This window comes from Streptomyces sp. NPDC046303 (assembly GCF_055588085.1).
The window spans coordinates 112,729-167,433 of sequence record NZ_JBVJFA010000009.1; the positions used below are offsets into that span (position 1 = coordinate 112,729).

The window sequence follows — 54,705 nt, forward strand, 5'->3', positions numbered from 1 at the left end:
GACGCCCGCGCGGTCTACACGGGCCCGGTCGACCTGGCCCACGCGGGCGCCGTCTACGAGGTGTAGTGCCGCCGCGTCCGTCAGGCGCAGGCGGGCCGGCCTGCCGGCCGCCGAGGGCCATCCGGTTCCAGGTGTGCCGGCGGCCGCGGATCGCCACCGAGTACGCGTACATCACCGTGGTGCATCTTCCCCGACCACAGCGCCGCGTCGGAGCCCAGAGCCCGCCGCAGTTCCTCGGTGACCCGCGCCATGGCCGCGTACGAGCCGCCCGTGCCCGGGTTCGCCGTGATGCACAGCAGCGCCGCGCCCATGTCGACGAGGCGCTTGGCGTACTCGGGCTTCGCACGCCGGATCTCCGGTATGTCGCCGGGCTCCAGGTTCACGCCGGCCGGCCGCCCGATCACCCGGGCCAGCCTCGGTGAAGGACGCGAACTCGCCCAGCCCCGGCAGCCGCAGCCGCTCGCCGTCCCAGGCCCGTTCGATGAGGTTGAGTACGACGACGTCCGCGCCGAAGGCGGCCACCAGCTCGGCGTTGTGCACCCCGCGCCCGTCCGGGTGCGGGGACAGCGCGGACAGGCCGAAGCCCCTGCCTTTCGCAGGGAAAGGCTAGGGGCTTCGGACCCGGATGCGCGGCGCGTGCGCCGAGGCCTACTTCGCCTCGGCCTTCTCCATCTCGGCGATCTCCTCGTCGGACTCGCGGCCCGGCGTCGGAAGGTTGAACTTGATGATCGCGAAGCGGAAGACCACGTAGTAGACCGCCGCGAAGACCAGGCCGATCGGGATGATCATCCACGGGTTGGTGGCGAGCTTCCAGTTCAGCAGGTAGTCGATGAGGCCCGCGGAGAAGCCGAATCCGTCGTGGACGCCCAGGCCCCAGGTGACGGCCATGGAGACACCGGTCAGCACCGCGTGGACCGCGTACAGGGCCGGCGCGAGGAAGAGGAAGGTGAACTCGATCGGCTCGGTGACACCCGTGATGAAGGAGGTCAGCGCGAGGGAGATCATCATGCCCATGACGGCCTTGCGGCGGGCGGGCTTGGCGCAGTGCGCGATGGCGAGCGCGGCGGCCGGAAGGCCGAACATCATGATCGGGAAGAAGCCCGACATGAACTGGCCGGCGGTCGGGTCACCCGCGAAGAAGCGCGGGATCTCGCCGGTGACGATCGTGCCGTCGGCCTTGGTGAACGAGCCGACCTGCTGCTGGAAGAAGGTGTTCAGGAACTGGTGCATGCCCACGGGGATCAGGCCGCGGTTGAACACGCCGTAGATGCCGGCGCCGACCGAGCCGAGGCCGATCAGCCAGTCGCCGAAGTCGGCGAGGGCGCCGCCGACCGGGCCCCATGCCAGGCCGAAGAACACGCCGAAGGCGGTGCCGATGAAGGCCATGATGATCGGGACGAGGCGGCGGCCGTTGAAGAAGCCGAGCCAGTCCACCAGCTTGGTGCGGTGGTACTTCTCCCAGATGATCGCGGAGACGAGGCCGACGATGATGCCGCCGAGCACGCCCGGGTCCTGCGGCTTGCCCTTGGGGAGCAGCTCGGTGACCGATCCGTCCATCGGGAACGCGGTCAGGACGTTCTTGTAGACGAGGAAGCCGACGAGCGCGGCGAGCGCGGTCGAGCCGTCCGCCTTCTTCGCGTAGCCGATGGCGACACCGACGCAGAAGAGCAGGGCGAGGTTGGCGAAGACCGCGTCACCCGCGCTGGCGAAGACACTGGCGACCTTGCCCCAGTTCAGGCCGTCCTTGCCGAAGACGTCGTCCTGGCCGAGGCGCAGCAGAATCGCGGCGGCGGGCAGGACGGCGACGGGCAGCTGGAGGCTGCGGCCAACCTTCTGCATGCCCTGCATCAGGCCGGAGCCCCGCTTCTTGGCGGGAGCGGCGGTTGCCGTACTCATCAACTTCCTCCAGTGGGCAAGGCGCCGCCTGGGGACAAGAAAAGGGGGGACGGCGACGTCTCAGAAAGGGGGGTGCGCGCGCCAGACAGGCCCGCGTGGTCTACACCAATCGTGGTGTAGACCAGTTGTAACACGGTGAGGGATAGATAAGGAACCTTCGATTTCCTGTGGTCTACACCACAGGAGGTTCGGACCAGGCCAAAGCCCCCGGATCCGAAGATCCGAGGGCCTGGGAGGCGCGGCCGAAGGGCCCGCGCGGCGCCGGAGGCGGGCGCTACGCCTTGACGTTCTCCTTCTGCATCTCCTCGATCTCCTCGTCCGACTCCCGGCCCGGCGTCGGGATGTCGAACTTCGTGATCGCGAAGCGGAAGACCGCGTAGTAGACGACCGCGAAACACAGCCCGATCGGAATGATCAGCCAGGGCTTGGTCGCCAGGCTCCAGTTGATGACGTAGTCGATCAGGCCCGCCGAGAAGCTGAATCCGTCCTTCACCCCCAGCGCCCACGTCACCGCCATCGACACGCCCGTCAGCAGTGCGTGGATCGCGTACAGCAGGGGTGCGACGAACAGGAAGGAGTACTCGATCGGCTCCGTGATGCCCGTGACGAAGGAGGTCAGGGCCACCGACAGCATCAGGCCGCCGACCTCCTTGCGCCGCTGCGGCTTCGCGCAGTGCGTGATCGCGAGCGCCGCCGCGGGAAGGGCGAACATCATGATCGGGAAGAAGCCGGAGAGGAACTGGCCGGCCTCCGGGTCCCCGTTGAGGAACATAGCGATGTCGCCGTGCACGACCGTGCCGTCCGGCTTGGTGAAGCTGCCGAACTGGAACCACACCGGCACGTTCAGGAACTGGTGCAGGCCGATCACCAGCAGCGCACGGTTCGCGACGCCGAAGATGCCGGCGCCCCAGGCCCCCAGCCCGACCAGCCAGTCGGAGAAGCTCTCCAGCGCGTCACCGATCGGCGGCCAGATCCACAGGCAGAGCACGGCGAACGCGATCCCGACGAAGGCCATGATGATCGGGACCAGCCGGCGGCCGTTGAAGAAGCCCAGCCAGTCGACCAGCTTCACCCGGTGGTAGCGCTGCCAGAACCAGGCGGCCAGCAGGCCCATGACGATGCCGCCGAACACCCCCGGATTCTGGAAGGTGTAATCGGCGAAGGTCTCGCCGGGACCCAGGCAGCCGCCCCCGATGTCCCTCGTCCCCTCCGGGCAGCTCTTGGGGAAGGCCTGCAGCACGCTCCGGTAGACGAGGAAGCCGACCGCCGCGGCCAGGGCGGTCGAGCCGTCCGCCTTCTTGGCCATGCCGATCGCGACGCCGATGCAGAACAGCAGCGGCAGGCCGAGGTCCGCGTTCAGCAGCGCGCCGCCCGCGTTCGCCATCACCTTGGCGACGTTCGTCCAGGCGAGGCCGTCCTTGCCGAAGACGTCGTCCTGGCCGAGGCGGTTCAGGATGCCCGCCGCGGGCAGGACGGCGATCGGCAGCTGCAGGCTGCGGCCCATCTTCTGCAGGCCCTGGAACAAGCCGTTCCACCACTGCTGACGTGGTTCTGCTGCGGCGCTGCTCGCGCTCATCGGCGTCCTCCCTGACCGGCCTCGTTTGGGCAGTTGCAACACGTGCGGCACACTGGTGTAGACCAGTTGTGGGCAGGTTGCCGCTGATCTTCAGCATTCGGCAGACGGCGGTCATGTGCTCGCATAGCTGGGCCAACCGTGCGTTACCGTGACAAAGCGGACTGCGTGGAGCGCTGTTCAGCCACCGGACGCCGAGACTCGTTCTTCGTAGGACTCAGGGAGAAACACATGGCCACCAAGGCTGAGAAGATCGTCGCCGGGCTCGGCGGTATCGACAACATCGAAGAAGTCGAAGGCTGCATCACCCGCCTGCGCACCGAGGTCCACGACGCGAGCCTGGTCGACGAGGCCGCCCTCAAGGCCGCCGGCGCCCACGGCGTCGTCAAGATGGGCACCGCCATCCAGGTCGTCATCGGCACCGACGCCGACCCGATCGCCGGCGAGATCGAAGACATGATGTGAGCTGAGCCCACGCGCTCGGCCCCACGCCGCGACCCCGTCCCGGACCCCTCCGGACGGGGTCCTCGCGTTGCTCCACAGGGGCTAGGCTCGAGCCATGTCTCGCATCGACGGCCGTACGCCCGAACAGCTCCGCCCGGTCACCATCGAACGCGGATGGAGCAAGCACGCCGAGGGCTCCGTCCTCATCTCCTTCGGAGACACCAAGGTCTTCTGCACCGCCTCCTTCAGCGAAGGCGTCCCGCGCTGGCGCAAGGGCAGCGGCGAAGGCTGGGTCACCTCCGAGTACTCGATGCTGCCCCGCTCCACCAACACCCGCGGCGACCGCGAATCCGTCCGCGGCAAGATCGGCGGCCGCACCCACGAGATCTCCCGCCTCATCGGCCGCTCGCTGCGCGCCGTCATCGACTACAAGGCCCTCGGCGAGAACACCATCGTCCTGGACTGCGACGTCCTCCAGGCCGACGGCGGCACCCGCACCGCCGCGATCACCGGCGCCTACGTCGCCCTCGCCGACGCCGTCGCCTGGGGCCAGCAGAAGAAGCTGATCAAGGCCGGCCGCAAGCCCCTCACCGGCACCGTCGCCGCCGTCAGCGTCGGCATCGTCGACGGCGAACCGCTCCTCGACCTCTGCTACGAGGAGGACGTGCGCGCCGAAACCGACATGAACGTCGTCTGCACCGGCGACGGCCGCTTCGTCGAGGTCCAGGGCACCGCCGAGGGCGAGCCCTTCGACCGCAAGGAACTCAACGCCCTCCTGGACCTCGCGGCCGGCGGCTGCGCCGACCTCGAAGCCATCCAGCGGAGCGCGCTGCAACTGTAGGGTCGGCAATCCGCGTCTGTCCGGATACGGGCGCACGGTGTCACAGCCGTGCGCCCTTCCACGCATACCGAGTTCTTGGGGACCCAGATGAAGCCGAAGCACCGCGTCGCCGCCATAGCCCTGGCAGCCGCTCTGACCCTCCCGGCCCTTTCCGCCTGCGACGCGATCTCCACGGCGATGGACTGCGCCAACACGGCCGTGGCCATCACGGACGGAGCCAACGACCTCCAGCAGGCGGTCTCGCAGGCCGGCAACAGCCCGCAGGACGCCCAGAACGCGCTCAACCAGATCGAGGCGAACCTCAAGAAGATCGGCGACCAGACGGGCAACGCCGACCTCGGCAAGGCCATCGACTCCATGAACACCGCCGTGAAGAACGTCCGCACCGCCATCGAGAGCGGCGACGCCACCCCGGACATCCAGCCGGTCGCGGACGCGGCGAGCGAGATCTCCAAGGTCTGCACCCCGGGCTGAGGCGGCCGGCGGCGGCCGCCCCGGCGGGCCGGAAATGACGGGGGGCCGGAAATAATGGGGAACATGACCTCCACGCCGCCCCGCCTCATCCTGGCCACCCGCAACGCGGGCAAGATCGCCGAACTCCACGCCATCCTGTCCGACGCCGGCCTGCCGCACGAGCTGGTCGGCGCGGACGCGTACCCCGAGATCCCGGACGTCAAGGAAACCGGCGTCAGCTTCGCCGAGAACGCCCTCCTCAAGGCCCACGCCCTCGCACAGGCCACCGGCCTGCCGGCCGTCGCCGACGACTCCGGCCTGTGCGTGGACGTCCTGGGCGGCGCCCCCGGCATCTTCTCGGCCCGCTGGGCCGGCCGGCACGGCGACGACCAGGCGAACCTGGAGCTCCTCCTGGCCCAGCTCGGCGACATCGCCGACGAACACCGCGGCGCCCACTTCGCCTGCGCGGCGGCCCTGGCCCTCCCGGACGGCACCGAACGCGTCGTCGAGGGCCGCCTCCTGGGCACCCTGCGCCACACCCCGTCGGGCACGGGCGGCTTCGGCTACGACCCGATCCTCCAGCCGCTGGGCGAATCCCGCACCTGCGCGGAGCTCACCCCGGCGGAAAAGAACGCCATCTCCCACCGCGGCCAGGCCTTCCGCGCCCTGACCCCCTTCGTCCGCGCCCTGCTGGGCTGAGCCGGATACGCCGAGGACCCCGTACGCAGCTGGGTACGGGGTCCTCGGCATGGACGTGCGGTTGGGGGGACTCGAACCCCCACGGGTTTTACCCCACTTGGACCTAAACCAAGCGTGACTGCCTATTCCACCACAACCGCGACATAGAACCCAATTCGGACATTGCGCCTGGCTGGGCCGCCATCAGTCTACGGGGCACTCGGCTGGGGCGGCAGGTTTGGGGCGGCGATTCCGGCACCACGTGTCCGTCAGGGAGTGGCAGTTGGGGCACAGGTAGCGGAGGTTCTCGCGGCGATTGTCGAGCCGGTCGCCCGCGCGAGCCGCGCTGCGACGGTTGCTGGCGGAGGCCGCGGCAAGGGTGAGGTCCTCTGTGGTGAACGGAAGCTCGACGGTGGTTCGTTGCATGGCGTAAACGGAGCGGCCCGCACCAGTGGGGTGCGGGCCGCTCCGGCGGGGCAAGGGCGGGTCAGATGCCCAGGTCCTTGATGATCTTGGCTACGTGGCCCGTGGCCTTGACGTTGTAGAAGGCGTGCTCGACCTTGCCGTCCTCGTCCACGACCACCGTCGAACGGATGACGCCCGTCACCGTCTTGCCGTACAGCTTCTTCTCGCCGTACGCGCCGTAGGCGGTCAGGGTCTCCTTCTCGGGGTCACTGACCAGGGTGACCTTCAGGTCCTCCTTCTCGCGGAACTTCGCGAGCTTCTCCGGCTTGTCCGGGGAGACGCCGATGACGTCGTAGCCGGCCGTCGCCAGGACGTCCAGGTTGTCCGTGAAGTCGCAGGCCTGCTTGGTGCAGCCCGGCGTCATCGCGGTCGGGTAGAAGTAGACGATCACCTTGCGGCCCTTGTGGGCGGCCAGCGAGACCTCGTTGCCGTCCGCGTCGGACAGGGTGAAGGCGGGGGCGGTGTCGCCCGGCTGAAGTCGCTCGCTCATGTCGGCAGTCTCCTCACGAGGGGATCGGTATGGCACGAGACTAAGCTGCTGACAGACTGTTCATGGCGGACTACGCCCCCACAGACGACGACACGACGACGGAGGCAGCGCGGTGCCGGAAGCCAGGACCCCCGCACAGATCGAGGCGGACATCGTCCGCCGCCGGGAGCAGCTCGCCGAGACGCTCGACGAGATCGGCGTGCGCGTGCACCCGAAGACGATCATCGGGGACGCGAAGGCCAGGGTCGCCTCGACGGTCGACCACACCGCCGGGCGGGCCTTCGTCGCGGTGAACCGTCTCGTGACGGACGCGAAGGCCTCCCTGCGCCACGACGACGGCACCCCGCGCGTCGACCGGATCGTGCCCGCCGTGCTGCTGGCGGCCGGTGTGGTCGGGCTGCTGGTCGTCTCCGCACGGCGCAAGCGCTGATGACCCTGGGCAGCGCGGGTCCGGTGAGGGCAGGTAGGTTCGAGGCGTGAGCGAGAACACCACCCACGACAAGCTGCCCATCCGGATGCTGCACGACCGCGTGCTCGTGAAGTCCGACCTGCCGGAGGGCGAGCGCCGCTCCGGCGGCGGCATCCTCATTCCGGCGACGGCCGCGGTGGGCAAGCGGCTGGCCTGGGCGGAAGTGGTCGCGGTCGGACAGAACGTACGGAGCGTGGAGCCCGGCGACAGGGTGCTGTACGACCCCGAGGACCGGGCCGAGGTCGAGGTGCGGGGGGCGACGTACGTGCTCATGCGCGAGCGCGACCTGCACGCGGTGGCTGCCGAGCGGCTGGAGGGGTCGAAGGACTCGACCGGCCTCTACCTCTGATTCCTTTCCGAAGACTGCGGTACAGGGCTGGTGGCCGAGGTCACCAGCCCTTTTCGCTGCCCTTTGCTACGGTGGGGGAACCCCGACGAGACGCGCCGTACCGGGTACGACAAGACGACGCACCCCGTATCGCTCGATGTCTCGGAGGTGCCGTCATGGCATGGGTCCTGCTGCTGCTCGCCGGTCTGCTCGAGGTCGGCTGGTCGATCGGCATGAAGTTCACCGAAGGATTCACCCGGCTGTGGCCCAGTGTGTTCACGGGCGCCGGGATCGTCGCCAGCATGGTGTTGCTGTCCTATGCCGCGAAGACCCTGCCCATCGGTACCGCGTACGGAGTATGGGTGGGCATCGGAGCCGCCGGTGCGGCCGTGCTCGGTATGGCGGTGCTGGGTGAGCCCGTCACCGCCGCCCGGATCTTCTTCATCTGCCTGCTGCTGGTGGCGGTGGTGGGGCTGAAGGCCACCTCCGGCCACTAGGCCCCGTGCCGGGGCCGCGGCTATTCGAGGAACGCCGACGGGGGGCGCGTGCCTCCCGACGCGCCCGCGTCGGCGCCCTGGGCGGTGCCCGCGTCGGTGCCCCGCGTCGTGCCGGCCTGGGTGCCCGCGGAGGTGCCGCCCTGGTCGCCCTGGTCGCCCTGGGTGGTGCCTCCGTTGGTCTGGCCCCCTTGGGTCTGTCCTCCTTGGGTCTGGCCTCCGTTGGTCTGCCCGCCGTTGGTCTGGCCCCCCTGGGTCTGGCCGCCGTTGTTCTGTCCGCCCTGGTTCTGGCCGCCCGTCGGGTTCGGCGGGGTCGGGCGGGTGGGGCGGGCGGGGCCGGTCGGGGTGCGGTCGCCGGGGGTCGGCTCCTCCGGCGGGAACGGTTCGAAGCCGGGCTGCGACGGAGGCGGGGAGGCGCCGGGCTGGAGTTCCAGGTCGAAGTCGACGGGGTCGGTGCCCTCCAGGGCGGTCTTCGTGTACGCCGCCCAGATCCGGGCCGGGTAGCCGCCTCCGCCGATCCGTGGTTCCCCGAGGGCGTTGTACAGCGATTGCAGGGCGCCGGTGTCCGGGTCCTGGCCCATCATCGAGACCACCGTGACCAGGTCCGGGGTGTAGGCGGCGAACCAGGCGGAGCGATCGAGTTCGCCGGTCCCGGTCTTGCCGGCGGCCGGGTGGCCGGCGGCGAGGGCCGCTGTGCCGGTGCCGTTGTCGACGACGCTGACCAGCATGGACGTGGTGGTGTCGGCGGCCTCGCGGCTGATCGCCTGGGTGGCGGTGCGCTCGGGCAGGGCGATCGTGTCGTCCTCCTTGGTGATCTTCTCCAGGAAGGTGTAGGGCGTGCGGCGGCCGTGGTCCGCGAGGGTCGCGTACGCGTGTGTCATGTCCAGGACGCTGGCTTGCAGGGTTCCGAGCGCCATGGCGGGGACGGGATCGAAGTTCGGGGTGTTCTCGGGGATGCCGAGGGCGACGGCCGTCTCCTTGACCTTGAGGGTGCCGACGTCGACGGCCATCTGCGCGTACACGGCGTTGACGGAGAGGTCGGTGGCGGTGTTGACGGTGATGTTCCCGTACGAGACCTGGCCCTCGTTCTCCGGGGCGAAGCGGATCCGGCCGCCGACGACCGGGCGTTTGTTGTCGCCGTTGTAGACGGTGTGGGGGGTGATCCGGCGGCCGTCCTGGGTGCGGGAGTCGTTCTCGACGGCGGCGGCGAAGACGAACGGCTTGAAGGTGGAGGCGACCTGGTAGTCGTGCCGGGTCGCGTTGTTGACGTACTGCCTGGTGTAGTCGATGCCGCCGTACAGGGCGACCACCTTGCCGGTGGCCGGGTCGATGGAGACCCCGCCGGCGCGGACCACCCGGTCCGCGGCGCGCTTCTCCGGGTCGAGTTTGGCGACCATCTGGGTGTCGACGGCTTCGACGAAGGCGTTCTGGCGGCGCCTGTCGATGGTGGTGGTGATGTGGTAGCCGCCCTCGGCGAGGGTCTTGTCGTCGAGGATCTTGTTCTCGACGATGTAGTCCTTGACCGCCTCCACCAGGTATCCGCGCTGGCCGGACAGCCCCGCGGCCGCGCGCACCTTGCCCGGTTCGGGGAACTGGGTCGTGGCGCGTTCGGCGGCCGGCAGCCAGTCCTTCTTGACCATGCCGTCGAGTACGTAGTTCCAGCGGGCGAGGGCGCGGGGGCGGCCCTGGGGGTGCGAGACGACGTCGAAGGCGCTGGGGGAGTTGAGGAGGGTGGCCAGGTAGGCGCCCTCGGCGGTGGTGAGGGCGCCTACGTCCTTGCCGTAATAGGCCTGGGAGGCGGCCTGGATGCCGTAGGCGTTGCGGCCGAAGTAGCTGGTGTTCAGGTACCCCTCGAGGATGTAGTTCTTCGATTTCTCACGACCGAGTTTGATCGCGATGAAGAACTCCTTGACCTTTCGTTTGATCGTCTGTTCCTGGCCCAAGTAGTAGTTCTTGACGTACTGCTGGGTGATGGTCGAGCCGGACTGGGTGCCCTTGCCGGTCGCGGTGTTCCAGGCGGCGCGGAGCATCGCCTGCGGGTCCACCGCCCGTTCGGCGTAGAAGTTCCGGTCCTCGGCGGCCAGTACGGCCCGCTGTACGGTCAGCGGGACCTGTGAGAGCGGGACGTTGACGCGGTTGACCTCGCCGTCGCGGGCGAGCGGGGAGCCGTCGGAGTAGAGGTAGACGTTCGACTGGGCCGTCGCGGCGGCGTTGGCCGGCGGGATGTCCACGAGCAGGTACCCGGCGACGAGGGCGCCGCCGAGCAGCAGCGCGAACAGCAGGAGCAGGCCCAGGACCATCCGCCAGGTGGGCAGGAGGCGGCGCCAACCGGTCCGCCTGCGCCGGGACTTCATGCCGGCCGCCTTCCCGTCGGCGGTGCTGCCGGCCGTCCTGCGCGGTTCGGCGGCAGCCGCCGTCGCGGGCGGTCCGTCGGGCGTGTCCGGGTCGCGAGGGGTCCAGCCCGGGGGTCGTGACCGGTCGCTCATCTCCAGGACTCCTCGGCGCCGTGCGAAATATCCACTTCTGTACCTCATGGTGTCTACCCGATTGGCCGCCGATTCCGCTCCGGACGGGGTAAATCGGTCGCGTGGCTCGCCCCTCCGCACTAAGCTCGCGCGCTTTGGCCGACGTAGGAACGACAGGGGAAACGGAGGGATACGGTGCGTCAGAAAGTGCGGCCGGGCGACCGGCCGGGCGACCGGCCGGGCGTCCGGTCCGGGGCCCGGCACCGGGTGCCGCTCTACCTGGCCGTCGCGGCAGGCGGGTTCCGGCGCTACGCCACGTACGGGACGGCGACGGCGGCCGGGGTGTTCACCAACACCGTGTTCGGTTTCATCGTCGCGTACACGTACATCGCCCTGTGGGACGCGCGGCCCGGACTCGGCGGCTACGACCAGGCGCAGGCCCTGACCTTCGTATGGGTGAGCCAGTCGCTGCTCGCCGCCGGGGCGTTGATCGGGGGCGGGTTCCAGGAGACGTTCCAAGAGCGCGTCCGTACGGGTGACATCGCCGTCGACCTGTACCGGCCGGCCGACCTCCAGATGTGGTGGCTCGCGGCCGACCTGGGGCGGGCCGCCTTCCAGTTGGTGGGGCGCGGGGTCGTCCCGCTGGCGGCCGGGGCGCTGGCCTTCCAGCTGGCGCTGCCCGCCGATCCGGTGCGCTGGCTGCTGTTCCTGATCTCCGTCGTGCTGGGGCTGGTGGTGAGCTTCGGACTGCGCTACCTGCTCGGACTGGCCGCGTTCTGGCTGATGGACGGCTCCGGGATCAATCTGATGGCGCAGGTCGTCACCGTGTTCTTCTCCGGGGTGCTGCTGCCGCTGACCGTGTTCCCGGGCGGCTTCGGGGAGTTGGTCCGCAGCCTGCCGTGGGCGGCGATGCTCCAGGTTCCGATGGACGTGCTGCTGGGAAAGCACTCCGGCGCCGGGAGCGCCGCCGGAGCGCTGGGGTTCCAGGCCGCGTGGGCGTGCGTACTGCTGGGCGCGGGGCGGCTGTTGCAGTCGGCGGCGACGCGGAAGGTGGTGGTCCAGGGTGGCTGAGGCGGTACTGGAGCGGGATCCGGGGCCGGATCCGGATCCGGCCCCGGAAGCGGACGGCGGGCTCAGGCGGGAGCCGGTTGCGGAACGGGAGTCCGCCGGTGTGCTGATGCCCCGGCGCGGCCGGGCGCGGGAGGGCCTGCGCGGCTACGGGCTGATCGCGGGGATGTGGATCCGGTCGACGATGACGTACCGGACCTCCTTCTTCCTCTCGCTGTTCGGGAACGCGGCGATCCAGCTGCTCGACTTCGTGGGCATCTGGATCATGTTCCAGCACGTGGATGCGCTGGGCGGCTTCTCGCTGCCCGAGATCGCCCTGCTGTACGGGTCCTGCTCGGCCTCCCTGGGCCTGGCCGACCTGCTGCTCGGCAACACCGACCGGATCGGTGCCCGCGTGCGCGACGGCTCCCTCGACACCATGCTGGTGCGCCCGGTTCCGTTGCTCGCGCAGGTCGCGGCGGACCGGTTCGCGCTGCGCCGCCTGGGACGCATCGTGCAGGGGCTGGTGGTGCTGGGCTGGGCGGTGTCGGCGCTGGACGTGGACTGGTCGGCCGGGAAGGTGCTGCTGGTGCCCGTCATGATCGCGGCCGGGGCGGCGATCTTCGCGGCGGTGATGGTGGCCGGGGCCGCGTTCCAGTTCGTCGCCGGGGACGCGGCGGAGGTGCAGAACTCCTTCACGTACGGCGGGAACGCGATGCTCCAGTACCCGCCGACGATCTTCGCGAAGGACCTGCTGCGCGGGGTCACCTTCATCATCCCGCTGGCCTTCGTCAACTGGCTGCCCGCGCTGCACGTGCTGGGGCGGCCCGACCCGCTGGGCCTGCCGGGATGGGTCGCGTACCTGAGCCCGCTGGTGGCCTTCGCGGTGTTCCTGCCCGCGTCGCTGGCGTGGCGCGCGGGGGTCCGTTCGTATCGAAGCACGGGGAGCTAGGGGAGCCAGTGGTGTCGGATTCAGCTGTGCCGGATGTGTTGATCTCGCTGGAAGGGGTCGAGAAGGTCTTCGGCGTACGGCGCCGGGTGGGCCTGATGCGCCGGGAGAAACGCGAGGTCAGGGCGGTGGACGGGATCAGCTTCGCGGTGGCGCGGGGCGAGATGGTCGGGTACATCGGACCCAACGGCGCCGGGAAGTCGACCACGATCAAGATGCTGACCGGCATCCTCACGCCCAGCGGCGGCCGCCTGCGGGTCGCGGGGATCGACCCGGCGCGGGAGCGGATGCGGCTCGCGCACCGGATCGGGGTGGTGTTCGGGCAGCGCACGACGCTGTGGTGGGACCTGCCGCTGAAGGACTCGTACGGCCTGATGCGGCGGATGTACCGGATCCCGCGGGCGCGGTACGAGGAGAACCTCGAGCGCTGCGTGGAGCGGCTGGACCTGGCCGAGCTGCTGGACGTACCGGTGCGCCAGCTGTCGCTGGGGCAGCGGATGCGCGGGGACATCGCGGCGGCCCTGCTGCACGATCCGGACGTGCTGTACCTGGACGAGCCGACGATCGGGCTCGACGTGGTGAGCAAGGCGAAGGTGCGGGGCTTCCTGCGGCAGCTGAACGCGGAGCTCGGCACGACGGTGCTGCTGACCACGCACGACCTCCAGGACATCGAGCAACTGTGCGAGCGGGTGATGGTGATCGACCACGGGCGGCTGATGTACGACGGTCCGCTGGCCGGGCTGCACGCGGCGGGGTCGGTGGGGGAGAGCGAGCGGACGCTGGTGATCGACCTGGAGCGGGAACTCGGGCCGATCGAGGTGGCGGGCGCGCGGGTGGTGAAGGTGGACGGGCCGCGGCAGTGGCTGGCGTTCCCGGCGGGCGCCTCGGCCGCGCCGCTGGTCGCGGAGGTGGCGGCGCGGTATCCGCTGCTGGACCTGTCGGTGCGGGAACCGGACATCGAGGACGTGATCGCGCGGATGTACGCGGGGCGGGAGTAGCGGGGGGGGCGGGGACGGGCCGGGCGGGCCGGGCGGGCCGGGGGTAAATCAGGGGCAACCCGGAGTCGGACAGGGGTTCAAGCCGTACAACTCCCCGGGTTCCCTGCATAGTCTGGTCCGCATGAGTGACGAACGGCCGGAGAAGCCGTTGCCGGAGCTGAGGGCGTCGGATGCCGACCGGGACCGGGTGGTGGAGCGTCTGCGGGACGCCGTCGCCGAGGGCCGGCTCGACATGGAGGAATTCGAGGAGCGGCTGGAGGCGGCGTACAAGTCCCGTACGTACGCGGAACTGGAACCGCTGACCCGGGACCTGCCGGCGGCCGGGGGCGCGGCGCCGCTGACGGCGCCGGCGGCGGCCGCGGGTTCGTCCTGGCCGGCGCGGATCGGCGGCCGGGGGACATCGACGACCGCGATCGCCGTCATGTCGGGGTTCCAGCGCAAGGGGGTGTGGACCGTGCCCGCCCGCTTCGACGCGGTGGCGTTCTGGGGCGGCGGTGAGCTGGACCTGCGCGAGGCGAACTTCGCGGAGCGCGAGGTGGTGATCAACTGCTTCGCGATCATGGGCGGCATCCAGATCACGGTGCCGCCGGGCGTGGAGGTCGACGTACGGGGCATCGGCCTGATGGGCGCCTTCGACCAGCGCGACAGCCCGGGCCCGGTGGAACCGGGCGCTCCGCGCGTGGTCGTCACGGGCCTGGCCTTCTGGGGCGGCGTGGACATCAAGGTCAAGCCCCCGAAACGCCCGCCGTCGGGCCCGTCCCTGCAGAAGCGGCTGTAGGGGCGCCTGCGGCGCGCGGTCCGCGGTGGCAGGGCGGGGCGGGGCGGGGCAGGGCGGGGCGGGGCAGGGCCGGGGTGCGGAACGGAAGCCTGGCCGATGGGCCGCTCGCGCCCCGGCGCGGCTCGCTCGTACGGCGGGTCGTGGCAGCCGGGCGACGCAGCCGGGACGGCGGTCTGGACGAGGTCGGGACGGCGGGGGGTGCGGTCGTACCTGGTGGCCAGGCGTGGCACCGGGCGGGGCGGCCCACGCCGCGGCCGAGAGGCGAACCCGGACGGGCGGCCGGCGCGGGCGCTCGGGGACGGCCGCTGGCCCAGGCCCAGGCCCAGGCCCAGGCCCAGGCCCAGGCCCCCACCCCGCCACGGGACCAGGACCGGCGGCTGGACCGCCCCCCTCGCGGGAGCGAAACGGCGTGCCGGGAACTCCTCGCGCCTCCCAATAGTCGGATGCTATGCAGACAAAACCGGCGCGCCCCGGGGGAAGGCAGGACGACGTGGACCACCGCACCACCACAGGAGGTGCCGCCCCACCGCCACCGCCACCACGAGCGGCCGCGGCAACCGCCACGGCAACCGCAACGGCAATGGCAGCGGCCGCGTCCCGCGGCGCCTTCGTGTTCAGCGCCGCCGACGAGGAGCGCCGCCGCGGCGTCCGCCGGATGAAGACCACCGCGACCGGCCTGCTGGTCCTGGTCGCGCTGGTCTACGTACTGGCCAAGTACGCCCAGCACGCCTGGGGCGCCGGCGGCTGGGCCGGCTACGTCGCGGCCGCCGCCGAGGCCGGCATGGTCGGCGCGCTCGCGGACTGGTTCGCCGTCACCGCCCTGTTCCGGCGGCCCCTCGGCCTGCCCATCCCGCACACGGCGATCATCCCGACCAAGAAGGACCAGCTCGGCGTCACCCTCGGAGAGTTCGTCGGCGAGAACTTCCTCTCCGCCGACGTGGTCAGGGCCCGGCTCCACGCCCTCGGCATCGGCGGCCGCCTCGGCGCCTGGCTGGCCGAGCCCGCGCACGCCGACCGGGTCACCGCCGAGCTGGCCACTGCCCTGCGCGGAGCCCTGACCGTACTGCGCGACTCCGATGTGCAGGCCGTCGTGGGCGAGGCCATCACCCGGCGCGCCGAGACGGCCGAGATCGCGCCGGGCATCGGCAAGACCCTGGAGCGGGTCGTCGCCGACGGCGGTCACCACCGCGTCGTCGACCTCGTGTGCGTCAAGGCCCACGACTGGCTGGTCACGCACGGCGACTCGATCACGGACGCCGTCCAGGGCGGTGCGCCCGGCTGGACCCCGCGGTTCGTGGACCGCAAGGTGGGCGAGCGCGTCTACAAGGAGTTGCTCCGCTTCCTCACCGAGATGCGGGACATGCCCGAGCACCCGGCGCGCGGAGCGGTCGACCGCTTCCTGACGGACTTCGCGGCCGACCTGCAGGCGGACACGGACACCCGGGAGCGGGTCGAGCGGCTCAAGTCCGAGCTGCTGGCGCGCGGCGAGGTCCAGGACGTGATCGCCTCCACCTGGACCGCCGTCCGCTCGATGATCATCTCGGCGGCGGAGGACGAGCAGAGCGAGCTGCGGCTGAGGGTGCGTTCCTCGCTGATGTCCCTGGGGACGCGGCTGGCCACCGACGGTCGCCTCCAGCGGAAGGCGGAGGGCTGGCTGGAGGGCGCCGTCGTCTACGTCGTCACCACCTACCGGACCGAGATCACCTCGCTGATCACGGACACGGTGGCGGCCTGGGACGCCGAGCACACCTCCCGCAAGATCGAGGCGCACATCGGCCGGGACCTGCAGTTCATCCGTATCAACGGCACGGTGGTCGGCGCCCTGGCGGGCCTGCTCATCTACACGGTGTCGCGCGCGTTCGGGGCGTAGGCCGTTCGGCGCCGTCCCTCTGGTCAGCCCTGCTGGTCAGCCCCGCTGGTCAGCCGCGCTGGTCAGCCGGGCTCGTCAGCCGCGGTCGTCAGCCGCGGTCGTCAGCCGCGGTCGGCGACGGCCCAGGACGCGGCGGCCACGACCCCCGCGGCCCCGAACACGGCCGGCCACGCGCCGACCTTCTTCGCGAGCGGGTGCGCGCCCGCGAAGCCGGCCAGGTACAGCGCGCCGAGTCCGGCCGCCGCGGGCGCGCCGCCCCGGCGGTGCCACTCGCGTCCGGCGGCGAGCCCGGCCGCGCCGAGGACGACACCGCCCAGCGGCCGCTTCTTGGTCCACCGGGCGACGGCGTAGCCGCCGACCAATCCGGCGGCCGCCACCACGGAACTCGGTACCCGCGCCATGTCGAACTCCTCGGTCTCTCTTGCCGTATCGATGGTCCTACGAGGCTAACGCGGCGGCCCGGCCATCCGGCGGGCGCCCAGCACCCACACCACCACGACCACGGCTCCGCCGATCAGCGCGTCCGGCAGGGCGTCCCGTACGGCGCGCGGCAGCAGCGCCACGACGCCGAGGACGAGGAGGAAGGCGAGCGCGCACCGGCCGGCCGCCCGAAGCAGTCTGTCCACGGCTGCTCAACGCGGGCGCGGGGCCCGCCGACACGGAGGGCGGGGAGGGGATTTGTCGCACACTCGCCGGATCCGTGCGGTGTGTGCCTTCAGGAACCCGAAGGGCATAAATTCACTCTCCCCACCAAAGGGAAAAATCCCACCCCACCGCCTCACCCGCCTCACTCAGGAGCCAGGACATCGTGATCTGCTACGGACAGGCCGTCCTCGACCTCGCGGACGAACTGGTCGACGCCTATGCCGACGTCTTCTCCGGACCGCCCTGGAACGAGGACGAAGAAACCATTCGCCAGTTCGCCGCCCGCCTCCCGGTCGACGCCCGGCGCCCTGGATTCCGTACGGCCCTCGCCCAGTCCCCGGTCGGCATCGACGGCTTCGCCACCGGCTGGATCACCCCGGCCGCCTTCCCCAGGAACCGCGCGTACGCGCAGGTCCGCGACCAGCTCGGCCCGGACCGCGTGAAGGAGCTCCTGACCGGCGCCCTGGAGATAGACGAACTCGCCGTACGCCCCTACGCGCGCGGCCGCGGCACGGGCCGGGCCCTGCTCACCGAGATCACCGCCGACGCCCCGGACCGGCGCGCCTGGCTGCTGACCTCCCGCCTGGCCACCGACACCGTGGCCACGTACCGCCGCCTCGGCTGGCACGAGGTCCCGGCCCGCCCGGGCACGGAGACGGGCGTGATCGTCTTCCTCTCCCCGGACCACCCGAACCGCTGAGGGTGTCCGCCCCACCCCGGCGGGGCATACCCGCCGCATGATCACACCCCGCCTCACCCGGCAGTCCACCCGACCCCCGCGCCCACCCCACGACGGGGCCCAACCGGTACAACCCGGCCGGACGCCCGCACCCCGCCGCCAGCTCAACGTCGCCACGCGCCACCAGCTCACCGCGGCCGGCGTCGCCGGCGGCACGATCACCTCCCGGACCCGCCCCGGCGGGCCGTGGCAGCGCTTACTGCCCCGGGTCTACCTCCTCCAGACCGGACCCCCGGACCACCGCCAACGCGCCCTCGCCGCCGTCCTGTACGCCTCCGAACCCGCCGCGGACCCCCTGTCCGGCGACACGGCCGCCCTCACCGGCGGCGCCGCCCTCGCCCTCCTCGGCATCCGCGAGGCCCCGCAGACCCCCGCCGACGTCCTGATCCGCGCTCCGCGCAAGCTCACCGGCACCCCGGAGGTCCGCCCCCTCCCGACCTCCCGCTGGCCGCGCACGATCACGGTGCACGGCATCCCCAGCACGCGCCCGGTCCGCGCCGCAGCCGACTTCGCCTCCCGCACCCACGACCCCGACCACATCCGCTCGACCCTCGCCCACGTCGTCCAGGCCGGCTGGTGCCACCCCCACGACCTGCACGCCGAACTCCGCGCCGCCCGCCTCCTCACCCGCCCCGCGATCCGCGCCGCCGCCGGCGAACTCCTCGCCGGTGTCCGCTCGATCGCCGAGGCCCGGGCCCGCGACGTCCTGACGGCGACGGACCTCCCGACCCCCCTGTGGAACGCCCGCCTCTACACCCCGGACGGCACCTTCCTGGCCAGCCCGGACGCCTACTGGCCCGACGAGGGCGTGGCCCTGGAAATCGACTCGGTCGAGTACCACTACACACGCGACGCCTGGCACGCCACCCTCCGCCGCCGCCTCCGCCTGGAGTCCCACGGCATCCTGGTCATCAGCGCCACCCCCTCGATACTCCGCGACACCCCCCAACAAGTCCTGGCGGCCCTCCGCACCCTCCTCACCCTGGCCACCACCCGCCCCACCCCACCCACAGCCCACGCCCGCGGCCACCAACAGCTCCTGCTGCCCTTGTAGTTGCTGCTCAAAATCTGATCGGCCTTGATCGGCGGTGGCTATGCTGATGTGATGACAGTTGAGCGAATCATTGGGCACATTGATGGAATTGAGCCCGGTTCTGTGCTTCGGCGGCGGAGGGACGTCTTCGACGCGCGCCTCCACAGCGATCTCCAGCGGGGCATTTCCAAGCTCAAGGACTCCGATGGCGCAGTCGTGTCGGATGCAATCGTCCTCAATGGTGGATATCGCGACGATGATGATTCATGGCACGAGATCCGCTATACGGGCGCTTCTCCCGACGTGGACCGGGATCCGCAGACGAAGCGGCTCAAGGCAAGTCAGCGCTGGGACTATGCAGATAATGCTGCACTAAAGCTGAGCTATGATCGCGGGCATCCGATTCGGATCCTCCGTGGATACAAGGGTGACGAGCGCTACTCGCCGAGTGAGGGCTATCGCTACGACGGCCTGTACCGCATCACTCGGGCAGCCACAGCTATTTCTGCGACGCCGGGTCCGGAGGGTCAGTCGATCGAGATTTGTCAGTTCATCCTCGAGCGCTGCTCGGAACCTGAGCAGGAACTCACCGCGGTGGAGCGCGCCGTCGTTGAACTCTCCGATTTCAGTGACGAGGAGAAATTTCCACAGACGCGAACCGCGCAGGTCCAGCGGATGATTCGCGACACGGCGGCTGCCCGCCGGATCAAGGACCTGTACGACGGGCAGTGTCAGACCTGTGGCATAAGGCTGGTCGGCGCCAACTCCAAGCCGTATAGCCAAGGTGCGCACCTCAAGCCGTTGGCTGAACCTCACAGAGGGCCGGATGTCGAGCGCAACATCCTGTGTCTTTGCCCCAACTGCCATGTGCGATTGGACATCGGAGCCATATCGTTCGGAGCGGACTGGAGCGTGATCGAGCGTGTTCCTCAATCTGGTGCGCGCACGACGCTGCCTCGACTCCTGATGAAAAGGAGTCACGGTCTCCACCCCGTCTATGCCGCATATCAGCGTGACTGGTGGGACAATTTCTATTCAGGTCGCACCAGTCAGTAGCCCCAGTCCTGGCTCGGGTCAATTAACGCCCGCCGCCCCGCCCCCGCTCCTGTGCCGGTCAAGTATTCGATGTCGCCCCGTGGCACTCCGAGTAGGGCTTGCCCGACGTGCACCAGCAGGGGTTCGTAGGGGTGGGGGGCCAGGGGGTGGCTTTGCCGCGGGCGGCCAGGGTTGTGGCGTATTCCGCGAGGAGGGACGGGGAGGCCGGGGAGGTTTTTTCCGAGGCGGCGAAGGCCTCGTACGACGGGACGTTCCCCGTGACGATGCCGAGGTTCGTCGTGCCCGAGGCGGCGAGGGCGCGGAGGGAGGATTCCACCTGTGCCAGGTGGGCCTCGTGCGAGGGGTACTCCGCCGCGAGGGTGGGGTACGACGTGAGGAGTTCGGCCAGTTCCCGGGCGGGCCAGTGGAGGATCGCCACCGGGAAGGGGCGGGAGAGGGCGGCGCGGCGGTCGCCGAGTTCGGCGCGGAGGCGGGCGATCTCGGCGCGGAGTTCGGCCGGGTCGTCGGAGCCGAGGGCCCAGATGCGCTTCGGGTCGTGGAGTTCGTCCAGCGGGATCGGGCCGATGTGGCGGGTGTCGGCGACCATGTCCCAGTCGTCGTGGGGCAGGGCGAGGAGGCGGCGTACCCGGTGGCGGCCGGTCAGCAGGGCGGTGGTGGCCGGGGTGAGCGGGGCGTCCTCCGCGATCAGGAGGGTCGCCGCCTCCGAGAAGCAGTGGTGCGCGGCCTCCAACTCGTCGTGGGCCTCCAGCGTTTCCGCGATGACCTCCCACGGCGCCGGGTCCATGGGCGAGGCGGCGCGGATGCCCGAGATCAGGGCACGGGCCTCCGGTTCGTGGCCGTACTCCCAGAGGTTCGCCGCCTGCAGGGCCTTGACCAGGTGGGGGTTGGCCGGCGAGGCGGAGAGGAGCTGGTCGTACAGCGCGCTGGCGCGGTCCCGGGCGTCTGCCAACTCGAGGTGGGCAGCGGCCTGGAGGAGCAGCGGCTCCTGGTCCTCGGGATAGCGGGTCGCCGTGCGGATGAGGCGCTCGGCTTCGGCGATGTGCTCGGCAGGCGTGTCAGGGCGCATGGATCACACCGTACTGCTGCTGGTCAGTTGACGGGGGAGGACTTAAGGTGCCGCCCGTGCGGGATCACATACCTGTGGTGGTTCAGGGGAGCGGCCGGCGGGCGCGCCGGGCCGGTTTCGCAGGGGTGCTGTGGGCGGCCGCGGAGTTGACCGTCACGGTGGGGGTGGTGGTCCTGTTGCTGGTGGTGCACCAGGTGTGGTGGACCAACCGGCAGGCCGTCGCGGCCGCGCAGGAGCGGGTCAGGGCCCTGGAGAGCGACTGGGCGCGTATGACGCCGGACAGCCCTCCCGAGGAGTCCGCCGGTTCCGTGTCGCCTGCGCCGGTCGGCGCGGACGCGACCGGCGACGGTGACACAGAACCGGATACGTCGCCTGCGCCGGGGTCGTCCGCCCCCCGGGCACCTGCCGCCAAGCCTCCGGCCCGGGACCGGGCGTACGCCGTCCTGCGGATCCCCCGCCTCGGCCTCACCGTGCCCGTCGCGCAGGGCATCGACAAGCGGGCCGTGCTCGACAAGGGGTACGCGGGGCAGTACCCGGGGACGGCCGGGCCCGGGGAGCAGGGGAACTTCGCCCTGGCCGGGCACCGGAACACGCACGGGGAGCCGTTCCGGTACATCAACCGGCTGCGGGCGGGCGACGAACTGGTCGTCGAGGTGCGCGGGCGGCGGTTCACGTACGTGGTCGGGAAGGTGCTCGGTGAGACGACCGAGCGGGACGTGGGGGTCATCGCGTCCGTGCCGCGGAGCCTGGTGAAGCCGGACCACGGGTACAGCGAGCCCGGCGCGTACATCACGCTCACCACCTGCACGCCCGAGTACACGTCCACGTACCGGCTGGTGGTGTGGGGGACCCTCCGGTCCTGATCCGCCCCCGTCCCCGGCTCTTTGTCAGTGGGGGTGGTTAGTATCGGTGGGAAGACGCGGGTCTCGTACGGAGGTTCGCGCGGGGGAGTGGAAGGGGGAGGTCGGCATGGCTCGGCGCTTCTTCTTCTGCCTGTTCGCACCCCGGACCTCGTGGGCGGCTGCTCTGCTGCTGCTCGGGGGAGTCCTCGCGCTGTTCGCCGGGGAGGGTGGGCTGGGCGCGGTCGTCGTCGCTCTGGCCGCCACCGTTGCCGTGGGCTCCGAGGCCCTGGCCGCCGCCGCGCGTCTGGCGCGGCCCGTGCCGCCGCACCGCATACGCACCGCGATCCGTGATCGCGAGCAGCGCACGGCGTTCCTGCCGCAGCGCGATCCCGATGCCTCGGGCCGGTCGCGGCCCAGGGCGCCCGGCCGTGGGGTCCCGACGGCCGCGTAGGGGCGCGCAGCACCGCAGCTTCCGCAGTACCGCACCACTTCTCGCCTTCTGCTGAGCGATCACTGTCGTCGCCCCTCGCGGGTCGTCACGCCGAAATGCATCTCCCTGCATCTCTTTCGACGTCGACGAGACCCTTCGGAGGGCCCGCGTGTCCGTTTTCACCCACCTTGTTGCCGAGCTGGGCCGGCTTCTCGAGCCGGTACTGGCCGAGTCCGCGACCGCTGCCGCGATCGTGCTGTTCACCGTGCTCGTGCGGCTCGCCCTGCATCCGCTGAGCCGGGCCGCCTTCCGCGGCGCGACCCCGGCGGCGGGCTGCCTGCCGGTGCTGTTGCAGCTGCCGGTGTTCTTCCTGCTGTACCAGGCCTTCTCCTCGGGCGACGAACTGCTGGCGCACCGGCTGTTCGCCGCGCCGCTCGGCGCCCGGTGGACCGAGGCGCTGGGGGAGGGCGGCCTGCTCGGGGAACAGGGGCTGGTGTTCCTCGGGCTGTTCGCGGCGATCGGGGCCGTGGCCGCGTGGAGTGCGGTACGGGGCCGCCGGGCTGCCGCCGAGGCCGCGCTCGCCCCGGCCGGGTCCGGGTCCGGGTCCGGGGCCGGGGCCGCGGCTCCGGCCGGAGTGAGCGCCGAGCAGCGGGAGGTCCTGCGCAAGCTGGGCGGCGTACTGCCCCTGCTGTCCTTCGGGACGCTGATCACGGCCGCGGTGGTGCCGCTCGCCGCCGGGCTGTACCTGCTGACCACCACCGCCTGGTCGGTGGCGGAGCGCGCCTGGCTCCAGTCCCGCGGAGGCGGGCGTTCCAGTCTGTGAACAGGGTCTTGCGGATTGGCCGCAGTTCTTGGAGGATCGACCAATCCTCCGATGGCCGCAACCCATCGGCCGGCGCCTGGGCCCGCCCCTGCGCCGACCACCCACGACCACGGGAGAATGCCCATGAAGCTGCTGCGTGTCGGACCCGTCGGGTCGGAGCGCCCCGCGCTGCTCGACCAGGACGGCACCCTGCGTGACCTGTCCGGCCTGATCACGGATGTGGACGGCGCTCTCCTCGCGGAGGACTCCGTACTCTCCCGGGTGCGGGAGGCGGCGGAAGCGGGTGAGCTGCCGGTCCTGGACTCCGAAGGGCTGCGGATCGGCGCGCCGGTCGGCCGCATAGGCAAGATCGTGGGCATCGGGCTGAACTACTTCGGGCACGCGGCCGAGATCGGCGCGGAGCCGCCGGCCGAGCCGATCCTGTTCCTCAAGGCCGCGGACACCGTGGTCGGCCCGGACGACACCGTGCTGATCCCGCGCGGCAGCGTGAAGACCGACTGGGAGGCCGAGCTCGGCGTCGTCATCGGCAGCACCGCCCGCTACCTGGCCTCCGCCGAGGAGGGCCTCGCGCACGTCGGCGGGTACCTGCTGGTCAACGACGTCTCGGAGCGCGAGTTCCAGATCGAGCGCGGCGGCACCTGGGACAAGGGCAAGAACTGCGAGACCTTCACCCCGCTCGGCCCGTGGCTGGTCACCGCCGACGAGATCCCGGACCCGCAGGTCCTGGACGTGAAGCTGTGGGTCAACGGCGAGCTCAAGCAGGACGGCAACACCGCGGACCAGATCTTCCCGGTCGGCGAGGTCGTCCGGTACCTGAGCCAGTTCATGACCCTGTACCCGGGCGATGTCATCGTCACCGGTACGCCGGCCGGCGTGGCCATGGGCCAGCCGGAACCCAAGCCGTACCTGCGGGCCGGTGACGTCGTGGAGCTGGAGATCGCCGGCCTGGGCCGGCAGCGCCAGGAGTTCAAGGGCGCGTAACGCGCATACCGGTACACGCGAAGACGCGTACGCGCGGACACGCGGAAGGGGCGGGGCCGCCATCGCGAGCCCCGCCCCTTTCCCGTGCGGTGGGCGGTGCGGCTCAGCCCTCGGTCGACGTGCGGCGACGGCGGTTGGCGAGCACCAGGCCCGCGCCCGCCGCGAGCGCGGCGGCGCTGCCGCCCGCGAACCAGACGTTCTCCGCACCGGCGCCCGTGTTCGCGAGGGAGGCGGACCCGCCCGCCGCCGTCACGTTGCCGTTGCCGCCGGTGCCCTGGGCCGCGACCTGAGTCGTGCCGGTACCGGTGCCGGTCGTGCCCGTGCCCGCGGACCCGTCCTTCCCCTTGTCCTTCTCCTTGTCCTTCTTGTCCTGCTCCGCCTTGGCGGCGTCCTCCGCGGCCTTGTCCTTGGCGCGCGCCTCGTGCTGGCCGGTCGCGAGGAACGCGGCACGGTCCTCGGGCGTTCCCTTGAGGGCGGCGAGAGCGGCCTTCTTCAGCTCCGGGCCGGCGTGGTTCACCATCGACGAGATCAGGACGGTGTTGTCCTCGTCGCGCAGCTTGTGCTGCCCCGTCTTCACGAACTCGCGCAGCTCCGCGTTGGACGGGTGCCCGTTGAGGAGCGCGTTGATGGCCGCCTTCAGACCGGGGCCCGCGGTCTCGTACATACGCGCGAGCTCGACGCGGTCGTCACTCGCGCGGACGTTGTGCTGGTCGACCTCGATGAACTTGCGCACCTGCTCCGGGGTTCCGCTGCGCAGCAGCTTCTCGACGGCCTCGCGGATGCCGTTGCCCGCGCCGTTCAGCATGCGGAACAGCTCGACCTGGTCGTCCTCGTACCGGGCCTGGTGCTGCCCGACCGCGAGGAACTCCTTGAGCGCGGCGTGGGTTCCCGCCCGCAGGGCCTTCTCCGCCTCCCGCTTGACGGCGACGCCGCCGAGGCTGTGGATCCGGGAGACCCGTACCCGGTCGTCGGTGTACTGCTCCTGCTGCCAGACGACCTCCAGGAAGTGCCGCATGTCCGCGGCAGTCCCCTTGAGCGCCTTCTCGGCCGCCTCGCGCACGCCCGGCCCGCTCGCCGGGTCGGCCAGGATCGCCTGGATCGCGGCCCGGTCCTTCGCGGCCTGCGGGTCCTCGGCGGGCTTGTCCGCGGGCTTGTCCGCCGCCTTCTGCGCCGGGTCCGCCCCGACGGGCCGGCCCTCCGAGTCCTGGTCCGGCACGGTCGGGGCGGAGGGCGTGGACGGGGTGGAGGCCGACGGGGCGTCAGCGGCGAAGGCCGGCGAGGAGAGCAGGACGGCCGGGGCCATCGCGGCGGCGGCGACGACCGACGCGATCCGGGGCAGCTTCACAGATGATCCATTCTTCACACACGTGATGATCACGTTGATGGCAATCCGTGCAGGATAGATCGTTTGGCCGCCCGGGTTCGCCGATTTCCGTGAGCGCCGGCTCACAGCTCGACGGTCACTCCGTCCCGGGACGAGGTACGGGCCGCCTCCAGGACCTCCAGGCAGTGCGCGGCCTCGTACGCCGTGACCGGAGCGGGCCCGCCCTCGCGCAGGGCCGCCGCGACCGCCGCGTAGTACGCCGGGTAGTCGCCCGGGGCCGTCGGTACCGGGGTGCCGCCGCCGGTCAGCGGGGACTCCCCGGAACCGAGCCGGCCCCACAGGTGCTCGGGCTCCTCGCCCCACGGTGCGTCCGCGCCCGGGCGCAGCCCCTCGCGCAGGGCGCCCTCCTGCGGGTCGAGGCCGTACTTCACGTAGCCGGCCCGGGACCCCAGGACGCGGAAGCGCGGCCCGAGTTGGGCGGTGGTGGCGCTGACGTAGAGGTGGGAGCGGATGCCGTTCGCGTGCGTGAGGGCGATGAAGGTGTCGTCGTCGGTCTCGGCGCCCGGACGGCGCACGTCGGCTTCCGCGTAGACCCGTACCGCCGGGCCGAAGAGCACCAGCGCCTGGTCCACGACGTGACTGCCCAGGTCGTACAGCAGGCCGCCGATCTCCTCCGGGGCGCCCGACTCGCGCCAGCCGCCCTTGAGGTGGGGGCGCCAGCGCTCGAAGCGGGACTCGAAGCGCTGGACCTCGCCGAGTTCGCCGTCCGCGAGGAGCCGGCGGACGGTGAGGAAGTCGTTGTCCCAGCGGCGGTTCTGGAAGACGGACAGGAACGTGCCGGTCCGCTCGGCGAGGGCGGCGAGTTCGCGTGCCTCGGCGGCGGTGGCGGCGAGCGGCTTGTCCACGACCACGGGGATCCCCGCGGTCAGGGCCGCCGTGGCGAGCGGGACGTGGGTCCGGTTGGGGGAGGCGATCACGACGAGGCCGAGGGCCTCGGGGCCGCCCGCGCGCGCCCACAGCTCGTCGGGCGAGGCGGCGATCCGGACCTCGGGGAATGCGGCGCGGGCCTGCGCCTGCCGGGCCGGATCGGAGGTGACGACGGTGTCGAGGACGAGCCCGTCGGTGGCCGCCACGAGGGGGGCGTGGAAGACGGAACCGGCGAGTCCGTAGCCGATCAGGCCGACGCGGAGGGGGGCGGAGCGGGGGGTGGCGGGGGCGGTGACGTTCATGGGTGCCACTTTGGCAACAGTGTTGCCGAAGTGCAAGGAGGGTGGACAATGGCCGGGTGAACAGGGGAAACGGGGACGGGCACGGAGACTCGGACGGGCACGGCCACGGGGACGGGCGCGGGCACGGGGACGGGCACGGGCACGGCCACGGGCACGGGCACGGGCACCAGAACGGGCACGGCCATGGCCACGGGTACGCGTACGGGCGTGGCGGCGTGAACCTGCCCGCGCTGCGCGGCCACAACGAGGCGCTCCTGCTGGACCTGCTGCGCGGCGCCGGGCCGGCGGGACTCGGGCGTGCCGAACTCGCCGCCCGCGCCCGCCTCACCCCGCAGGCCGTCAGCAAGATCACGGCACGGCTGTGCGGGGAGGGGCTCGTCGCGGAGGCCGGCCGCGCCGTGTCCACCGGAGGCAAGCCGCGCACCCTGCTCCGGCTGGTGCCGCAGGCCCGGTACGCGGCCGGGGTGCACCTGGACCGCGACGAGCTGCGGGCGGTACGGGTGGACCTGGCCGGCACGGTCGTCGCCGAGAGCCGCGGCCCGCTGGACTTCGGGGCCGGTCCGGATGCGGTGGTGGAGGTCGTCGTACGGGCGCTCGCGCGGGTCGGTGACCCGGGCGGCCGGCCGTTGCTGGGGGTCGGCGTGGCCGCGCCGGGGCCGCTGGACCACCGGGCCGGGGTGATGGGCCGGGTCACGGGGTTCCCGCAGTGGGCGGGGTTTCCGCTACGGGAGGTGCTGGCAGGGCGGATGGGGATGCCGGTGCTGCTGGACAAGGACACGAACGCCGGCGCGGCCGCCGTTGCCCCCGGGGCCCGCGGCACCTCGGTGTACCTGCACGTCGGAACCGGGCTCGGGGCCGGGCTGCGGCTGGGCGGGGAGGTCTACCGGGGCGGGCGTTCGGGGGCGGGGGAGTTCGGACACCAGGTGCTCCGGCTGGACGGGCCGCCGTGCCGGTGCGGGGCGCGCGGGTGTGCGGAGGTCCTGTGCCTGGCGGCGGTGGCCCGGGGGGACCTTGCCGAGGCCGCGCGGATCGTGGGGGAGGGGGCGGCGAACCTGGTGGCGCTGCTGGATGTGGAGCGGGTGGTGCTGGGCGGGCGCGTGGTGGCCGGGGCGCCGGAGGTGTTCCTGGAGGGGGTCCGGCGGGCGATCGCGGTGCGGGGGCCCGGAGGCGGCGGGGCGGTGGAGGTGGCGCTGGCCGAGGCCGGGATCGCGGAGGGGGCCGCGGAGCTGGTGCTCGGACCGGTCTTCGGGCGGACGGGGTGAGGGCCCGGGGGGTTTTTGACTGTTTGCGCCGTTCGAGGGTAAAGCAGAGGGGCCCGGGCGTGGTGGGCCGGGTGGGGATCGGGGGCGTGGGAGGGTGCGGGCTGGGCGGGGTGATGGTCACCTCGTCCTACCATCGTTCCGTCCGGTGAGCAGCGAGGGGTCTTCCATGCGAGTGCGCACAGCCCTTGCCCTCGGCGCCGCCCTCTCCGCCGCCCTGGCCGCCACCACCGCATCCACCGCCGGTGCGGACATCGGTACCGGCAGCGGGGCGCGCCCGGCTCCCGCGCTGCCGTCCCGCGCGCAGGCCACCTGCGGGGACGGGAAGAGCACCGCCTTCCCCATCGGGGCACGGATCCGCGGCGGACCCGCCGTGTACCGCACTGGCGGCGGCCCGCAGACCTGGTACCTGGACCTGACGAACACCACCACATCCCTCTGCACGGACATCCACCCCGTGGTCGTCCTCACCGACAAGGCCCGCGCCCTGCGCCCCGCCCACCTGCGCATGGAGTTCGACACCCCGAGCGGCACCCTCCCCGTCAGCCTGGAGCGGACCGACCGCGACGAGATCATCGCCGTCTTCGACGGCGGGTCCGCCTTCCCCGGCTTCACCGTCGCCGCGGGCGGGTCGCTGACCGTCCGCGTCGGCCTCGCCTTCGCGGCCGACGCGCCCACCGGGGAGGTCCTCGCGGACGCCGCCCTCGTGCAGCGCAAGGGCGACGACGGCGACTGGGTGGGCGAGGCAGGGGGGTACCGGTTCTCCGTCGAGGGCCCGGAAGCCCCCCACGAGGCGGGCTCCCTCGCGCACACCGGGCCGCGCGAACGGGCGTACGGGGCGGGGGCCGGTGCCGTGGCCGCCCTCACCCTCGGCGGCGGACTCGTGATCGGGGCCCGGCGGCTGCGCGGCCCCGCCCGCTGACCTACGGCCCGCCGATCCGGCGTCTTCCCATCCCGCGTCCGCCGCTCCCGCCCGCCGATCTCCGTACACCCGGCCCGCATAGAGTCCCAGCGTGGAAGAACAGACCCCGCACCACCGTCCCGGCTCGCCCGTCCGCTCCGGCATCCCCGAGCACGGCCGCATCCCGAAGTACTACGCCGTCAAGGCCCGCATCGCCGAGCTCCTCGACGAGCTCGGCGAGGGCGGATCGCTGCCCACCGAGCGCGATCTCGCCGAGCGGTACGAGGTGTCCCGCGAGACCGTCCGCCAGGCCCTGCGCGAGCTGCTGCTGGAAGGCCGCCTGCGCCGCGCCGGCCGCGGGACCGTCGTCGCCGGCCCCAAGCTGGAGCAGCCGCTGTCCCTGGCGAGTTACACCGAGGGCGTCCGCCGTCAGGGCCGCCGGCCGGGCCGTCACCTGATCGGGCTGGAGCAGTTCCCGTGCCCGCCCGACCTCGCCCCCGGCATCGGCGCCGAGGCCGGGGAGCCGGTCTGGCACCTGGAGCGGGTCCTGCTGGCCGATGACGAGCGGGTCGGCCTGGAGAGCACCTACGTCCGGGTCTCCCGTGCTCCGCGGCTCGACACCGACTTCCCGCCGGACTCCTCCTTCTACGGATACCTCCGCGACCGGCTCGGCATCTCCTTCGGGGACGCCGACGAAAAGCTGGAGACGGTCCTCGCGACGCCCCGCGAAGCCCTGCTGATCGGCACCCCGCCCGCCCTCCCGATGCTGCTCATCCACCGCTTCTCGCGGGATCAGGACGGCCGGCCCCTGGAGCGGGTGCGTTCGCTCTACCGTGGCGACCGGTTCAGCTTCACGACCCGTCTGCGGCCCGAATAGCCCCGCCGGAACCACCCCTTACCCGACCCAAAAGGACGCACTCAGATCACAGAAAGATAACGGGTCTAGTCCAAGCTTGGGGGGCTGTTCACCGGCGCGTCGCCCGCCGGCTCCCCCCGGGCCACGGGCGCCGCCCACCGTGGGCGGCGTGAGAGTCATAGTCGTCGGAGGCGGCGTGGTCGGCACCATGCACGCCTGGCAAGCAGTCCAACGCGGCCACGAGGTCGTCCAGATCGAGCGGGAAGCCGAGGCCCGCGGCGCGTCCCTGCGCAATTTCGGCCAGATCTGGGTCAGCGGACGGGCCGGGGGCGAGGAGCTCGACACCGCCCTGCGGGCCCGTGCGCTCTGGGAGCGCATCGGCGCGGAGGTGCCCGGACTGGGCTTCCGCGCCATCGGCTCCCTCACCCCCCTCCGCAACGCCCGTGAGCACGCGGTCGCCGAGGCGGCGGCGGCCCGCCCCGACGCCGCCGCCCGCGGCTACCAGCTGGTCACCGCCGCCGAGGCCCGGGAGATCAACCCGGCCCTGCGCGGCGCCTTCGAGGCCGCCCTGTGGTGCGAACGGGACGCGGCCGTCGAACCGCGCACCGCGCAGCTCCGCCTCCGCGAAGCCCTCAGCGCCGGCGGCCGGTACACCTTCCTCCCGGGGCGGGAAGTACGCGAGATCGCGGGCCCCGGCGCCGTCCGCGACGACCACGGCCACGTCCACCGCGGCGACGCGGTCGTCCTGGCCACCGGGGCCTGGCTGTCCGGCCTGGTCCGCGAGCTGGTCCCCGACCTGCCCGTGCGCCGCGTCCGCCTCCAGATGATGCAGACCGCCCCGCTCGGAGAGCCGCTGACCACCTCCGTCGCGGACGCCGACAGCTTCCGCTACTACCCCGCGTACAAGTCCGCCGCCCTCGACGCGCTGGCCGCCGGGCAGGCGCAGGCCCCGATCGCCGCCGCCCACAAGATGCAGCTGCTGATGGTCCAGCGCCTGGACGGCGGACTGACCATCGGCGACACCCACGAGTACGAGCACCCTTTCGCGTTCGACACCCTCGAAGACCCCTACGAGCACCTCGCCGAGGTGGTCGAGTCCTTCCTGGGCCGCCCCCTGCCCAAGATCAGGCACCGCTGGGCGGGCGTGTACGCGCAGTGCACCGACACCACCCGCGTCGTCCACCGCCAGCAGGTGGCCGACGGCGTCTGGCTGGTGACCGGACCCGGCGGGCGCGGTATGACCTGCTCGCCCGCCATAGCCGAGACCACCGCGAACGAACTGGGCTGGTAAGTCAGATGACCGAGCACCACAGGCAGAACCTGATCGTCCTGGACATGGCCGGTACCACCGTCGCCGACGGCGGCCTCGTCGAGCGGGCCTTCGAGCGCGCCGCCGAGCGCCTCGGGGTCGAGCCGGGCAGCGCCGACCACGCCGAGAAGCTCCGGTACGTGCGCGACACCATGGGCGAGTCGAAGATCTCCGTCTTCCGTCACCTCTTCGGCGCGGAGGACCTCGCCCAGCGCGCCAACTCCGCCTTCGAGGAGGCGTACGGGGAACTCGTCGACGCCGGCCTGATCGCCCCGGTCGCCGGAGCCCGCGAGGCCATCGAGGAGCTCCGCGCCGACGGCCGCACCGTCGCCCTGACCACCGGCTTCGCCCGCGCCACCCAGGACGCCATCCTCGACGCCCTGGGCTGGCAGGACCTGGCCGACCTCACCCTGTGCCCCGCCGACGCGGGCGGCCGCGGCCGCCCGTACCCGGACATGGTGCTGGCCGCGTTCCTGCGCACCGGCGCCGTGGACGACGTACGGCAGATCGTCGTCGCGGGCGACACCGCCTACGACATGCTCAGCGGCCGGCGCTCCGGCGCCGGGACCGTGGCGGGCGTCCTCACCGGCGCCCACGACCGCGCGGCCCTGACCGCGCACGGCGCCACCCACGTCCTCGGCTCCGTCGCCGAACTCCCGCGGCTCCTGGCGGAGTCCGCGTGAGCGGCATCCGCTTCGAGGGCGTCAGCGTCGCCTACGGCGCCCACACCGTCCTGGACTCCCTCGACCTGACCGTGGAGCCCGGCGAGGTGATGGCGCTGCTCGGCCCCTCCGGCTCGGGCAAGACCACGGCGCTGCGGGCGGTCGCCGGTTTCGTACGGCCCGCCGCGGGCCGGATCCTGATCGGCGGCCGGGATGTCACCGCGCTCCCGCCGCACAAGCGCGGCATCGGCATGGTCGTCCAGCAGTACGCGCTCTTCCCGCACATGAAGGTCGAGGCCAACGTCGCCTTCGGTCTGAAGGCCCAGAAGGCGCCCAAGGCCGAGATACCCGGCCGGGTCGCCGAGGCCCTGGAGATGACCGGCATGGCGGCCTACGCCCAGCGCTACCCGCGCGAGCTGTCGGGCGGCCAGCAGCAGCGCGTGGCCATCGCCCGCGCCCTCGCCATCCGCCCCGGGGTGCTCCTCCTCGACGAGCCGCTGTCCGCACTCGACGCGCAGCTGCGCTCCGGAATGCTCGCCGAACTGGCCCGCCTGCACCGCGAACTGCCCGACGTCTCCCTCCTGTACGTCACCCACGACCAGGTCGAGGCGCTCACCCTGGCCGACCGGATCGCCGTCATGGACAAGGCCCGGCTCCAGGACTGCGGCACCCCGCAGGAGCTGTACCGCACCCCGCGCACCGCGTTCACCGCGTCCTTCGTCGGCAACGCGAACCTGCTGCCGGTGACCGTGGCCGAGGGGGGCGCCGTCTTCGAGGGCCGCCCGCTGGCCCTCGACCGCGGCCGCGCCGTGCCGGGGTCCACCGCGACCCTGTGCGTACGTCCGCACCTGCTCGGCCTCGGCGACGGACCGAACGCGCTCACCGGCCGCATCGCCGAGGTCCAGTGGCGCGGCTCGACGCACCGGCTGTACGTCGACGTCGACGGCCACCGCGTGAAGGCGGACCTGCCCGAGCTGCGGGAGACCCCCGCCCTGGGGGACCGGGTGACCTTGCACTTCGAGCCGCGCGACGCGGTGCTGCTGGCCGCTGGGGTGTCGGATGGCTGAGCCCATGCCCTTGGCCTCCGGCTCGGTGGCGGGTTCGGCTCCGGCCGAGGCGTCCCCTCCGGCCCCCGGCGTGCCGGTCCCGGCTCCCGGCCGTCAGCCCGAAGCCGCCCATGACACCCCGTCCGGGGAGGCACGGGGCTCCGCCCCGGACCCCGCGCCTCAACCGCCGGCGGGGCTGGACACTGCGGCGCAGCCGCGCAAGGGAGCGGGCGCCGCCTCCCGCCGCACCGACGCCCCGCAGGCGCTTCCACAGGGGAACGGGCAGGCGACCCCGCGGGGGCACCGGCGAGGGATTCGGCTGCCGCGCAGCGTATGGGTTCTGCCGCCCGTCGCCGTGCTCGCGCTCGTCTTCCTCTATCCGCTCGCGCTGGTGGTGCAGCAGTCCTTCACCCCCGAGAACGGGGGCGGCGCCTTCGACGCCTACTCCTCCGTCTTCGCCTCGCAGAGCTTCCGCGAAGCGCTCGGCACCACCGTGTGGCTCGCCGTCGGAGCCACCGCCGGCTGTCTCGTCCTCGGCTTCGCGCTCGCGCTCGTCATTGCCTTCGTGCCCTTCCCGGGGGCCCGGGCCGTCGCGAAATTCATCGACGTCTTCCTCTCCTTCCCCTCCTTCCTCATCACCCTCGCCCTGCTCTTCCTGTACGGAACCGTCGGCATGGCCAACGGAGTCTGGACCGGCATCACCGGCGCCGCCGACGGGCCCTTCCACTTCCTGACCACCCCCTGGGGCGTCCTGCTCGCGGAGATCACGTACTTCACGCCGTTCGTGATGCGCCCCCTGCTCGCCGCCTTCTCCCAGCTGGACACCGCCCAGCTGGAGGTCGCCGCAGGCCTCGGCGCCCGGCCCGCCCGGATCATCCGCCGGGTGATCCTGCCGGAGGCGCTCCCCGCCCTGGCCGCAGGCGGCAGCCTCGTCCTCGTCATGTGCCTCAACGAGTTCGGGATCGTCCTGTTCACCGGAGCCAAGGACGTCACGACCCTGCCGATGCTCATCTACGGCAAGGCGATCCTCGAATCCGACTACGCGGCCGCCTGCGTGGTCGCCGTCGTCAACATCGTGATCTCCGTCGGCCTGTTCGGCCTCTACCGGGTGGTGGGCAAGCGTGCTGGTGCATAGCAAGACGGGCCGCTGGGCCGTCTGGAGCCTCTTCGGCCTCCTCTTCCTGCCCCTGTTCGCCCTGCCCCTGCTCGTCGTGGTCGCGGCCTCCTTCGCCACCCACTGGTCCGGAGCCTTCCCCTCCGGACCGACCACCGCGCACTACGCCTCCGCCGTGCAGGGCGAGTCGCTCCGGGCCCTGACCACCAGCCTGGTCACCGCCGTGGCCGCCAGCCTGCTCGCGCTCACCGCCGGCACCTGGGCGGCGCTGGCGGGAGCGGCCCTCGGCAAGCGCGGGAAGAGGTCCCTGGACGCGCTGTTCATGCTGCCCGTCGCCGTGCCGTCCGTGGTCGTGGGCCTGGCCGTGCTCGTCGCCTTCAGCCGGCCGCCGCTGCTCCTCAACGGCACCGGCTCGATCGTCGTCCTGGCCCACACGATCCTTGTCACGGCGTTCGCCCACCAGTCGGTTTCGGCGGCGATCGTACGGCTCGACCCCGCGTACGAGCAGGCCGCGGCCTCCCTCGGCGCCCGCCCCGGCTACGTGCTGTGGCGGATCAGACTCCCGCTCCTGCTGCCGTCGCTCACCGCGGCCGCGGGCCTGTGCTTCGCCCTGTCCATGGGCGAGCTGAGCGCCACGATGATGCTCTACCCGCCGGACTGGATGCCCCTCCCGGTGCGGATCTTCACGGCCACCGACCGCGGTTCGCTCTTCAGCGGGTCCGCCGTCGCCGTGGTTCTGATGGCCACCACCCTGCTCGTCCTGCTGGCCGTCTCCCGCATCCGCACCAAGGCCTCCTACCGCTGAACCCCGCCGACTCCCTTTCCCGGTAAGGAAGTTCCATGCCCAGCAAGCTCGTGCTCCGCACCACCGCCGCCGTCACCGGCAGCCTCGCCCTCGCCGTCCCCCTCACCGCCTGCGGCGGCTCCACGGCCGCCGGCTCCGGCACGGGCGGCGGGGAGAAGGTCGTCACCGTCTACAGCGCCGACGGCCTCAAGAGCGACAAGGGCGACGGCTGGTACGACAAGGTCTTCGCCGATTTCACCCAGAAGACCGGCATCGAGGTCAAGTACGTCGAGGGCGGCTCGGGCGAGATGGTGCAGCGCGCCGTCCGCGAGAAGACCAACACCCAGGCCGACGTGCTGATCACGCTTCCGCCCTTCATCCAGCAGGCCGACGGCAAGGGACTCCTCCAGGCCTACACGCCGCAGGGCTCCGAGAAGGTCAACGGCGCCCACAAGGCCGCCGACGGCAAGTGGACCTCCGTCGTCAACAACTACTTCGGCTTCATCTACAACAAGAAGGAGCTCGCCGAGGCCCCCAAGACCTGGGAGGAGCTGCTGGGCGCCACGTACAAGGGCAAGCTGCAGTACTCCACCCCGGGCGTCGCGGGCGACGGCACCGCCGTCCTCATCAAGTCGATGCACGACTTCGGCGGCAAGGAGCCGGCGATGGAGTACCTGAAGAAGCTCCAGGCCAACAACGTCGGCCCGTCCTCCTCCACCAGCAAGCTCGCGCCGAAGACCGACAAGGGCGAGCTGCTCGTCGCCAACGGCGACGTCCAGATGAACTTCGCGCAGTCCAAGTCCATGCCGAACATCGGCATCTGGTTCCCCGCGAAGGACGGCGGCAAGCCCACCACCTTCGCCCTGCCGTACGCGGCCGGCCTCGTCGACAAGGCCCCGCACACCGAGAACGGCAAGAAGCTCCTCGACCACCTGCTCAGCGAGGAGGCGCAGCAGCTGGTCAGCGGGGTCGGCGGCGGCTTCCCGGCGCGCACCGACGTCAAGCCGACCGACGCCAATGCCGTGGAGCTCACCAAGATCATGGCGGGTGTCGAGGTCTTCGAGCCGGACTGGGCCGACATCGACGCGAACCTCACCGCGTACGTCGACGCGTGGAAGTCGGCAACCGGCAGCTGACCGGTCACTTCCCGGACACCCCGGTCCGGAAAAGTGACGCTTGCATAACGGGTCTGGACCGAAATGCCTTATGGTCCGGCCCGGTTACATGTCCCCGTACCTCCGCCGCCCACTTGCTCCCCAGGAGGAGTACGTGTCCACTGCCCTGCCCGGACGACGCGTCATCGCCGCGACCGCGTCCGCCGCCGCCCTGATCGCCGCCTCCGCCCTGGCCACCCCGGCCGGCGCCGCGGGCGCGGCCGCCGCCGCCAACACCGACAAGGTGCTCGTCATCGGCATCGACGGTGCGGTCCTCGACCGCGTCAAGGCGGCCAACGCCCCCCACCTGCAGGGCCTGATGGCCCAGGGCCTGACCGCCCGCAGCACCCTCTACGCGAACCCGATGGCCGCCACCTCCTCCGGCCCCGGCTGGTCCACCATCGCCACCGGCGTGTGGCCCGACCGGCACGGCGTGAAGGACAACTCCTTCGCCGGCAAGAACTTCACGGCCCACCCGGACTTTCTGACCCGCATCGAGAACGCCAGGCCGGAGCTCAACACGTACGCGGCCGCCGACTGGGAGCCCATCACCTCCACCGACGCGGGCGGCCCGATCTTCTCCGCCAAGGTCGACAAGCGCCTCTCCCTGAAGGGCGACCGCGACGGCTACGGCAGCGAGGACCCCAAGATCGCCGCCGCGGCCGCCGCCGAACTGCGCGACCAGAACCCCGACGCCGCCTTCGTCTACTTCGGCGAGATCGACATCGCCGGCCACTCCCACGGCGCGGCCAGCCAGCAGTACCTCGACGCCATCGGCCGCTCCGACCAGCTCATCGGCCGGCTGCTGGCCGCCGTACAGAGCCGCCCGACCTACGCCCAGGAGAACTGGAAGGTCCTGGTCACCACCGACCACGGCCACACCGGCGCGGGCGGCCACGGCGGCTCCACCCTCCAGGAGCGCGGCACCTTCGTCATCGCCAAGGGCGCCGGCATTCCGGCCGGTTCGGTACGGGACGACGTGAAGCTGGTCGATGTCGCCGCGACCGCGCTCGCGCAGGTCGGCGTCTCCACCGCCGCGCTGGACGGCGTCCCGCTGAACGCTCCCGACAGCGACCCCTTCGACACCCTGCGTCCGGCCCTCCAGGGCCGCGTGGACGAGACGGGCATTCCGGCCGGTGTGAAGGGCTTCACCCACACCCCTCCCGCGGGCTGGTCCGTCGACAACTCCGGGATGGGCGCGGGCGGTGTCACCGAGTGGGCCGGATGGGCCTTCGCGACCGACGAGTTCTGGAGCCAGGCCCAGCGCGACCAGTGGCGCGAGCTGAACGTCCGCTCCCGTGACGTGTTCGCCGACTCCGACGAGTGGGACGACAAGAGCCACACCGGCAGCTTCGACTCCACCCTGATCACCCCCACGTGGCCGGTCACCGCGGGCACCACGAAGACCCTGTCCTTCCAGACGCACTACCGCCACGAGGCCGGGCAGACCGCCCAGGTCCTGGTCTCCTACAACGGGGGTGCGCCCACCGTCGTCAAGAGCTACACCGCCGACGCGGTGGCCCGGGCCGAGTCCCTGAACCTCCGGGTCCCGGCCGGTGCCACGGACGTCCAGATCCGCTTCCGCTACAGCGGCAGCAACAACTGGTACTGGACCGTCGACAACGTCCGCCTGGCCTGAGTCCAGGCCCCCGGGGTCCGGGCCGTGGACGCACCGTACGCCCGCGACCCGGCCCCGATAGGGTGGTAGAGACCAGCGGTCAGACCAGAGGTCACAGAGGTCAGACGCCACCGAGAGCGGAGAACAGTCCAGTGGGAGAGCGCAAGCCGATCGAATCCTGGCTCACCGACATGGACGGGGTCCTCATCCACGAGGGCACCCCCATCCCCGGCGCCGATGCCTTCATCAAGCGGCTGCGCGAATCCGGCAAGCCCTTCCTGGTGCTGACCAACAACTCCATCTACACCCCCCGCGACCTCCAGGCCCGCCTGAGCCGCATGGGCCTGGACGTCCCCGTCGAGAACATCTGGACCTCCGCGCTGGCCACCGCGAAGTTCCTCGACGACCAGCGCCCCGGCGGCACCGCGTACGTGATCGGCGAGGCCGGGCTGACCACCGCCCTGCACGACATCGGCTACGTCCTGACCGATCACGAGCCCGACTACGTGGTCCTGGGCGAGACCCGCACCTACAGCTTCGAGGCCATGACCAAGGCGGTCCGCCTGATCAACGCGGGCGCCCGGTTCATCTGCACCAACCCCGACGAGACCGGCCCCTCCACCGAGGGCCCGCTCCCGGCGACCGGCGCGGTCGCCGCGCTGATCACCAAGGCCACCGGCAAGAAGCCGTACTTCTGCGGCAAGCCCAACCCGCTGATGATGCGCACCGGTCTCAACGCGATCGGCGCGCACTCGGAGACCAGCGCGATGATCGGCGACCGGATGGACACCGACGTGCTGGCCGGTCTGGAGGCGGGCATGCAGACCTTCCTCGTCCTCACCGGTCTGACCGCGGCCGTGGACACCGAGAGGTTCCCGTACCGCCCGACCAAGACCGTCGACTCGATCGCCGACCTGGTGGACCTCGTTTAAGTCGTTCGGCTGACACGTACGGCGCCGCTCCGGATGCGGAGCGGCGGGCAGCGCGTGAATCTCCTTGTTGAGGAGGTTCACCATGCGCAGTGTTCACAACGCTCTCCGTGCCGCCGGGGTGGCCGTCGCCCTGACGGCGTTCTCCGCGGTGACAGCGCCCGCCGCCCTCGCGGGTGAGGAGGACCGGGGCGGCCGGGGCGACCGCGGCAGCATCTCGGTCGAGCCCGACCCGGCGCACCCGGGAGCGCAGGTCAAGCTGCGCGTCAACGGCTGTGAAGGCACCAGGGGCGAGGCCAAGTCCTCCGCCTTCATGGTGGACGCCGAGCTGTACGGCCGTGACGGCGGCCGCAGCCCGCTCTACGGCGAGGCGATGATCAGCTCGCACGCCCGGCCGGGCCGGCACTCGGTGCGGGTGACCTGCGACGGCCACGACAAGGTCCACGGCTCCATCGAGATCTCCCACCGCAAGCCGAGCCACCACGCCTCCCCGGTCTGGCCGGTCCACGCGGGCGGCGGCGGCATGTCCGCCGAACTCGCCCAGAACTCCCGGACGGCCGCGGCGAAGAAGGACGAGCACGGCAGCGACGGGCCGGGGCTGCCGCACACGGTCATCGGCGCCGTCCTGGCAGCCGCCGCCACCCTGGCCGTCGCGGGCCGTGCGCTCGCCCTGCGGCGCCGCCGCAGCGGTGACTGACCGCGCGGCGATCGGGTGAGCGGCGCATGAACGAGTGGCGCACGGACGAGGGGCGCATGAGCGAGGGCAAGTCCTCCGGCGGCGGCCGGCTGCTGACTTTCGCCGCCTGGTCGGTGCTGGTCCTGGGGCTGTGGCTGTGGGGCCGGCAGATCACCGGGGTTCCGGCCCCGCTCGCCGGCCAGGCCGGCGGGGCGATGGGTCCGGCGCTGCCCGCGGCGCGCGCCCCGCTGGCCGCCTCCCCGCCGCAGCGCGTCGACGTGCCCTCCATAGGCGTGCAGGCCCCGGTGATTTCCCGGGGGCTGGACGCGGACGGCGCGATCGAGCCGCCGCCGTACGACAGCCCGGGCACGGTGGGCTGGTGGAGCGACGGCGTGCAGCCGGGCGCCGCCGGGGCCGCGCTGATGGTGGGGCACGTGGACACGCAGTCCAAGCCGGCCGTGTTCTACGGGCTGAGCTCGGCGCAGCCGGGCGAGAAGGTGCGGGTGGTGCGGGCGGACGGTTCGGTCGCCGAGTTCACCATCGAGGACGTACGGGTCTACGAGCGGGCGGCCTTCGACCCGCACAAGGTGTACGGCCAGCGGATCAGGGGCCGTGCCGAGCTGAGGCTGGTGACCTGCGGCGGCACCTACGACAAGGCGGCCAAGGAGTACACCGCGAACGTGGTCGTCTCCGCCTACCTGACGGGCGCCGGCCTCCGGCCCGGTACGGCGGCCTAGCCCGGCACCCGTACAGCACCGCAGGAAACGAAGAAGCCCCCCGCAGCTTTCGCTGCGGGGGGCTTCTCCCGTCTGTGCGCCGCCAGGGACTCGAACCCCGGACCCGCTGATTAAGAGTCAGCTGCTCTAACCAACTGAGCTAGCGGCGCTTGCTGACAGGGAAAACTCTACCTCACCCCGAGTGGTGCTCGTGACCAGCCACGCCCGCCTTGTCCGATTAACCCATGTTTAAGGGGTTTGTCGTGCACGATGTGTGTGGCCGTGCCGCATCTGATGACCCGCCAGATGCGGCTCCGGCTGACCAGTGGACGAACAGGGGAGTGGACGGAACCGCATGACGATGCAGCCGCCGACGCATGTGCAGACGCCGATGCCGATGCCCGCCTTCGAGGAGTACGAGCCCGCGGGCGACTGTGCGTGCCGGGGGTGCGCGCAGCGCCGTCGCGCCCTCGCCCGCGCCCGGGCCATACCGCTGCGTGACGGGGGTCACCCCGCCGCCCGCGGGGCCCGCCGGGCGCTGGTCCTGGCCACCGCCGCCGGGGTGGTCCTGGGCGGTGGCGGCGCGGCCGCGGTGGCGGTCACCGCCCCGGCGGCCGGGCCCGTGACCCTGGACGATCCCGGTTCGCCGCAGGGCGGCCGGACCCCGCTGCACGGGCCGAAGGGCAGCCCGGCCGGCAAGCCGGGGGCGCCCGCCAAGGTGAAGCGGATCGACCGGACGACGATCATCAACCGGGCGAAGCTGTGGCTGGACGCGAAGGTCCCGTACAGCATGTCCCAGTACTGGACGGACGGATACCGGCAGGACTGCTCGGGCTACGTCTCGATGGTCTGGAACCTTGGTACGAACGAGTGGACCGGAAGCCTCGACAAGTTCGCCACCAAGATCACGAAGGCGGAGCTGCTGCCGGGGGACATGCTCCTCTTCCACAACCCGGCGGACCCCAACAATGGCTCGCACGTGGTCATCTTCGGCGGCTGGGCCGACGAGACGCAGACGCACTACATCGCCTACGAGCAGACGCGGCCCACGACCCGCAAGCTGGCCACGCCCTACGGGTACTGGGCCAACGGGTCGAAGTACGTCCCCTACCGGTTCAACGGGGTCACGGGCGGGATCGCGCCCGAGGAGCCGGTGCCGGGCCCGAAGCCGGGGGACTCGACGGCGTTCCCGGGCGCCGCGAAGTTCGGTCCGGGCCAGACCAACGACCACGTGGCCCAGCTGGGCCGGATGCTGATCGAGCGCGGCGCGTACCGGTTCTACCCGAAGGGGGTGGCCGACCGGACGTGGAGCGAGCACGACCGGCTGGCCACCCAGGCCTTCCAGGCCGCCCAGGGCTGGACCGGCGCCGAGGCGGACGGCGTTCCCGGCGCGCACACCTGGCGCCTGCTGGTCGAGCGGCAGGGCGCGGACATCCCGCCGACGGTGGGGGCCGCTCCGGGGCCGCCCGGGGTACGGGCCTACCCAGGGGCCGCGGTGTTCCGCCCGGGCCGGTCGCACCCGGCGATCACCGCCCTCGGCCGCCAACTGATCAAGAAGGGCTTCGGCAAGCACTACACGTCCGGTCCGGGACCGCGCTGGAGCGAGGCGGACCGCCGCAACGTCGAGGCCTTCCAGCGCGCGCAGGGCTGGCGCGGTGCCTCGGCCAACGGCTACCCGGGCCCGGAAACCTGGCGCCGGCTGTTCGCATGACGGAGGACACGATGTACCCCACGCACACCACCTCGGCCACGGGCACCTTCCGGGTACCGGCGGTGGCCGGCCCCGCTCCGGCGCCCGCTGCCGCCCCTGCCGCCCCTGCCGCGCCTGCCGCCCCTGCTTCCGTACCCGCCCCCGTCCCCGCCGTTCCGGCGGCCTCGCCGGTGCGGGGGGCCGCCGCACCCCGGGAGGCGGTTCCGGTCTCGGGCGAGACCTCGACCGGATGGGCCACCGCCCCGGCGGTCCTCCTGGCGGCCGGCCCCGAGGTGCCGGTGCCGGCCGCCCGGGCCCAGGCCGAGCCCGAACCGGTGCACACGGGCCTGGACATCCCGCACCCCCAGGACGAGGCGGCCCGCGCCGGTACGGCCACCCTGCGCCTGCGGATCAACGACGCGGAAGCCGCCGCACCACCACGGGCACCGGCACCGGCACCGGAACCGGAACCGGAACAGGAACCGGCGCGCGTGGCCCCTGTGCTGCGCGGCCCGGATCCCCGGCTGGCGCGCATGCAGCCGAAGGCCGAAGCCGCGCCGCAGCCGGACCCCCGGCCGCAGCCGGTGGCCGCAGCCGAACCCAGGCCCCCGATCGCGTACCCGGAACCGGAACCGGAGCCCGCGGCTGACCCGGACCCGGACCCCGAGCCCGAGGCCGTGCGGTCCGGTGTGCCCGGCCCCGGGGTGGTGGGGATCGTCGCCCGGGCCGTGGCGCGCGCCCTGGTGGAGGAAGACGCCACCGAGGACGCCCCCGCCCCGGACCGCCCGCCGCTGCGCGGCACCGCCGTCACCGAGGTGCCGGTGCACCTGCCGTTCCGCGATGCGCGGAAGGCCGTGCCCGCACCCGCAGCCGCCAAGGCGAAGGCTCCGGCCCCCCGGCCGCCGGCCGCCCCCCGCCCCGCCCCCGGCCGCCGGGTCCCGCGGGGTGACGACCGGCTCCGGGAGCACCGCGGCCCGGTGCTCCCCGGCTGGATCGGCGTGGCCGTCGGCGGGCTCGCGCTCACCGGCTGCACGGCCGTGCTCTGGCGGGCCGGCGCGGTCCCTTCCGCACTCCTGGCCGCCTTCGGCGCCGCCCCGCGCGCCTATCAGGGACTGCGCGCCACCCACTGGCCCCCGCTCGCCTTCCTCGGCATCGTCGCCCTCCTCGCCCTCGGCGGCCTCGGCCGCTCCCGCACCGGCCATGCCTGGGTGCTCACCCTGTTCGGCCGCTACCGGGGCACGGTCCGGCGTACCGGACTCACCTGGATCAGCCCCCTGCTGCTGCGCCGCCGGGTCGACGTACGCCTGCGGCACTGGCGCAGCGAGCCCATGCCCGCCGTGGACTCCGGCGGCCTCGCCCTCCAGGTCGTCGTGCAGGTCGTCTGGCAGGTCAAGGACACCGCCAGGGCCGCCCTGGCCGTCGCGGACCACGTGGAGTACCTGGCCGAGCAGGTGGAATCCGCGATGGCCCGCGTGCTCTCCCAGCTCCCCGCCGACGCCTTCCACGAGGACGCCCCGACCCTGCGGGACGCCGAGGCCGTCGGCGACGCGCTGACGCGGATGCTGGCGGCGGAGACCGAGGCCGTCGGGATCGAGGTCTTCTCGGCCCAGCCGACCCGGATCGAGTACGCGCCCGAGGTCGCCGAGGCCATGCGCCGCCGCAGGGTCGCGGCGATCGACGCCAAGCACCGGGACACGGTGCTGACCTCGGTCGTGGACGCCGTCGACGACACCGTCCACCGGCTCACCTCGCGCGGGCTCGTCGAGCTCGACGACTACGAGCGCAAGGCGCTCGTGAAGGACCTCACCGTCGCGTTCTACACGGGGCGCTGCGAGTAGCGCGCCCTGCGGTACGGGAGAACGAGCGCAGGACGAACGGGTGGCCGGATCCGACCGGACCACCCGTTCGTCCTTTGGTATGGACATGGCCAACTGCCGTCCATAGTCTGGGACTTGGTCTAGACCTAAAATCCGGAGATCATCCCCACGCGTGCGCACGCTCTCGCCGAACTCCCCCCACGTTCAAGGAGCATCATGCGTCACCTCCGCATGCCCGGACGGGCGGGCGCCGCCGCGCTCGGCCTCGGCCTCGTCGCCGGAATCACCCTCCTCGGCGCCCCCAGCGCCAGCAGTCACGGCTACACCGACACCCCCATCAGCCGCCAGAAGCTCTGCGCCAACAAGACCGTCTCCGACTGCGGTGCCATCCAGTGGGAGCCGCAGAGCGTCGAGGGCCTCAAGGGCTTCCCGGCCGCCGGACCCGCCGACGGGAAGATATGTTCCGCCGGCCTCCCGCAGTTCGCGGAGCTCGACAACCCGCGCGGCGGAGCCTGGCCCACCACCAGGGTGACCAGCGGACAGGGCTACGGCTTCCGCTGGCAGTTCACCGCCAACCACGCCACCACCGACTTCAAGTACTACGTCACCAAGAACGGCTGGAACGGCACCAAGGCCCTCACCCGCGCCGACCTCGAACCCCAGCCCTTCCTCACCGTCGCCTACAACGGCGCCCGGCCCGCCATGACCACCGTCCACCAGGGCTCCATGCCGAGCGGCCGGACCGGCCGGCACCTGATCCTGGCCGTCTGGACCGTCCACGACACGGCCAACGCCTTCTACGCCTGCTCCGACGTTCAATTCTGACGTAACGTCAGCTAACCTCCGGCGGCATGCGGACGACGACTGCACCCGAGACCGTCGCGGAGCTCGTGGCGCGCCAATGGGGCGATCACCGGCCGGGGCTGAAGTACGAGGACAACGAAACCGCCGCCGTCCTCAGCCACCACCGGACCGCCCAGGAGGCCGCCGCCCGCGCCGCGCTCCTCGTCGACCTCCTGCCGCCGGGGGCCGAGCCGCACGTGGGGGTACTGCTGGACAACACCCCCGAGTTCCCGTTCTGGCTCAGTGCGGCGGCCCTCGCGGGGGCCGCCGTCGCCGGGATCAACCCCACCCGGCGCGGCGCCGAACTGGCCCGCGACATCCTGCACACCGACTGCCGGATCCTGGTCACCGAACCCGCCCACCTGCCCCTGCTGCGCGGCCTCGACCTGCCCGGCGTCCGCCTCCTGGTCACGGGCACCGAGGAGTACGAGGCCCTGCTCGCCCCCTACGCCGCCGCCAAGCCCGGCGAGGCGACGCTCGGCACCCCCGGCCCGGGATCCCGGCTGCTCCTCTACTTCACCTCCGGCTCCACCGGCGCCCCCAAGGCCGCCATCTGCACCCAGGGCCGGCTCGCGGCGGCCGGATCGGCGCTGGCCCGCCGGTTCTCGGTCACCCCGCAGGACGTCCACTACGTCTGCATGCCGCTGTTCCACGGCAACGCGGTCATCGCCGACTGGCTGCCGGCGCTCGCGGGCGGGGCGTCGGTGGCGCTGCGCCGGCGCTTCTCCGCCTCGGGGTTCCTGGACGACGTACGCGCGTACGGGGCGACGTACTTCACCTACGTCGGGCGGGCCGTCCAGTACCTGCTGGCCACCGAACCGCGCCCCGACGACCGCGAGCACACCCTGCGGCTCGGCTTCGGCACCGAGGCCGGCGCGGTGGACGCGGCGCGCTTCGCCGAACGGTTCGGCGTCCCGCTGGTGGAGGGTTACGGGGCCACCGAGGGCGGCGCCTCCGTCCAGCACACGCCGGACACCCCGCCGGGAGCGCTCGGCCGGGCGGCGGAGGGGGACGACCTGGCGGTGCTCGACCCGGAGACCGGCGCCGAATGCCCGGCCGCGGTGCTGGACGCGGAGGGCCGCCTGCGGAACGGCTCGGCCGCCATCGGCGAACTCGTCAACCGGGGCCGGAGCCTGTTCGAGGGGTACTGGCGCAACCCGGACGCGGAGGCCGCCCGTACGCGGGAGGGCTGGTACTGGACGGGCGACCTCTTCTTCCGCGACGCGGCGGGCTTCCTGTACTTCGCGGGCCGTACGGACGACCGGCTGCGGGTCGACAGCGAGAACCTGGCCGCGGCGGTGATCGAGAACATCCTGGCGCGGTGGGCCGACGCGGCGGCGGTCGCCGTGTACGCCGTCCCGGACGAGGTCGCGGGGGACCAGGTGATGGCGGCGGTCGCCCTCCGGGAGGGCGCGGCCTTCGACCCGTCCGCCTTCTCGGCGTTCCTGGCCGCGCAGCCGGACCTGGGCACGAAGATGGCCCCGCGGTACGTCAGGATCGTGCCGGCCATGCCGGTCACGGCGACGAACAAGATCCACCGCGCAGCCCTGCGCCGGTCCGCCTTCCTCTGCTCCGACCCGGTCTGGCACCGGCTCCCCGCCGGGGGCTACCGCCGTCTGTCGCGGGCCGGCCTCGACGCCCTGCTGGCCAGGTACGAGGCCCAGGGCCGCCTCGACCTCCTCGACCGCTAGCCATTGCCGCCTGTCCGGTGCGGCGCCGTTGTCGGGGGCCAGCCCCCGAACCCCCGCGCCTCAAACGCCGGCGGGGCTGAGTTTGGGCTGATGCCGCGCGCAGGGCAACGGGTTGTGCTGCCGCGCTTCTTGGCCGAGGTCGGGCAAAATCCAGCCCCGCCGGCGTTTGAGGCGTGGGGGTCCCCCCCCGGACGGAGTCTGGGGGAGGGTCTGGGGCGGAGCCCCAGGTCTTTGAGCCGCACCCGCGCTCGAGGCCCGGGGGTAGGGCCGGGCATACCCCCGGACACCCCCTGGGCCCATGGGACCGGCGGGCCCGCCCGCCTACCGTGGGCCCATGGACGACACCTGGCAGGCCCTCAGCCGCGGCCACTACCTCCGCACCACATGGCCCTGGCGCGCCGCCGGCTACCTGGCCGGAGGGGTGCTCACCGGCATCCCCGCCCTCCTCGCCCTCGTCCTGCTCACCGGCGCCGGCCTCCTCCTCGTGGGCCTGCCGCTGCTCGCCCTCGCCGGCATCCCCCTCGGCGCGCTCGAGCGCCGCCGCCTGCGGCTCATCGACCCCGACCCCGCCCCCACCCCCCACCGCACACCCGCCGAACCCGGCCTCGCCGCCTGGGCCCGGCTGCGCTGCCGCGAACAGGCCACCTGGCGCGAGCTCGGCTACGCCGTCCTGCACGGCTTCCTGCTCTGGTGGGCGGACCTCGCCGCCCTCGCGCTCCTCCTCGGCGTCCCCCTCCTCCTCCTGACCACCCCCCTCCAGCTCGCCCTCGCCGGTGACGGTGAGGTCAAGGTGCTCAAGACCTGGCTGATCACCGGCTACCCCGCCGCCTTCCTGTTCGCCGCCGCCGGGGCACTCCTCCTCCCCGTGCTCCTCTTTCCCCTCGGCGCCCTCGCCGGCGCCCGCGCCGCCCTCACCCGCGCGCTCCTCGCCCCCCGCGACCACGAGCTCCGCGGGCGCCTCGCCGAGGTCACCCGGTCCCGGGCCCGCCTCGTCGCCGCGTTCGAGGCCGAGCGCCGCCGCATCGAGCGCGACCTGCACGACGGCGCCCAGCAGCGGCTCGTCGCCCTCACGATGACCCTCGGCCTCGCCCGCCTGGACGCGCCGCCCGGCCCGCTCGCCGACCAGCTGGCCACCGCCCACGACCAGGCCGGCAAGGCCCTGACCGAACTGCGCGAGCTGATCCACGGCATCCACCCCCAGGTGCTCACCGACTACGGACTGCCCGGCGCCCTCGCCGACGTCGCCGAGCGGTCCGCCCTGCCCGTGGACGCCGCCATCGACCCCGGCCTGCCGCGCCTGCCCGAGTCCGTCGAGGCCGCCGCCTACTTCGGCGTCTGCGAAGCCCTCGCCAACGCCGGGAAGCACAGCGGCGCCGCCCGCGCCGCCGTCACCGCCCGGCACACCGGCGCCGCACTGCTGATCGACGTACGGGACGACGGACGCGGCGGCGCCGATCCGGCGGCCGGTTCGGGACTGACCGGACTCGCCGACCGCATCGCCGTCCTCGATGGCACACTGACGATCACCAGCCCGCCCGGCGGGCCGACCGTCCTGAGCCTGGAGATCCCGTGCCCGGTGCATCCCTGAGAGTCGTCCTCGCCGAGGACGGCGTCCTGCTCCGCGAAGGCCTCGTCGGTCTCCTGACCCGTTTCGGACACCGGGTGGAAGCCGCCGTCGGCGACGCGGACGGGCTGCGCGGCGCCGTCGCCGCGCACGCACCGGACATCGTCGTCACCGACGTACGGATGCCCCCCGGCTTCACCGACGAGGGACTGCGCGCCGCCGTCGAGCTCCGGACCGCCCGCCCGGACCTGCCGGTGCTGGTGCTCAGCCAGTACGTGCAGCGCTCGTACGCCGCCGACCTGCTGGACTCGGGGGACGGCAGCGGCGTCGGGTACCTGCTGAAGGACCGGGTCGGGCAGGTGGAGCAGTTCCTCGACGCGGTGGTCACGGTGGCCGGCGGCGGCACCGTGGTGGATCCGGAGGTCGTGCGCCAGCTGCTGCGCCGGCGGCGCGACCCGCTGTCCGCGCTGACCCCGCGCGAGCGGGAGGTGCTGGGCCTGGTGGCGGAGGGGAAGTCCAACGGGGCGATCGCCCGGGAGCTGGTGGTGTCCGAGGCCGCCGTCGGCAAACACATCGGGAACATCCTGGGAAAGCTGGGCCTGCCGCCCGCGGAGGAGACCCACCGCCGGGTGCTGGCCGTCCTCGCGTACCTCCGCCGGTAATGGTTTTGAGCACCCCGGAGGACCAGGTAGTATTTTCTCTGTCAGCAGGCGCCGCTAGCTCAGTTGGTTAGAGCAGCTGACTCTTAATCAGCGGGTCCGGGGTTCGAGTCCCTGGCGGCGCACCTGTCCTTCGGGCGGTTTCCGGTTCACCGGGAACCGCCCGAAGTGTTTTCCGGGCTCGCCCGTGGATCCCGGCGGCCGCCCGTGGCCCCGACGGCTAGAGCGTGAGCGACAGCAGCAGCGGCGCGGCCTTCCGGTTCAGGGTGTCCGCCGCGGCCCGCAGCCGGTGCGCGTGCTCGACCGGCATCGACAGGGCCAGGCAGCCCACCGAGGCCCCGGCCGTGATCGGGACGGCCGCGCAGACGGTGCCGACGGCGTACTCCTGGAGGTCCAGCACGGGCACGGTGGCCGGCTGGGCGTCCAGCTTGGAGAACAGGATCCGCTCGTTCACGATCGTCTTCGACGTGAGCCGCGCGATCTTGTGGCGGGACAGGTGGTCGCGCCGCCCGTTCAGGTCCAGCTGGGTCAGCAGGCACTTGCCGACCGCGCTGGCGTGCGCCGCGGAGCGGAAGTCGACCCACTCGTGGACCTTCGGCGTGCGCGGGCTGTCCGCGAACTGTGTGATCCTGACCTCGCCGTCCACGTACCGGCTGATGTAGACCGCCGCCCCCACGGAGTCCCGCAGCCGGTCCAGGGTCTCCTGGAGCTTGTCGGTCAGGGCTTGCTGCCGGTCGACGCCGGAGCCGAGCAGGACGAGGGAATCCCCTATGGCGTAGGCGCCGTCGGACACCTGCAGGACATATCCCTCCCGGCGCAGCATGAGCAGCATCGGGGCGAGATGGACGGCGGGCAGGCCGGTCTCACGCGCGATCTGCACATCGGTCACACCGCCGGTGTGCCGTGCGATCGTTTCGAGTACGCGTAGTGCGTACTGCACCGAGTGGAACGGCGCGGTCGGCTCGGGCTTCAGCGCTACGGTTTCCCCCTAGCAGGTTGTTACCGCTTGCCCTACCACGATAGCCATCAAGAGGCCCATGTGGAGCGCCTGTTGAGGAGATTGATGGCTCAATCATGTCGCCTCGCCAGGATCTACTCCATTGGCATATGCCATGGTCATGCGCACTGTCCTGCCGTGCCGGGAATGCCCGGGCGTCGCCGACGGTTCGAGTTCTTCGTACGGACGAGGAATCGAGACGGGAGCGACGATGAGTGACACCGGGGACGCGGGCCGGCCGGACAGCGGCGACGGGATCCACGGCACCGCGAGGGGCGGCGCACCGGTACCGCTCTCGGTCCTGGACCTCGTGACCGTGGGCGCCGGCAGCACCGCCCACGCCTCCCTGCGCACCAGCGTGGAGATCGCCCGGCTCGCCGAGTCCCGCGGCTACCACCGCCACTGGGTCGCCGAGCACCACTCCATGCCGGGCGTCGCCAGCTCCTCCCCGGCCGTGATCCTGGCGCACCTCGCCGCGCACACCTCCCGCATCCGGCTCGGTTCGGGCGGAGTCATGCTGCCCAACCACGCCCCGCTCGCCGTCGCCGAGCAGTTCGGCACCCTGGAGGCGCTCGCCCCGGGCCGGATCGACCTCGGCCTCGGCCGGGCCCCGGGCACCGACGGGCGCACCGCCCTCGCGCTGCGCGGGCCCGGCCGCCTCGACGAGGCCGCCGAGGAGTTCCCCCGGCAGCTCGCGGAGCTCAGCCGCTTCCTCGACGACGACTTCCCCGACGGGCACCCGTACGCCCGCGTGCACGCCGTGCCGGGCCCGGTGCAGGGGCCCGCCGGGCGGCCGCCGCTGTGGCTGCTCGGCTCCTCCGGCTACAGCGCCCGCCTCGCCGGCGAGCTCGGCCTGCCCTTCGCCTACGCCCACCACTTCTCGGCGGCCGGCACCCTGCCCGCGCTCGACCTCTACCGGCAGAGCTTCCGCCCCTCGGCCGTCCTGGACGCCCCGTACGCCCTCATCGGCGTCTCGGCGCTGGCCGCGGACACCGAAGCGGAGGCCCGCGCCCAGGTGCTCACGGGAGCGCTGTCCATGCTGCGGCTGCGCAGCGGGCGGCCCGGCCTGGTCCCGACGCCCGAGGAGGCGGCGGCGTACGCGTACTCCCCGCTGGAGCGGGAGTTCGTGGACGGCTGGGTCGCGAACATCGTCCACGGCACCCCCGGCCAGGTGCGGGCGGGACTCGACGCGCTGGCCGCGCGGACGGGCGCGGACGAGCTGATGCTGACCGCCAACGCCCACAGCGGCGCGGCCCGGTTGCGCTCCTACGGGCTCGTCGCAGATGCGTACGGGATGCCGTCGCAGGGCCCGGTCCCGGCCTGACCGCCGGGAAACGGGGTTCGGCTGGTTTGTTGCCGAAACCTTGCCGGGGGATGGCCTAAGGCACCCTTAAACCGCTCGTCACCCGGGGTGGCGAGCGGTTTCTGATGTGCGCTCACCTCTCTGACTTGGGCATTTGGCAGCTCAGTGGTCTAGTCCTTCTTTGGTCCAAACCATTGACTGGGGCATGGCGTGATCGCTATCACTTCTCTCACCTGAAGGTGATGCTCTCCCCTCCCACCCCCCGGAGGCAGTTCATGCACGTCCGTAAACCCCTCATCGCGGCCGCCGCCACGGCCGCGCTGGCAGCCGGCGCCCTCGCCTCCTTCGCGGGACTCGGCACCGCCCAGGCCGCCGACGCCTCGGTGACCGCCTCGGCCGGCGGCGTCCGCATCGCCTACTACGACCAGTGGAGCGTGTACGGGAACGCCTTCTACCCCAAGCACCTCGACACACGGGGGATAGCCGGCAAGCTGGACGTGATCAACTACTCGTTCGGCAACATCCACCCCACCGAACTGACCTGTTTCGAAGCGAACAAGGCGGCGGGCGACGACAACAACCCCAACGCCGGTGACGGCGCGGGCGACTCGTACGCCGACTACCAGAAGTCGTTCAGCGCCGCCGACAGCGTCAGCGGGGTCGCCGACAAGTGGGACCAGCCGATCGTCGGCGTCTTCAACCAGTTCAAGCAGCTGAAGGCCAAGTACCCCCACCTGAAGATCAACATCTCGCTCGGCGGCTGGACGTACTCGAAGTACTTCAGTGACGCGGCCAAGACCGACGCCTCCCGCAAGAAGCTCGTCTCCTCCTGCATCGACCAGTACATCAAGGGCAACCTGCCGGTCGAGGGCGGCTTCGGCGGCCCCGGCAGCGCGGCCGGGATCTTCGACGGCATCGACATCGACTGGGAGTACCCCGGTTCCCCCGACGGCCACCTGGGCAACCACTACGCCCCCGAGGACAAGCAGAACTTCACGCTCCTGCTCAAGGAGTTCCGCCAGCAGCTCGACGCCCACGGCGCGGCCAACGGCGGCAAGAAGTACCTGCTGACCTCCGCCCTCCCGGCCGGCCAGGACAAGATCAGGCACATCGAGACGGACAAGATCGGCGCGTACCTCGACTACGCGAACATCATGACGTACGACATGCACGGCGCCTGGGACGGCGACGGGCCGACGTACCACCAGTCCCCGCTCCAGCCCTCGGCGGCCGACCCGACCGACCCGATCGCGCCCGGCACCCAGAAGTACAGCATCGACAACGCCATCGACTCCTGGATCGACGGCAACCCGGCCTACGGCATCGCGGGCGGCTTCCCCGCCAACAAGCTGACCCTCGGCTACGAGTTCTACTACCGCGGCTGGAAGGGCGTCCCGGCGGGCACCGCGGGCGGCCTCGCCCAGACCGCCACCGGAGCCTCGGCCGCCCGGCCCACCAGCCAGCAGGCCGGCATCGCGATGTACAAGGAGCTCGGCGGGATCGTCGACAACCCGGCGACCACCTTCTGGGACGACCAGGCCAAGGCCTCGTACTTCTACAAGGACGGCGAGTTCTTCACCGGCCTGAACCAGAGGTCCATCCAGGCCCGGGTCGACTACGGCAAGCAGCGCGGCCTGGCCGGCGCCATGATGTACTCCCTGCTCGGCCTGGACGCCAACACCACGCTGCTGAACCAGATCTCGGACGCCCTCGGCGGAGCCACCCAGCCGCCGGTCACCACGCCTCCGACGACCACCCCGCCGACCACCACGCCTCCGACGACCCAGCCGCCCACCGGCTGCGGCTCGACCCCGGCGTACGTCGCGGGCACCGTCTACACCGCCGGCAACGAGGTCTCCCACAACGGCCGCAAGTACCGGGCCCAGTGGTGGACGCAGAACGAGACCCCGGGCACCACGGGCGAATGGGGTGTCTGGAAGGACCTCGGCGCCTGCTGATCTCCCCCCACCCCGCGCCGAGCGGCACCCCGCCCCGCATCCCCCTCCCGGGTGCGGGGCGGAGGTGTGTCACATGGTTGTGGGATTCCGGATATCCCTGCGTGCCGATGTCGTTACGCTCGGCCACAGGCTCCATCCGACCCACGTCTTCATGGGGGTGACCATCCCATGGTCCAGGCCCGCGAACTCGATCCCAGCGCCTCACCGCTGGACTACTACGGCTACGAACTCCGCCGCCTGAGAGAGGCCGCAGGGCTGAAACAGGCGCAGTTGGGCGACATCATCTACTGCACGGGCTCGCTGGTCGGCCAGGTGGAGTGCACGACGCGGGTGCCGACCCGGGACTTCTCGGAACGGGTGGACGCGGCGCTGGGCACGGACGGGACGTTCTCCCGGCTGGTGGGGCTGGTCCTGCGGAGCGTACTGCCGACGTGGTTCCAGCCGTACGCGGAGATGGAGGCCCGGGCGACGTACATCTCCACGTTCCAGTGCCAGTTGGTGTACGGGCTTCTCCAGACGGAGGCCTACGCTCGCGCGGTGCTGGATGTCGAGAACCCCGGCACGCTCGACGCTGCCGTGGCGGCCCGCATGGACCGGCAGCGCATACTGACCCGCGAGAATCCGCCAGTGCTGTGGGTGGTGCTGGACGAGGCGGTTCTCCATCGGGAGATCGGCGGTCGCGAGGTCATGCGGAACCAACTCGCCCATCTGCTGACCCTCCAGGACCGGCAATGGCTGGAGATCCAGGTGCTGCCTTTTGCTGCCGGCCAGCACACGGGAATGATGGGATCGTTCACCCTTCTGCGGTTCGACGCCGACCCGGATATTCACTACAGCGAGAGTTATGACTCCGGTCACATGACCGCCAACCCGCAAGTGATCAAGGAGCGTTCGGTCGGTTACGCTCGCTTGCAAGCCGAGGCCCTCTCCCCCCGGGCGTCGGCAGAGCTGATCGCTCGCGTAATGGAGGAACGCTATGGGAAGCATCCAGAACCTGACGGGCGTGCTGTGGCGTAAGTCGTCCTACAGCGGCTCCAGTGGCGGCGAGTGCGTCGAATGCGCCCCCCTCGGCGCGGCCGCCTGGCGCAAGGCCTCGTACAGCGGAAGCAGCGGCGGCGACTGCGTCGAGGTGGCCGCCCAGACCTGCCTGGTGGCGGTCCGGGACTCCAAGAACCCCGGCGGCCCCGCCTTCACGGTCGCCCCCGAGGCGTTCACCGCCTTCGTCCGCAGCCTCTGACCGTCCCGCCCCGCACCCCCTCAGACGAGGGGGTGCGCGGCGGGCCCTTCGGGCTGTGCGGCAGCAGCCGCGGCGGCGGCTGCCGCCTGGCGGCCGATCATGCGGGCGATCACGTCCGGCGCCACCGCACGGGAGTAGAGCCAGCCCTGCCCCGTGTCGCAGCCGACGCGGCGCAGCCGGGCCGCCTGACCCGCCGTCTCCACGCACTCCGCCGTGACCGTCAGGCCCAGCCGGTGCGCGAGCTGGACCATGGCCTCGACGATCGTCTCGTCGGCCGGGTTCGGGTGCGTGCCCTCCTCGTAGCGGAAGCCCCGTACGAAGGACCCGTCCAGCTTCAGCACCGACACCGGCAGCCGGCTGAGGTAGGCCAGGTTCGAGTACCCGGTGCCGAAGTCGTCGATCGCGATGCGCACGCCCATGTCGCTGAGGGCCTGCAGGGCCTGGAGCGGCCGGCCCGCCGAGCCCATGACGGCCGACTCGGTCAGCTCCAGCTGCAGCAGCTGCGGCGCGAGCCCCGTCTCGGCGAGGATCTCCGCGACGTCGCCCACCAGGTCCGAGTCCCACACCTGCCGCACGGCCACGTTGACCGACACGAAGACCGGGGAGTCGCTGGGCTGTTCGATCTGCCAGCGCCGCGCCTGCCGGCAGGCCGTGCGCAGCACCCACTGACCCAACTGGACGATGGACCCGTCCTCTTCGGCGATGCCGATGAACCGATTCGGCGTCAGCGTGCCGAACTGCGGGTGGTTCCAGCGCACCAGGGCCTCGACCCCGCGCACCGCCCCGCTCTCCAGGTCCACCAGCGGCTGGTACTCCAGCTCGAACTCGCCCCGCTCCACGGCCGGCCGCAGCGTCGAGGACAGCGCCTGGCGCGTCATGCGGTGCGCGTTGCGCTCCGGGTCGAAGAGGGTCCAGCGGGCCTTGCCGTCCGCCTTGGCCCAGTACAGGGTCGTGTCGGCGGCCTGCATCAGCCCCGTCGCCGAGGTGCCGGCCGTCGCCCGCTCCACCACCCCGATCGACGCGGAGACCGACAGCCGCTGGCCCGACAGGTCGAAGGGCTCCTGGACGGCGGCCAGCACGCTGCGCGCCAGGTCCGCGAGCTGTTCGGTGCCCGTGGAGTCCTCGACCAGCAGGGCGAACTCGTCACCGCCGAGCCGCGCCACGAGGTGCCCGCTCGTGCGCCCGTACCCGGACTGGTCGGCGCACTGGGTCAGCCGGGCGGCGACGGCGGCCAGCAGCCGGTCCCCGACGCGGTGGCCGAGGGTGTCGTTGACGGCCTTGAACCCGTCCAGGTCCAGGTAGCACAGCCCGATCCGGCCGGTGCCGCCGCCGTGTTCGTACGAGGACGCCTCCAGGGCGGCGGAGAGCCGCTCGAAGAACAGCGCCCGGTTCGGCAGCCGGGTGACGGGGTCGTGCATCTGGAGGTGGCGCAGACGCGCCTGGAGGTCGCGCCGGTCGCTGATGTCGGCGACGGACAGCAGGACGTCACCGGTGCCCGGTACCGGCCCCAGGGTGA

General features: G+C 72.1%; 55 protein-coding genes, 3 tRNA genes and 1 riboswitch (2 of these 59 cut by a window edge). Of the genes, 44 read left to right on the top strand and 14 right to left on the bottom strand.

Annotated features, from left to right (window positions below; genetic code table 11):
* A protein-coding gene (locus ACZ6I1_RS12005; RefSeq protein ID WP_469286048.1) for an MBL fold metallo-hydrolase crosses the window boundary here: on the top strand, positions 1-66 show its end. It extends 687 nt beyond the left edge of the window; only the last 66 of its 753 coding nucleotides appear in the window; the start codon falls outside the window, past its left edge; its stop codon occupies positions 64-66.
* A gap of 14 nt (positions 67-80) precedes the next feature.
* On the opposite strand, the gene ACZ6I1_RS12010 is transcribed toward ACZ6I1_RS12005, so the two are convergent.
* The 3 genes from ACZ6I1_RS12010 to ACZ6I1_RS12020 all read right to left on the bottom strand — a co-directional run bounded on the left by ACZ6I1_RS12010 (position 81) and on the right by ACZ6I1_RS12020 (position 3,472).
* Entirely contained in the window at positions 81-599 is a 519-nt protein-coding gene (locus ACZ6I1_RS12010) for a DUF7916 family protein (RefSeq protein ID WP_469286273.1), read from the bottom strand.
* A gap of 49 nt (positions 600-648) precedes the next feature.
* Positions 649-1,896, bottom strand: a complete 1,248-nt coding sequence (locus ACZ6I1_RS12015; RefSeq protein ID WP_469286050.1) for a PTS transporter subunit EIIC — start codon at positions 1,894-1,896, stop codon at positions 649-651.
* 274 nt (positions 1,897-2,170) lie between these two features.
* The gene (locus ACZ6I1_RS12020; RefSeq protein WP_469286052.1) at positions 2,171-3,472 is read right to left on the bottom strand and encodes a PTS transporter subunit EIIC; all 1,302 of its coding nucleotides are present in this window, start codon (positions 3,470-3,472) and stop codon (positions 2,171-2,173) included.
* A 228-nt stretch (positions 3,473-3,700) separates the two neighbouring features.
* On the opposite strand from ACZ6I1_RS12020, the gene ACZ6I1_RS12025 reads away from it, so the two are divergent.
* From ACZ6I1_RS12025 to rdgB, 4 genes are all read left to right on the top strand, one after another.
* Entirely contained in the window at positions 3,701-3,934 is a 234-nt protein-coding gene (locus tag ACZ6I1_RS12025; RefSeq protein ID WP_069920430.1) for a PTS sugar transporter subunit IIB, read from the top strand.
* A 94-nt stretch (positions 3,935-4,028) separates the two neighbouring features.
* The gene (rph, locus tag ACZ6I1_RS12030) at positions 4,029-4,754 is read left to right on the top strand and encodes a ribonuclease PH (protein ID WP_469286055.1); all 726 of its coding nucleotides are present in this window, start codon (positions 4,029-4,031) and stop codon (positions 4,752-4,754) included.
* A gap of 87 nt (positions 4,755-4,841) precedes the next feature.
* Positions 4,842-5,228, top strand: a complete 387-nt coding sequence (locus ACZ6I1_RS12035; RefSeq protein ID WP_469286057.1) for a hypothetical protein — start codon at positions 4,842-4,844, stop codon at positions 5,226-5,228.
* Positions 5,229-5,291: 63 nt separating this feature from the next.
* Positions 5,292-5,906 carry an RdgB/HAM1 family non-canonical purine NTP pyrophosphatase gene (rdgB, locus tag ACZ6I1_RS12040; RefSeq protein ID WP_469286059.1) on the top strand — a complete coding sequence of 205 codons (615 nt, stop codon included), beginning with the start codon at positions 5,292-5,294 and terminating at the stop codon, positions 5,904-5,906.
* Between the two features lie 56 nt (positions 5,907-5,962).
* Here the strand turns inward: rdgB and ACZ6I1_RS12045 are convergent.
* Positions 5,963-6,046, bottom strand: a tRNA-Leu gene (locus ACZ6I1_RS12045).
* A 326-nt stretch (positions 6,047-6,372) separates the two neighbouring features.
* The gene (bcp, locus tag ACZ6I1_RS12050; RefSeq protein WP_469286061.1) at positions 6,373-6,840 is read right to left on the bottom strand and encodes a thioredoxin-dependent thiol peroxidase; all 468 of its coding nucleotides are present in this window, start codon (positions 6,838-6,840) and stop codon (positions 6,373-6,375) included.
* A gap of 112 nt (positions 6,841-6,952) precedes the next feature.
* On the opposite strand from bcp, the gene ACZ6I1_RS12055 reads away from it, so the two are divergent.
* From ACZ6I1_RS12055 to ACZ6I1_RS12065, 3 genes are all read left to right on the top strand, one after another.
* On the top strand, positions 6,953-7,270 hold the full coding sequence (locus tag ACZ6I1_RS12055; protein WP_469286063.1) for a DUF3618 domain-containing protein: 318 nt from the start codon (positions 6,953-6,955) through the stop codon (positions 7,268-7,270).
* Between the two features lie 46 nt (positions 7,271-7,316).
* Complete coding sequence (locus tag ACZ6I1_RS12060) at positions 7,317-7,658, top strand: GroES family chaperonin (RefSeq protein ID WP_030239046.1); 342 nt, start codon at positions 7,317-7,319, stop codon at positions 7,656-7,658.
* Positions 7,659-7,713: 55 nt separating this feature from the next.
* A riboswitch (guanidine-III (ykkC-III) riboswitch) is annotated at positions 7,714-7,782 on the top strand.
* 31 nt (positions 7,783-7,813) lie between these two features.
* Positions 7,814-8,134 carry a DMT family transporter gene (locus tag ACZ6I1_RS12065; RefSeq protein WP_030026576.1) on the top strand — a complete coding sequence of 107 codons (321 nt, stop codon included), beginning with the start codon at positions 7,814-7,816 and terminating at the stop codon, positions 8,132-8,134.
* Positions 8,135-8,154: 20 nt separating this feature from the next.
* Here the strand turns inward: ACZ6I1_RS12065 and ACZ6I1_RS12070 are convergent, their stop codons facing one another.
* Complete coding sequence (locus ACZ6I1_RS12070; RefSeq protein ID WP_469286065.1) at positions 8,155-10,617, bottom strand: transglycosylase domain-containing protein; 2,463 nt, start codon at positions 10,615-10,617, stop codon at positions 8,155-8,157.
* Positions 10,618-10,863: 246 nt separating this feature from the next.
* Between ACZ6I1_RS12070 and ACZ6I1_RS12075 the strand changes: the two genes are divergently transcribed.
* The 5 genes from ACZ6I1_RS12075 (at position 10,864) to ACZ6I1_RS12095 (ending at position 16,238) form a co-directional block, all read left to right on the top strand.
* Complete coding sequence (locus ACZ6I1_RS12075) at positions 10,864-11,667, top strand: ABC transporter permease (protein ID WP_469286275.1); 804 nt, start codon at positions 10,864-10,866, stop codon at positions 11,665-11,667.
* 106 nt (positions 11,668-11,773) lie between these two features.
* Entirely contained in the window at positions 11,774-12,595 is an 822-nt protein-coding gene (locus tag ACZ6I1_RS12080) for an ABC transporter permease (protein ID WP_469286277.1), read from the top strand.
* Positions 12,493-13,590 carry an ABC transporter ATP-binding protein gene (locus ACZ6I1_RS12085; protein ID WP_469286067.1) on the top strand — a complete coding sequence of 366 codons (1,098 nt, stop codon included), beginning with the start codon at positions 12,493-12,495 and terminating at the stop codon, positions 13,588-13,590. Before ACZ6I1_RS12080 ends, ACZ6I1_RS12085 begins: the two co-directional genes overlap by 103 nt.
* A gap of 121 nt (positions 13,591-13,711) precedes the next feature.
* The gene (locus tag ACZ6I1_RS12090; protein WP_469286069.1) at positions 13,712-14,368 is read left to right on the top strand and encodes a DUF1707 SHOCT-like domain-containing protein; all 657 of its coding nucleotides are present in this window, start codon (positions 13,712-13,714) and stop codon (positions 14,366-14,368) included.
* A 580-nt stretch (positions 14,369-14,948) separates the two neighbouring features.
* Entirely contained in the window at positions 14,949-16,238 is a 1,290-nt protein-coding gene (locus ACZ6I1_RS12095; protein WP_469286071.1) for a DUF445 domain-containing protein, read from the top strand.
* Between the two features lie 101 nt (positions 16,239-16,339).
* Here ACZ6I1_RS12095 and ACZ6I1_RS12100 read toward each other — a convergent pair whose 3' ends face one another.
* Both ACZ6I1_RS12100 and ACZ6I1_RS12105 read right to left on the bottom strand, forming a co-directional pair.
* On the bottom strand, positions 16,340-16,639 hold the full coding sequence (locus ACZ6I1_RS12100) for a hypothetical protein (RefSeq protein WP_362392311.1): 300 nt from the start codon (positions 16,637-16,639) through the stop codon (positions 16,340-16,342).
* A 45-nt stretch (positions 16,640-16,684) separates the two neighbouring features.
* Positions 16,685-16,864, bottom strand: coding sequence for a hypothetical protein (locus ACZ6I1_RS12105; protein WP_469286073.1), 180 nt, complete (start codon positions 16,862-16,864; stop codon positions 16,685-16,687).
* 182 nt (positions 16,865-17,046) lie between these two features.
* Between ACZ6I1_RS12105 and ACZ6I1_RS12110 the strand changes: the two genes are divergently transcribed.
* Genes ACZ6I1_RS12110 through ACZ6I1_RS12120 form a run of 3 tightly spaced genes read left to right on the top strand, consistent with a single transcriptional unit; the run spans position 17,047 to position 19,711 of the window.
* Positions 17,047-17,583, top strand: a complete 537-nt coding sequence (locus ACZ6I1_RS12110; protein ID WP_469286075.1) for a GNAT family N-acetyltransferase — start codon at positions 17,047-17,049, stop codon at positions 17,581-17,583.
* 37 nt (positions 17,584-17,620) lie between these two features.
* Positions 17,621-18,676 (top strand): hypothetical protein, encoded by a 1,056-nt coding sequence (locus ACZ6I1_RS12115; protein WP_469286077.1) that lies wholly within the window; start codon positions 17,621-17,623, stop codon positions 18,674-18,676.
* A gap of 51 nt (positions 18,677-18,727) precedes the next feature.
* A complete protein-coding gene (locus ACZ6I1_RS12120; RefSeq protein WP_469286079.1) occupies positions 18,728-19,711 on the top strand; it encodes a YDG/SRA domain-containing protein in 984 nt (327 codons plus the stop codon).
* 58 nt (positions 19,712-19,769) lie between these two features.
* Here the strand turns inward: ACZ6I1_RS12120 and ACZ6I1_RS12125 are convergent, their stop codons facing one another.
* Complete coding sequence (locus ACZ6I1_RS12125; RefSeq protein WP_469286081.1) at positions 19,770-20,777, bottom strand: SEC-C metal-binding domain-containing protein; 1,008 nt, start codon at positions 20,775-20,777, stop codon at positions 19,770-19,772.
* A gap of 77 nt (positions 20,778-20,854) precedes the next feature.
* Here ACZ6I1_RS12125 and ACZ6I1_RS12130 point away from each other — a divergent pair, with 77 nt between their 5' ends.
* The 4 genes from ACZ6I1_RS12130 to ACZ6I1_RS12145 all read left to right on the top strand — a co-directional run bounded on the left by ACZ6I1_RS12130 (position 20,855) and on the right by ACZ6I1_RS12145 (position 23,853).
* Positions 20,855-21,640 (top strand): class E sortase, encoded by a 786-nt coding sequence (locus ACZ6I1_RS12130; protein ID WP_469286083.1) that lies wholly within the window; start codon positions 20,855-20,857, stop codon positions 21,638-21,640.
* A 106-nt stretch (positions 21,641-21,746) separates the two neighbouring features.
* Positions 21,747-22,070, top strand: a complete 324-nt coding sequence (locus ACZ6I1_RS12135; RefSeq protein ID WP_469286085.1) for a DUF6412 domain-containing protein — start codon at positions 21,747-21,749, stop codon at positions 22,068-22,070.
* Between the two features lie 148 nt (positions 22,071-22,218).
* Entirely contained in the window at positions 22,219-22,872 is a 654-nt protein-coding gene (locus ACZ6I1_RS12140) for a YidC/Oxa1 family membrane protein insertase (protein WP_469286088.1), read from the top strand.
* A 123-nt stretch (positions 22,873-22,995) separates the two neighbouring features.
* A complete protein-coding gene (locus ACZ6I1_RS12145) occupies positions 22,996-23,853 on the top strand; it encodes a fumarylacetoacetate hydrolase family protein (RefSeq protein WP_469286090.1) in 858 nt (285 codons plus the stop codon).
* Between the two features lie 103 nt (positions 23,854-23,956).
* Here ACZ6I1_RS12145 and ACZ6I1_RS12150 read toward each other — a convergent pair whose 3' ends face one another.
* Together ACZ6I1_RS12150 and ACZ6I1_RS12155 are read right to left on the bottom strand one after the other, a co-directional pair.
* Positions 23,957-25,198, bottom strand: a complete 1,242-nt coding sequence (locus ACZ6I1_RS12150; RefSeq protein ID WP_469286092.1) for an ALF repeat-containing protein — start codon at positions 25,196-25,198, stop codon at positions 23,957-23,959.
* A gap of 101 nt (positions 25,199-25,299) precedes the next feature.
* Positions 25,300-26,406, bottom strand: a complete 1,107-nt coding sequence (locus ACZ6I1_RS12155) for a Gfo/Idh/MocA family protein (protein ID WP_469286094.1) — start codon at positions 26,404-26,406, stop codon at positions 25,300-25,302.
* Between the two features lie 215 nt (positions 26,407-26,621).
* Here ACZ6I1_RS12155 and ACZ6I1_RS12160 point away from each other — a divergent pair, with 215 nt between their 5' ends.
* The 13 genes from ACZ6I1_RS12160 to ACZ6I1_RS12220 all read left to right on the top strand — a co-directional run bounded on the left by ACZ6I1_RS12160 (position 26,622) and on the right by ACZ6I1_RS12220 (position 39,451).
* Positions 26,622-27,668, top strand: a complete 1,047-nt coding sequence (locus ACZ6I1_RS12160) for an ROK family transcriptional regulator (RefSeq protein ID WP_469286279.1) — start codon at positions 26,622-26,624, stop codon at positions 27,666-27,668.
* A 166-nt stretch (positions 27,669-27,834) separates the two neighbouring features.
* A complete protein-coding gene (locus tag ACZ6I1_RS12165; protein WP_469286096.1) occupies positions 27,835-28,587 on the top strand; it encodes a hypothetical protein in 753 nt (250 codons plus the stop codon).
* 91 nt (positions 28,588-28,678) lie between these two features.
* Positions 28,679-29,443: a GntR family transcriptional regulator gene (locus ACZ6I1_RS12170; protein WP_469286098.1), complete on the top strand. Its 765-nt coding sequence runs from the start codon at positions 28,679-28,681 to the stop codon at positions 29,441-29,443.
* 148 nt (positions 29,444-29,591) lie between these two features.
* A complete protein-coding gene (locus ACZ6I1_RS12175) occupies positions 29,592-30,713 on the top strand; it encodes a TIGR03364 family FAD-dependent oxidoreductase (protein WP_469286100.1) in 1,122 nt (373 codons plus the stop codon).
* 5 nt (positions 30,714-30,718) lie between these two features.
* Positions 30,719-31,414, top strand: coding sequence for a phosphonatase-like hydrolase (locus ACZ6I1_RS12180; RefSeq protein ID WP_469286102.1), 696 nt, complete (start codon positions 30,719-30,721; stop codon positions 31,412-31,414).
* The gene (locus ACZ6I1_RS12185) at positions 31,411-32,460 is read left to right on the top strand and encodes an ABC transporter ATP-binding protein (protein ID WP_469286104.1); all 1,050 of its coding nucleotides are present in this window, start codon (positions 31,411-31,413) and stop codon (positions 32,458-32,460) included. Before ACZ6I1_RS12180 ends, ACZ6I1_RS12185 begins: the two co-directional genes overlap by 4 nt.
* Before the next feature lie 292 nt (positions 32,461-32,752).
* A complete protein-coding gene (locus ACZ6I1_RS12190) occupies positions 32,753-33,574 on the top strand; it encodes a 2-aminoethylphosphonate ABC transporter permease subunit (protein ID WP_469286282.1) in 822 nt (273 codons plus the stop codon).
* Complete coding sequence (locus ACZ6I1_RS12195; protein WP_469286106.1) at positions 33,561-34,358, top strand: ABC transporter permease; 798 nt, start codon at positions 33,561-33,563, stop codon at positions 34,356-34,358. Before ACZ6I1_RS12190 ends, ACZ6I1_RS12195 begins: the two co-directional genes overlap by 14 nt.
* A 35-nt stretch (positions 34,359-34,393) precedes the next feature.
* On the top strand, positions 34,394-35,473 hold the full coding sequence (locus ACZ6I1_RS12200) for a 2-aminoethylphosphonate ABC transporter substrate-binding protein (protein ID WP_469286108.1): 1,080 nt from the start codon (positions 34,394-34,396) through the stop codon (positions 35,471-35,473).
* Between the two features lie 133 nt (positions 35,474-35,606).
* Positions 35,607-37,130, top strand: coding sequence for an alkaline phosphatase family protein (locus tag ACZ6I1_RS12205; RefSeq protein ID WP_469286110.1), 1,524 nt, complete (start codon positions 35,607-35,609; stop codon positions 37,128-37,130).
* 131 nt (positions 37,131-37,261) lie between these two features.
* Complete coding sequence (locus ACZ6I1_RS12210; protein ID WP_469286112.1) at positions 37,262-38,041, top strand: HAD-IIA family hydrolase; 780 nt, start codon at positions 37,262-37,264, stop codon at positions 38,039-38,041.
* A gap of 82 nt (positions 38,042-38,123) precedes the next feature.
* The gene (locus ACZ6I1_RS12215; protein WP_469286114.1) at positions 38,124-38,735 is read left to right on the top strand and encodes a hypothetical protein; all 612 of its coding nucleotides are present in this window, start codon (positions 38,124-38,126) and stop codon (positions 38,733-38,735) included.
* A gap of 56 nt (positions 38,736-38,791) precedes the next feature.
* Positions 38,792-39,451, top strand: coding sequence for a class F sortase (locus ACZ6I1_RS12220; protein ID WP_469286284.1), 660 nt, complete (start codon positions 38,792-38,794; stop codon positions 39,449-39,451).
* Positions 39,452-39,526: 75 nt separating this feature from the next.
* On the opposite strand, the gene ACZ6I1_RS12225 is transcribed toward ACZ6I1_RS12220, so the two are convergent.
* Positions 39,527-39,600, bottom strand: a tRNA-Lys gene (locus ACZ6I1_RS12225).
* Between the two features lie 221 nt (positions 39,601-39,821).
* On the opposite strand from ACZ6I1_RS12225, the gene ACZ6I1_RS12230 reads away from it, so the two are divergent.
* From ACZ6I1_RS12230 to ACZ6I1_RS12260, 7 genes are all read left to right on the top strand, one after another.
* Positions 39,822-41,141 (top strand): peptidoglycan-binding protein, encoded by a 1,320-nt coding sequence (locus ACZ6I1_RS12230; RefSeq protein ID WP_469286286.1) that lies wholly within the window; start codon positions 39,822-39,824, stop codon positions 41,139-41,141.
* The gene (locus ACZ6I1_RS12235; RefSeq protein WP_469286116.1) at positions 41,138-42,958 is read left to right on the top strand and encodes an SPFH domain-containing protein; all 1,821 of its coding nucleotides are present in this window, start codon (positions 41,138-41,140) and stop codon (positions 42,956-42,958) included. The genes ACZ6I1_RS12230 and ACZ6I1_RS12235 overlap by 4 nt, the downstream gene beginning before the upstream one ends.
* 210 nt (positions 42,959-43,168) lie before the next feature.
* Positions 43,169-43,762: a lytic polysaccharide monooxygenase auxiliary activity family 9 protein gene (locus ACZ6I1_RS12240; protein ID WP_469286288.1), complete on the top strand. Its 594-nt coding sequence runs from the start codon at positions 43,169-43,171 to the stop codon at positions 43,760-43,762.
* A 26-nt stretch (positions 43,763-43,788) separates the two neighbouring features.
* The gene (locus ACZ6I1_RS12245) at positions 43,789-45,471 is read left to right on the top strand and encodes an AMP-binding protein (RefSeq protein ID WP_469286117.1); all 1,683 of its coding nucleotides are present in this window, start codon (positions 43,789-43,791) and stop codon (positions 45,469-45,471) included.
* Between the two features lie 334 nt (positions 45,472-45,805).
* On the top strand, positions 45,806-47,059 hold the full coding sequence (locus ACZ6I1_RS12250) for a sensor histidine kinase (protein ID WP_469286119.1): 1,254 nt from the start codon (positions 45,806-45,808) through the stop codon (positions 47,057-47,059).
* Positions 47,041-47,697 (top strand): LuxR C-terminal-related transcriptional regulator, encoded by a 657-nt coding sequence (locus ACZ6I1_RS12255; RefSeq protein ID WP_469286121.1) that lies wholly within the window; start codon positions 47,041-47,043, stop codon positions 47,695-47,697. Before ACZ6I1_RS12250 ends, ACZ6I1_RS12255 begins: the two co-directional genes overlap by 19 nt.
* Positions 47,698-47,745: 48 nt before the next feature.
* A tRNA-Lys gene (locus ACZ6I1_RS12260) sits at positions 47,746-47,819 on the top strand.
* Between the two features lie 95 nt (positions 47,820-47,914).
* Here the strand turns inward: ACZ6I1_RS12260 and ACZ6I1_RS12265 are convergent.
* The gene (locus ACZ6I1_RS12265; protein ID WP_469286290.1) at positions 47,915-48,667 is read right to left on the bottom strand and encodes an IclR family transcriptional regulator; all 753 of its coding nucleotides are present in this window, start codon (positions 48,665-48,667) and stop codon (positions 47,915-47,917) included.
* Between the two features lie 235 nt (positions 48,668-48,902).
* Between ACZ6I1_RS12265 and ACZ6I1_RS12270 the strand changes: the two genes are divergently transcribed.
* The 4 genes from ACZ6I1_RS12270 to ACZ6I1_RS12285 all read left to right on the top strand — a co-directional run bounded on the left by ACZ6I1_RS12270 (position 48,903) and on the right by ACZ6I1_RS12285 (position 53,189).
* Positions 48,903-50,015, top strand: coding sequence for an LLM class flavin-dependent oxidoreductase (locus ACZ6I1_RS12270; RefSeq protein WP_469286123.1), 1,113 nt, complete (start codon positions 48,903-48,905; stop codon positions 50,013-50,015).
* Between the two features lie 254 nt (positions 50,016-50,269).
* Positions 50,270-51,952 carry a glycosyl hydrolase family 18 protein gene (locus tag ACZ6I1_RS12275; protein WP_469286125.1) on the top strand — a complete coding sequence of 561 codons (1,683 nt, stop codon included), beginning with the start codon at positions 50,270-50,272 and terminating at the stop codon, positions 51,950-51,952.
* Between the two features lie 168 nt (positions 51,953-52,120).
* Complete coding sequence (locus tag ACZ6I1_RS12280; RefSeq protein WP_469286127.1) at positions 52,121-52,969, top strand: helix-turn-helix domain-containing protein; 849 nt, start codon at positions 52,121-52,123, stop codon at positions 52,967-52,969.
* Entirely contained in the window at positions 52,929-53,189 is a 261-nt protein-coding gene (locus ACZ6I1_RS12285) for a DUF397 domain-containing protein (protein ID WP_469286128.1), read from the top strand. Before ACZ6I1_RS12280 ends, ACZ6I1_RS12285 begins: the two co-directional genes overlap by 41 nt.
* Positions 53,190-53,209: 20 nt before the next feature.
* On the opposite strand, the gene ACZ6I1_RS12290 is transcribed toward ACZ6I1_RS12285, so the two are convergent.
* A protein-coding gene (locus ACZ6I1_RS12290) for a putative bifunctional diguanylate cyclase/phosphodiesterase (protein WP_469286130.1) crosses the window boundary here: on the bottom strand, positions 53,210-54,705 show its 3' portion. The gene runs 388 nt beyond the window's last position; 1,496 of the gene's 1,884 nt are visible here — the last part of the coding sequence; its start codon lies beyond the right edge, outside the window; it ends in the stop codon at positions 53,210-53,212.

What these genes read in the sequence shown, in the direction of transcription:
- rph (WP_469286055.1), top strand. Translation starts at nt 4,029, where the DNA reads ATGTCTCGCATCGACGGCCGTACGCCCGAACAGCTCCGCCCGGTCACC.
- ACZ6I1_RS12280 (WP_469286127.1), top strand. Translation starts at nt 52,121, where the DNA reads ATGGTCCAGGCCCGCGAACTCGATCCCAGCGCCTCACCGCTGGACTAC.
- ACZ6I1_RS12165 (WP_469286096.1), top strand. Translation starts at nt 27,835, where the DNA reads ATGCGAGTGCGCACAGCCCTTGCCCTCGGCGCCGCCCTCTCCGCCGCC.
- ACZ6I1_RS12020 (WP_469286052.1), bottom strand. Translation starts at nt 3,472, where the DNA reads ATGAGCGCGAGCAGCGCCGCAGCAGAACCACGTCAGCAGTGGTGGAAC.
- ACZ6I1_RS12245 (WP_469286117.1), top strand. Translation starts at nt 43,789, where the DNA reads ATGCGGACGACGACTGCACCCGAGACCGTCGCGGAGCTCGTGGCGCGC.
- ACZ6I1_RS12200 (WP_469286108.1), top strand. Translation starts at nt 34,394, where the DNA reads ATGCCCAGCAAGCTCGTGCTCCGCACCACCGCCGCCGTCACCGGCAGC.
- ACZ6I1_RS12250 (WP_469286119.1), top strand. Translation starts at nt 45,806, where the DNA reads ATGGACGACACCTGGCAGGCCCTCAGCCGCGGCCACTACCTCCGCACC.
- ACZ6I1_RS12275 (WP_469286125.1), top strand. Translation starts at nt 50,270, where the DNA reads ATGCACGTCCGTAAACCCCTCATCGCGGCCGCCGCCACGGCCGCGCTG.
- ACZ6I1_RS12125 (WP_469286081.1), bottom strand. Translation starts at nt 20,777, where the DNA reads ATGCGCCCTGACACGCCTGCCGAGCACATCGCCGAAGCCGAGCGCCTC.
- ACZ6I1_RS12215 (WP_469286114.1), top strand. Translation starts at nt 38,124, where the DNA reads ATGCGCAGTGTTCACAACGCTCTCCGTGCCGCCGGGGTGGCCGTCGCC.
- ACZ6I1_RS12100 (WP_362392311.1), bottom strand. Translation starts at nt 16,639, where the DNA reads ATGGCGCGGGTACCGAGTTCCGTGGTGGCGGCCGCCGGATTGGTCGGC.
- ACZ6I1_RS12240 (WP_469286288.1), top strand. Translation starts at nt 43,169, where the DNA reads ATGCCCGGACGGGCGGGCGCCGCCGCGCTCGGCCTCGGCCTCGTCGCC.
- ACZ6I1_RS12235 (WP_469286116.1), top strand. Translation starts at nt 41,138, where the DNA reads ATGACGGAGGACACGATGTACCCCACGCACACCACCTCGGCCACGGGC.
- ACZ6I1_RS12095 (WP_469286071.1), top strand. Translation starts at nt 14,949, where the DNA reads ATGGCAGCGGCCGCGTCCCGCGGCGCCTTCGTGTTCAGCGCCGCCGAC.
- ACZ6I1_RS12285 (WP_469286128.1), top strand. Translation starts at nt 52,929, where the DNA reads ATGGGAAGCATCCAGAACCTGACGGGCGTGCTGTGGCGTAAGTCGTCC.
- ACZ6I1_RS12015 (WP_469286050.1), bottom strand. Translation starts at nt 1,896, where the DNA reads ATGAGTACGGCAACCGCCGCTCCCGCCAAGAAGCGGGGCTCCGGCCTG.
- ACZ6I1_RS12070 (WP_469286065.1), bottom strand. Translation starts at nt 10,617, where the DNA reads ATGAGCGACCGGTCACGACCCCCGGGCTGGACCCCTCGCGACCCGGAC.
- ACZ6I1_RS12220 (WP_469286284.1), top strand. Translation starts at nt 38,792, where the DNA reads ATGAGCGAGGGCAAGTCCTCCGGCGGCGGCCGGCTGCTGACTTTCGCC.
- ACZ6I1_RS12085 (WP_469286067.1), top strand. Translation starts at nt 12,493, where the DNA reads ATGGGTCGCGTACCTGAGCCCGCTGGTGGCCTTCGCGGTGTTCCTGCC.
- bcp (WP_469286061.1), bottom strand. Translation starts at nt 6,840, where the DNA reads ATGAGCGAGCGACTTCAGCCGGGCGACACCGCCCCCGCCTTCACCCTG.
- ACZ6I1_RS12115 (WP_469286077.1), top strand. Translation starts at nt 17,621, where the DNA reads ATGATCACACCCCGCCTCACCCGGCAGTCCACCCGACCCCCGCGCCCA.
- ACZ6I1_RS12080 (WP_469286277.1), top strand. Translation starts at nt 11,774, where the DNA reads ATGCCCCGGCGCGGCCGGGCGCGGGAGGGCCTGCGCGGCTACGGGCTG.
- ACZ6I1_RS12230 (WP_469286286.1), top strand. Translation starts at nt 39,822, where the DNA reads ATGCCGATGCCCGCCTTCGAGGAGTACGAGCCCGCGGGCGACTGTGCG.
- ACZ6I1_RS12155 (WP_469286094.1), bottom strand. Translation starts at nt 26,406, where the DNA reads ATGAACGTCACCGCCCCCGCCACCCCCCGCTCCGCCCCCCTCCGCGTC.
- ACZ6I1_RS12270 (WP_469286123.1), top strand. Translation starts at nt 48,903, where the DNA reads ATGAGTGACACCGGGGACGCGGGCCGGCCGGACAGCGGCGACGGGATC.
- ACZ6I1_RS12145 (WP_469286090.1), top strand. Translation starts at nt 22,996, where the DNA reads ATGAAGCTGCTGCGTGTCGGACCCGTCGGGTCGGAGCGCCCCGCGCTG.
- ACZ6I1_RS12090 (WP_469286069.1), top strand. Translation starts at nt 13,712, where the DNA reads ATGAGTGACGAACGGCCGGAGAAGCCGTTGCCGGAGCTGAGGGCGTCG.
- ACZ6I1_RS12180 (WP_469286102.1), top strand. Translation starts at nt 30,719, where the DNA reads ATGACCGAGCACCACAGGCAGAACCTGATCGTCCTGGACATGGCCGGT.
- ACZ6I1_RS12025 (WP_069920430.1), top strand. Translation starts at nt 3,701, where the DNA reads ATGGCCACCAAGGCTGAGAAGATCGTCGCCGGGCTCGGCGGTATCGAC.
- ACZ6I1_RS12065 (WP_030026576.1), top strand. Translation starts at nt 7,814, where the DNA reads ATGGCATGGGTCCTGCTGCTGCTCGCCGGTCTGCTCGAGGTCGGCTGG.
- ACZ6I1_RS12035 (WP_469286057.1), top strand. Translation starts at nt 4,842, where the DNA reads ATGAAGCCGAAGCACCGCGTCGCCGCCATAGCCCTGGCAGCCGCTCTG.
- ACZ6I1_RS12135 (WP_469286085.1), top strand. Translation starts at nt 21,747, where the DNA reads ATGGCTCGGCGCTTCTTCTTCTGCCTGTTCGCACCCCGGACCTCGTGG.
- ACZ6I1_RS12120 (WP_469286079.1), top strand. Translation starts at nt 18,728, where the DNA reads ATGACAGTTGAGCGAATCATTGGGCACATTGATGGAATTGAGCCCGGT.
- rdgB (WP_469286059.1), top strand. Translation starts at nt 5,292, where the DNA reads ATGACCTCCACGCCGCCCCGCCTCATCCTGGCCACCCGCAACGCGGGC.